Here is a 56,415-nt window from a genome sequence, read left to right as displayed (position 1 = left end):
CCGTATGAAGCTTCTTGAGAACTATATCCTGCGGCGGACAACGCAGATGTTTCTGGTCGCGCTGCTGCCGGTGCTGGCCATCATCTGGACCATCCAGGTTCTCCAGAGAATCAATCTCGTGACCGATACGGGCCAGTCGATGGGTTCCTTCATGGCGCTCGCGACGATGATCCTGCCGACGCTCATTCCCGTCGTGCTGCCTTTCGCGCTTGTCATCGGCATCACCCAGATCTTCACGACGATGAACAATGATTCCGAGCTTGCCATTATCGATGCGGCTGGATCGCCGCGTTCGGTGATGTATCGCCCGGTTCTCATTCTGGCCGCCGTTCTGAGCGCCCTTTCCTTCACCATCACCAATTTCATCGAGCCGCCGGCCCGCAGCTCCGCCCGGCAGATGGTGGCCGCCGCCTATGCCGACCTTCTGTCTTCGGTGATAGAGGAAAAGACCTTCCGCACCATTCAGGATGGTCTCTATGTGCAGATTGCGCAGCGGCAGGGCCGTATTCTCAAGGGCCTGTTCGTCGCCGACCGCCGCGATCCGAATTTCGACCTCATCTATTATGCCAAGGAAGGCATGATCGACGAAAGCGGCACCTCGCTGACCATGCGCGACGGCGAAGTGCAGCAGAAGACGCCCGACGGCAAGGTCTCGATCGTCAAGTTCCTGTCCTACGCCTTCGACCTTTCGACCATGTCGGAAAAGCAGGATTCGGAGCCGTCGCTCTCTCCCGGCGATGCCAGCCTCGGTTTCCTTCTCTCGCCTGACGAGAACAATGCGAGCTACAAGCGCTCACCGGAGAATTTCCGCAGCGAGTTACACAAGCGCCTGTCGGACTGGATGTTCGCCTTTTCCTTCGCGCTGATTTCACTGGTCATCGCCGCTGACGCCCGTTCGCATCGCGAGGCCCGCATGCATCCGATGGTCGCCGCACTGGTGACGGCCTTCATACTGCGGTGGCTTGGTTTTTATGTCACCAATCAGATCAAGCAGAGCGCGGCCTTCATTCCGCTGGTCTATGCCGTGCCGGGCCTTAGCGGCGCCGCTGCCGCCTTCATTCTGCTGACCGGCCGCAAGCCGAAAATGCCGAAAGTCATCGCCGATGCGATGGGTCGTCTGCGCCGTCTCTTCTCCAGCCGGATGGCGAAAAGCTCTGGGAGCGGCAACGCATGATTTTCAACACGCTCTCCCGGTATTTCCTGAAACGATATCTGATCACCGCCATCTGGTTCGTGCTCGGCGTATCCTCGATCATTTACCTTGCCGATTTCAGCGAGACGGCACGACGCATGTCCGGCCTGCCCGGCTATTCCGTTCCGGCCGCCCTTGGCCTGACGGCGCTTCGCCTGCCGCTGATCCTGCAGCAGACCATTCCCTTCATCGCCCTCTTCGTCGGCATGACGACGCTGATCTCGCTCAACCGGCGCTACGAGCTGGTGGTGACGCGCGCTGCCGGCATTTCCGCCTGGCAATTCATCCTTCCCTTCGTGCTCGGCGCGGTTTTCATCGGCATCCTGTCCGTCATCATTCTGAACCCCATCGCGGCATGGGGCCAGAACAAGTCGCTGGCGATGGAAGCCGGTCTGCGCAATGAGGCAGGCGGCGGCCGCCAGCAGGAGATCATTCCGTGGATGCGCCAGACAAGTGGTGGCCAGGATACGATCATCGGCGCCAAGAGCTTCGAGGACAACGGAACGATGCTTCTCGATGTGGTTCTGATCCACCTCGACAAGGACGGAAACATCGTCTCCCGGCAGGATGCGAAGTCGGCTAAATTGGAAGATGGTTACTGGCTTCTTAACGGCGTTTCGGAAACACGCGCAGGACATGTGCCAGTTCGGCAAGAGAGCACGCGGATCAGTACCAATCTGAGACGGGAATTCGTCCAGGAGCGCATGACGCAGACGGAAACCGTTGCTTTCTTTGACCTTTCTCACAAGATCGAAGTTGCAAAGTCCTTTGGACTATCTTCAAAGGCGCTTGAGACGCAGTATCATTTCCTGCTATCGACGCCCCTGCTTCTGGTTGCGATGACCTTGATCGCCGCGACCGTTTCATTAAAGTTCAGCCGCTTCGCCCAGTCGCGCTCCGTGATTCTGGGTGGAATCGTTTCCGGCTTCGTGCTTTATGTAGTAACCGTGCTCGTAAGGGCATTCGGGAGTGGTGGTGTTGTCCCTCCCACCGTCGCGGTCTGGGTTCCAGTCGTCGTGGCGTTGGCTTTGGGGGCAACCATTCTGCTTCATCAGGAGGACGGCTAAGTGGCGGTATATGACCGCGGGAATATCAGGCGGCTTTGGACGGCCCTTCTGACAGGTGCCGCTGTGTGCGCGTATTTGGCATCCAGCCCGGTCGCTTTCGGCCAGGATGGTTTGCTTGCGTCGGCAAGCCAAGACGATTCGAAACTCCTGCTTACAGCAAATGAACTGACCTATAATCGCGATTCCCAGCGCGTCATCGCGAAGGGCGTCGTTCGCATGAAATATTCGGGCTACCGCATGGTGGCCCAGCAAGTGGAATATAACCAGCAGACCGGCCGCGTGATTGCCCATGGCAACATCGAGCTGATCGAGCCGGGCGGCAACAAGATCTATGCCGACGAGATGGACGTCACCGACGATTTCGGTCAGGGCTTCGTTAATGCCCTGCGCGTCGAGACCACGGACAATACCCGTATCGCGGGTGAAAGTGCCGAGCGTCTCGAAGGCGACCTGATGGTCCTCAACAACGGCGTCTACACCGCGTGTCTGCCCTGCGCCGAGCGGCCCGAAAAGGCGCCTCTGTGGCAGGTCAAGGCGGAACGCGTCGTTCAGGACGGCAAGACCCATACGATCCGGCTGGAAAAGGCCCGTCTGCAGCTTTTCGGCCATTCGATCGCCTATCTGCCGTTCCTCACGGTTCCGGACAATACAGTGAAGCGCAAATCGGGCTTCCTGTTCCCGCAGATGAGCATTACCGACAATCTCGGTTTCGGCATCGGCGTCCCCTATTTCCACGTTCTGTCCGACACCTCGGACGTGACCGTCACGCCGACCTATTACACGACGCAGGGTCTGCTGCTGCAGGCGGAACTGCGCCAGCGCTTCGAAACCGGTATGCATACGGTCACGATCGCCGGCATCAGCCAGCAGAAGTCCGATACCTTCACGGCCGGCACCAGCGATGCGCTCAACGACAATCGTGGCATGATCGCAAGCAAGGGTGATTTCTCGATCAACCCGCGCTGGGCGTTCGGCTGGGATGCCATGGTGCAGACCGACAATAACTTTTCGCGCACCTATGGGCTGAAGGGTTATAAAAACGACGTTCAGACCAACCAGATCTACCTGACCGGCGCGAGCGAGCGTAACAGCTTCGAAGCCCGTGGTTATTATTTCAACGTTCAGGACACGGACAATACCGAATCCAAGGAACGCAAGCAGGCCATCGTCCATCCGGTTGTCGACTATCGTTATTTCGTGCCGGATCCGATCTATGGCGGCGAGCTTTCGCTGACCACCAACCTGACGAGCATCACGCGCTTGAAGCAGGATGCCTACGCGCTTGGCGGTTATCCGCGCTTCAGCGGGCTTGAAGGCGACTATACGCGCCTTTCCACCGAAGCCGAGTGGAAACGCACCTTCACGATGGACAGCGGCCTGCAGATCACGCCGATCCTCGCTGCACGCGGTGACGCGCTCTGGACGGATATGTCTCCCGCGGCCTTCACCTCGGGCGGCACCTCCTATGCCTATGAGGGCATGATGAATGACGGTGCGGCTTTCCGCGGCATGGTCACCGGCGGCCTGGAAGTGCGTTATCCCTGGCTGTTCACGGCACTCAACAGCAGCCATGTGATTGAACCCATTGCGCAGATTTTCGTGCGCCCGAACGAACAATATGCCGGCCGCCTTCCGAACGAGGACGCACAGGCATTCGTATTCGACGCGACCAATCTGTTCGAACGCGACAAATTCTCCGGCTTCGACCGCATCGAAGGCGGCACGCGCGCCAACATCGGCTTCCGCTATAACGGTACCTTCGACAACGGCTACGGCGTTCGCGCCATTGCCGGCCAGTCCTTCCATCTGGCGGGCGACAACTCTTTCGCCTCCTACGATCTCGTCAATGCAGGCGCCAATTCCGGCCTCGAATCCGACCGTTCGGATTACGTCGCCATGGCTGCTTTCGATGCGCCGATCGGTCTTTCTCTGTCTTCCAGCCTGCGTCTCGACAAGGACGATCTCGACATCAACCGGTCGGAAACCGGCATCAGCTATTCGGATCGCCGCCTCACCGGCAAGCTCAGCTATACGCAGGTCAAGGCGCAGCCGAAATATGGCTATAACGAAGACCGCGATATCATTCAGGCCTCCGGCACACTGCGTATGGACGACAACTGGTCGCTGTTTGGCTCGATCAACTACGATCTGAACGGAAAATTTGCTGCCGAGCGCCGTATCGGCATTGCCTATCAGGATGAATGCACGATCTTGACGGTCAGCTATTCCGACGAAGGCAATATCAATTCCAGCCGCCAGGCCGCCAATGACTGGTCGATCAATGCCCGTCTGGCCTTCCGGACGCTCGGCGATATCAGCATCGGTTCAGCAAACGATGACTGGAACGACATGGATATCGGCTGGAAGCCAAACAACTACTGAGTTTAGAGGCAGGTTACGCAGCATCGTGGCCTGCCTTTTTACCATTTGGCCAGTAAAGCCACGGTTTCGCCGCAACAACACGCCAATGTCGGCCGCGCATGGAACCTATCGGGTTTTCTTTCAACAAACCGACACATTGCCGTCTTGCGGATCGCGATGATATATACGTGGCAAATTTGCGGTGTGGATGCACAGGTGCAGGCCTGAAGAGCGGGAGAGTTCGATGATCCCCTCATCAGACAAAACAGATTGGCGGGACAGGGCAACAGGACCCTGCCCGACGAAAGGGAGAAGGATATGATGAATTTCGGAAAGACGGCTTTGCGTGGCGCTGCTTTTGCCTTTGCGATATTCGCCGTTCCCATGGCCATTGTGCCCTATGCCGGCCAGGCCTTCGCCGACAGCACAGTCAAGATTGTCGTCAACAAGACACCCATCACCAATGACGATATCGCCAAGCGCGTCGCCTTCCTGAAGCTGCAGCGCCAGTCCGGTAATCTCAATGAAAAAGCGCGTGAGCAGCTTGTCGATGAGGCGCTGAAGCGCGAGGAAATCGGCCGCGTGAAAATGTCGGTCAGCACCGACGATGTCGATGCGGCCTTCGCACGCTTTGCCGGCAACAACAAGATGACCCCGCAGCAACTGACGAAGGTGCTGTCGCAGGCGGGTGTCGGCGCCGACCATTTCAAGTCCTTCATCGCCATTCAGATGAGCTGGCCACGTCTTGTCAACGCCCGTTATGGCGCCCGCGGCAAGATGTCGACGCAGGATCTCGTGACCCGCCTGAAGGAACGCGGCGACAAGCCCGTCACCACGGAATATTTCCTGCAGCAGGTCATCTTCGTCATCCCGGAATCGAAGCGTAATGCCATTACCGGCAAGCGCAAGGCTGAGGCTGAAGCCTCGCGCAAGCGTTACCCCGGCTGCGACCAGGCCATGAGCTTTGCCGCGACCATGCGCGACGTGGCGATCAAGGACCTCGGCCGCATTCTGGCCCCCGAACTTCCGGAAGACTGGAAAGCTTTGGTGGAAAAGACCAAGGAAGGCGGCACCACCGGAACGCGCGTGACCGAAAAGGGCGTCGAATATCTGGCCATCTGCAAGCAGCGTCAGGTTTCCGACGACTATGCGGCGGAAATGGTGTTCAAGTCCGAAGACCTGATGAAGGCCAAGGACGGCGAAAACCCGAACGAAAAGAAATATATGGATGAGCTGCGCAAGAAGGCGCAGATCGTCAACACCTGATATTGATACAAGAGCCGGGTCTTTCCGTGACATATGCATCCCTGCCGCTTGCCCTGACACAGGGAGATCCAGCCGGTATCGGCCCCGACATCGCCATCACCGCCTGGGCAAAGCGCCGGGAGAGCGGCGTGCCGCCCTTCATCTTCATCGGCGACCCCGATGTGGTGGCGAGCCGTGCAGCGCTGATCGGCATTCCGGTCAATATCGAGACCTGCGATGCGGAGAATGCCGTCGGCCTGTTCGAACGCGCTTTCCCCATCCTCCCGCTTCCTGTCGGCTTCGAAGTGCAGGCCGGCCAGCCGCATGTCGGCGCGGCCCATGCCACGATCAAGGCCATCGAGACCGCCGTTTCCCTGACGGTCGAGGGCAAAGCTGCGGCCGTTGTCACCAATCCGATCGCGAAATCGGTGCTTTACGAGGCGGGCTTCGGCTTCCCCGGTCATACGGAGTTTCTGGCCGATCTCGCCTTGCGCCAGACCGGCGAACAGGTGACGCCTGTCATGATGATTGCCGGGCCCAAGGTCCGTGTCGTCCCGGTGACGATCCACATCCCCGTGAAAGACGTGCCGGCAGCCCTGACGGAAGAACTGATCGTCACGACCTGCCGGATCATCGATGCCGATCTCCGGCAAAAATTCGGCATCGAGGCGCCGCGTCTGGCGGTTGCCGGCCTCAACCCACATGCGGGTGAAGATGGCGCACTCGGCACCGAGGATCGCGATATCGTTCACCCGGCGACCATGCGGTTGCGGAAGGACGGGATCGATGCCTTCGGCCCCCTGCCCGCCGACACCATGTTCCACGATGCTGCCCGCAAGCGGTATGACGTGGCGGTGTGCATGTATCATGATCAGGCGCTGATCCCCGCCAAGGCGCTCGGCTTTGACGATTCCGTCAATGTCACGCTTGGGCTACCCTTCATCCGCACCTCGCCGGACCATGGCACTGCCTTCGGCATTGCAGGCCAGGGCATTGCCAATGAAGCGAGCCTTGTCGCGGCACTGAAGATGGCGGCGGAAATTTCCACCCGCAGCCGGGTTGGCGCATAATGGCGGCCATCGACGGACTGCCACCACTGCGCGATGTCATCCAGCGCCACGGGCTCGACGCGAAAAAATCGCTCGGTCAGAACTTCCTGTTCGACCTCAACCTCACCCAGAAGATTGCCAGAACGGCAGGGCCGCTCGACGGCGTAACGGTGATCGAGGTCGGTCCCGGTCCCGGCGGCCTCACCCGCGCCATTCTCTCGCTCGGGGCGAAAAAGGTCATCGCCGTCGAACGCGACAGCCGCTGCCTGCCGGCGCTGGCGGAAATCGAGGCGCATTATCCCGGACGGCTCGAGGTCATCGAGGGCGACGCCCTCCAGACCGATTTCGAGGCTCTGGTTCCCGTCGGCGAACCGGTGCGCATCATCGCCAACCTGCCCTACAATGTCGGCACGCAATTGCTGGTCAACTGGCTTTTGCCGAAACAATGGCCACCCTTCTGGCTTTCCATGACACTGATGTTCCAGAAGGAAGTCGGCCAGCGCATCGTGGCTGAAGAAGGCGACAATCATTATGGGCGTCTGGGCGTTCTCGCCGGCTGGCGCACGGTCGCGGAAATGGCCTTCGACGTCCCGCCACAGGCCTTCAGCCCGCCGCCAAAAGTGACCTCCACCGTCGTGCACCTGCTGCCGAAGGACAAGCCATTGCCCTGCGATGTTGCCAAGCTTGAAAAGGTCACGGAAGCCGCCTTCGGCCAGCGCCGCAAGATGCTGCGTCAGAGCGTGAAAAGCCTTGGCGGTGAAACCCTGCTGGAAAAAGCGGGCATCGATCCCACACGACGAGCGGAAACGCTGTCGGTGGATGAATTCGTGACGTTGGCGAACTGCCTCTAAGGCTGGACCAGACACGAAAGCTTGACGACACGGGTTCCCTTCAGGTCCGCGACAGAACTTGATCTGTGGCGCAACCTATAAATAATTTCCGATGATGAATTTTCGACGATCACGCGCCACGGGAAACCGGTGGCACGGCCACCTCTGCTAACGTGGCTGATTCGGAAGAAACCTTATGAAAAGCGCTGCCTATTTGGGAAATTTTCCGCTTTTCACCTTGAATGACATGATCCAGACCACAATCACCAAGCCCGATCACAACCGGTGCTTGACTCCAAACACACAACTGTAAATTATATATCCATTCCTATTGTACATTTTCCACTTCACAGTTTCAAATATCAGGGGGATCGCGTGAAGATAAGTTATGTTTTGGCCATCTCGCTATTCACGCTTTCCTCATGTGTTAGCGTGACACCTACTTTCGATGAAGCGCTGATGAAGCACATTGAGGCGCTAAACAACGATATCGATAAGATTGATGCCGCAGTATCTGCTGTTTACGAAGATAAAACACCGTTCTCCAAGGTCGAAGGCATATACGTCGACGCAGTATCAAATGTACGTTCGGCAATTTATATTGCCGAAGGCCGCGCAACTTACCTTCGAAACCACGTTTCCGGTAGACCCGCCCAGATTATTCACAAAGCACTGCTGATCTGCCAGGAAGCGCTGATGACACAGTTGGCTGCTCATCGAAAAGCACCCTTTAACGTTGAGACCGCGTCCACATTCGCCACGAAGGAAGCCTGTAGCGTTCCGAAGTTGTTTGAAGCCCGGTTGAAGTGAGGTTCACATGGCAAAGTCACTAGATCTGGATAAATTTGAACCGAAAGATGCGTCGGAACTCTATAAGGGCATTCTGCAGCAGGTTTCAGCGGTTCTCATTTCGCACTTCAATGAAGTCAAAAATGAAATTGCCGTTCATATTAAGTCGATTGCGCAAAAGGCATGGCTAACGCAGGCAGGCCTCAAGAGCGGTACGATTTCCAGAGAGCACGCGGATATGGCCATGCACACACAGGAACTGGCCCTCAGCAGCGTGCTGCTTTATTCTGAGTTCCTCGTTTACGACACCGTCCAGACAGTTCTGAACGCGGTTTTTGGTGTGATCGGTGCTGCAATCAGAAACCTGACGGGCTTCGATCTTGCTTTTGGGCGCAGCTAACTGGAACAGGCCTAACAAATTATCCCATACTGCCCGGGCGATGGGTTCTTCCCATCCCGGCGGATGAGTTAGCTTACCGGAAGCGCTTAAAGCTTCGGTTCTTCCTCAAGCAGCGCCCGCACGAAATCGAACATGCCGTGGCGGCGGTCACGGCGGACGCGTTCGGCCTTCACGATTGCTTCGACAGCCTCGAAGGCGGCCTGCAGGTCGTCATTGAGGATGACATAGTCATAATCGCGCCAGTGCTCGATTTCGGCACGGGAATTGAGGAGCCGGGTCTTGATGACCTCTTCGGTGTCTTCGGCGCGGCGATGCAGGCGCGATTGAAGTTCGGTCATGGTCGGCGGCAGGATGAAGATCGAAACGACGTCGGCTTTCATCTTGTCCTGCAGCTGCTCGGCGCCCTGCCAGTCGATATCGAACAGCATATCGCGACCGGCGGCCATGGCATCTTCCACCGGCCCGCGCGGCGTGCCGTAGAAATTGCCGTGAACTTCCGCCCATTCCAGCAGCGCATCGCTGTCCCGCAGACGCTCGAAATCGCGCTTGGAAATGAAATGGTAGTGGATACCGTCAATCTCGCTCTGGCGGCGCGGGCGCGTCGTAACGCTGACGGACAGGCCGATATTCTTGTCCTTGTCGAGCAGGTTGCGGGCAATCGTGGATTTGCCCGCGCCTGATGGCGAAGAAATCACCAGCATCAGCCCTCGGCGGGCAATCGTGACGGGAGAATTATTCACCGGGACCATGGGGTCTACTCCAGATTTTGGACCTGTTCGCGAAACTGGTCGATCACCACTTTCAGCTCTATGCCTGCTGCGGTTACCGCACTCGCATTCGATTTGGAACAGATTGTATTCGACTCGCGGTTAAATTCCTGTGCAAGAAAATCGAGCTTGCGCCCTACCGGCCCGCCATTGGTCAGCAGTTCCCGGGAAGCCTGAACATGGGCGTGCAACCGGTCGATCTCTTCGCGCAAATCCGCCTTGGTGGCAATCAGCGCCGCCTCGGCATGCAGGCGGTCGCGGTCGAGCCCGTGCAGGCCATCGCCGATGAGCGAGATCTGCTGGGCAAGTCTTGCCGCGATCTGTTCCGGCTGACGGGACGGATCATTCTCGATGATGTCCACAAGCTGCTCTATGCGGTTGATATGGCCGGACAGGATGGCGAACAGCGACGCCCCTTCCCGCTCGCGCATGTCCTTCAGCTTCTCGACGGCAACCGCAAAACCGGCCAGCACATCGCTATTACGTGTGGCCTGCGCTTCAGCATCGTCTTCCGCCTCGCGAAAATCGACGAGACCCCGCAGTGTAAGCAACGTATCGAAGCTCAGCGGCTTGTCTTCAACGACATCACCAAGCTCCTTCTTAAGTGCCAGAACCGCAGCGAGCGCATCGCGGTTGATCACGGCCTCAAGCCGGTTTTCCGCAATGGCGAGCGTAAGCCCAGCCTGAATATTGCCGCGGGAAAGATGCTCGCCCGCGATTTCCCGCAAGGCGGTTTCCAGCGCTTCAAGACCGGTCGGCAGACGCAGGCGTACATCGAGCCCCTTGCCGTTCACGGACCGCAATTCCCACGCCCAGCGGTAACGGCCGGAGGTTCCTTCGCTGCGCGCAAAGCCGGTCATCGATTGCAATGTCATATCTGGAAGCCCCCCGTCATGCCGTACAAAACCGGGCCCTGTGGATCACAGGGCCCGGTCGAGATTATCAGTTGTTGGCGGGTTTTTCCGCCTCGGCCCCGCCCGGCTGGCCATCCACGACAACATCGGGATTGGCGCCGGAAGCAGCCTTCTCAGCCTCGATCTTGCGCCAGCGGCGCACATTGGCGTTGTGCTCTTCCAGCGTCTTGGCAAAGACGTGGCCGCCGGTGCCATCGGCAACGAAATAAAGGTCATCCGTGCGCCAGGGATTGGCAACGGCCTCAAGCGCCGCCCGGCCCGGATTGGCGATCGGAGACGGCGGCAGGCCCTTGATGACATAGGTGTTGAACGGCGTCTGCTTCTGCAGGTCAGACTGGTAGATCGGGCGATCGGACGGTTTGCCATCGCCACCGAACAGACCGTAGATGATCGTCGGGTCGGATTGCAGGCGCATGCCCTTCTTCAGACGGTTGTAGAAAACGGAAGCAACATGGGCGCGCTCGTCATCCTTGCCGGTTTCCTTCTCGACGATCGAGGCAAGCGTCACAAATTCCTCGATGGTCTTGATCGGCAGGTCAGGATCGCGCCGCTCCCAGATCATGTCGATCAGCTTGTCCTGCGCCGCACTCATCTGGTTGATGATTTCTTCGCGCTTGGTGCCGCGGGTAAAGCGATAGGTATCGGGGCGCAAGCTGCCTTCCGGCGGCAGGGCCGAGGGCAATTCGCCGTCCAGCACTTCGTCTGCTCCAAGGCGCGCGAACATCTGCTTCACGGTCAGGCCTTCCGGCAGCGACACGGAATAAAGGATCGACTTGCCGGACTCCAGCAACATCATGATGTCCTTCATCGACGCGCCGGCCTTGATCTCGTATTCGCCAGCCTTCAGCGTCTGGTCCTTTTGCAGGTAGCTGCCGGTCATCAGGCGGAAGACGCGGGCGTTGGAGACGACGTCGTTGCGCTCGAGATTATTGGCGATCTCGATGATGCCGGCACCATTGCGCACCGTGAAATGGGTGTTCGTCTGAAGCGGACCGGGCTCCTGGAACGCATTGATCATGTAATAGAAAGCGGCAATGGCCAGCACACAGACCGCGACTGCAAGCGTCATCAGAAAATTCAGAAAGATTACAAGCTGGCCATGGGCCTTACGGGAGCGCTTGGGCGGTGCCGGTACTTTTTCCGGCCGCAAGGCTTCCGTCGGGGATTTCGGAATGATCGGGCCGCGATTGCCTTCGCCCGCGCCGTTCTGTCCGTATGGTCCCTGGCTGTTCTGGTTCGTGTCGCTCACCGTCGGTCCTTTTCAGTTCGGCGTTGTCAGCGCTTTTTGCGCAGGTAATGCGGCAAAAACAGGTTCGGAATGTCTTCCTGCACCACATGGAGATATCGTGAAGCATATCTTTCCGCTTCACGAACATCGTTTCGGACAAAGCCGATGGAGGAAGCAGCCTGCGGCCGGAAATCACCCCGAACCGGCAAACGCTTCATAAACGACTACAATATCGGCGCGAAAACCGGAATGACTTTCGCAAGCCGCAATGCGTTCTTCAAAGGAAAGAACGGCCTTTGTCAGCACCCGGTGGGAGGGCGCCAGCGCGGCGGCAGAGCCGCCGCCGGGGATTATGCTTCGTAACGACGCAGCACGAGGGAGGCGTTGGTACCGCCGAAACCGAAGGAGTTCGAAAGCGCCACGTTGACCTGCCGCTTGCGCGCCTTGTGCGGCACCAGGTCAATCTTCGTCTCCACATCGGGATTGTCGAGGTTCAGCGTCGGCGGAACGATGTTGTCGCGGATCGCAAGCGTGGCGAAGATCGCCTCGATAGCGCCCGCCGCACCAAGAAGATGGCCGGTGGCCGACTTGGTGGAAGACATCGAAATCTTCGCGGCCGATTCGCCGACGAGCCGTTCGACCGCGCCGAGCTCGATCGTATCCGCCATGGTGGAAGTACCATGGGCGTTGATGTAATCGATATCATCAGGCGTCAGGCCGGCGCGCTTCAGCGCCATCGACATGCAGCGATAGGCGCCTTCACCATCCTCGGACGGAGCGGTGATGTGATAGGCATCACCGGAAAGGCCGTAACCAACGACTTCGGCGTAAATCTTCGCACCGCGCGCCTTGGCGTGTTCCAGCTCTTCCAGAACGACGATGCCTGCACCTTCACCCATGACGAAACCGTCGCGGTCACGGTCATAGGGGCGCGAGGCCTTCTGCGGATCGTCATTATGCTGGGTTGAAAGCGCCTTGCAGGCGGCGAAGCCGGCAAGCGCGATGCGGCAGACCGGCGATTCAGCGCCACCGGCGACCATGACGTCGGCATCGCCGAGTGCGATCAGACGGGCGGCATCGCCAATGGCGTGCGCGCCGGTCGAGCAGGCCGTCACCACCGCATGGTTCGGTCCGCGCAGCTTGTGGCGGATGGAAACCTGGCCGGATACGAGGTTGATCAGACGGCCGGGAATGAAGAAGGGAGAAATGCGCCGCGGGCCCTTGTCGCGCAGGGTATAGCCCGCCTCGACAATACCTTCCAGGCCGCCGATGCCAGAGCCGATCATAACGCCGGTGGCGATCTGGTCCTCGTCCGTTTCCGGGTGCCAGTCCGCGTCGGCAAGCGCCATGTCGGCGGCAGCCATGCCGTACAGGATGAAAGGATCGATCTTGCGCTGTTCCTTGGGTTCCATCCAGTCATCGGCATTGAAGGTGCCGTTGGAACCATCGCCTACGGGAATACGGCAGGCGATCTTTGCCGGAAGGTCTTCGACTTCGAATTCAGTCACGAGACGGGCGCCGTTATGGCCGGCCAAAAGCCGTTCCCAGGTCACTTCCGTCCCACATCCAAGAGGAGATACCATGCCGGTACCGGTGATAACGACACGCCTCATCGCCAACGCTCCGCCCTTATCCAAATCATCGGTCTTCATGCAACGCCGGACATCAGGGATGTTCATTCGATGTTGCAGTATTTCAAATGTCAGCATGATGGCTGCGGGCGCCGTTTCCGGCCCGTGACCTCATGCATCGCCCGGAACACGCGCCGCTTGGGGCATGTACCGTCCTGCCTATAAAACATTGGCCCGGACGAGCCGGGCCAAGGACGGGAGGATATTGCACCTCCCCCATGAAGGTCGATCAGGCCTGGGCCTTCTCGATGAACTTTACGGCGTCGCCGACAGTCAGGATCGAGTCAGCTGCGTCGTCGGGAATTTCGACGCCGAATTCTTCTTCGAAAGCCATGACCAGTTCAACGGTATCGAGCGAATCAGCGCCCAGATCGTCAATGAAGCTAGCGCCTTCAACAACCTTGTCGGCGTCAACGCCAAGATGATCAATTACAATTTTCTTTACGCGTTCTGCGATATCGCTCATGTCGGTTTCCTCGACCTTTATTTTAAAGGGAATGCCTTACGGCACCCTGCCCTGTTAGAAGCCCTCATGCGCCGTTCAAATCCGGCACTGCTGGCAAACCCGTTCAACCCGGTCCAAGCTAGACATCGTCACGCAAAATCGCAACGGCTTCCTGTCTCTCCGGGACGACTGTTCACAGTCTTGGCCCGCTTAACATGGTTTCAATCGGTCGAAAAGCCTGAAAACGCGCTAAGCACAGCGTATGACAGGCTATTTCGCCGAAAACCAGTCGGCGGGGCCTTGCGGCGCCAGCTACCCAAGAAGGTGCTTAAACAGCGCCGCAATCCTTTTCATGACGGCCTCATGCGCCGTCAGATCATCGCCATGCCGCCATTGACGTGCAGGGTCTGGCCAGTCATGTAACCTGCCTCATTGGAAGCCAGGTAAAGAACGGCCGACGCGACTTCCGCACCGGTTCCCATGCGCTTCATCGGAATGGCGCCCATAATGGCGTCTTTCTGCTTGTCGTTCAGCTTGCCGGTCATCGCGCTTTCGATGAAACCGGGCGCCACGCAGTTGACGGTGACGTTGCGGGTGGCGATTTCCTGCGCCAGCGACTTCGAAAAACCGATCATGCCGGCCTTGGAGGCGCAGTAGTTGGCCTGGCCGGGATTGCCGGTGACGCCGACGATGGAGGTGATGTTGATGATGCGGCCGAAACGGCGGCGCATCATCGGATGTGTCAGCTCGCGCGTCAGGCGGAACATCGCCGTCAGGTTCACTTCGATGACGTTATCCCAGTCCTCGTCGCTCATGCGCACGAAGAGGCCGTCCTTGGTGATGCCGGCATTGTTGACGAGGATATCCACGCCCTCCAGCTCGGCTTCGGCCTTTTCGCCGAGCGCCTTTACCTCGGCTCGGTCGGCAAGGTTAGCCGGGAAAATCTTGACGCGGTCGCCAAGTTCCGCCGCCAGCGCTTCAAGCTTTTCAACGCGGGTGCCGTGCAGGCCGACGGTTGCGCCCTGGCTGTGGAGAAGGCGGGCGATTTCTTCGCCGATGCCGCCGGTCGCGCCGGTTACGAGAGCCTTGCGGCCTGTCAGATCTAACATGTTCCGTTCCTTCTTTAGAGCAATTCCGCAAAGCCTTTTAACGGAATTGCATCGGGAATTATCGTAAAACAAAAGGCCGTTACGGGGCGAAGCCCGTCTCAGCCGATAAGAGTGGCGAGAAGCTGGTCGATATCGGCAGCGCCGTTGACGGCAACGCCGTTCACCGTCTTGTCGATGCGGCGGGCAAGGCCCGTCAGCACCTTGCCGGAACCGATCTCGTAAAGCTGCGTCACATTGTTGGCGGCGAACCACTCAACCGTCTCGCGCCAGCGCACCTGGCCCGTTACCTGCTCGACCAGCAAAGCGGCGATCTCATTGGCATCGGAAACGGGTGTGGCGCGCACATTGGCGACAACGGGCACGACCGGGTTGTGTTTTTCGACCTTGGCCAGCGCCTCGCGCATGGCTTCCGCCGCCGGCGCCATCAGTGCGGAGTGGAAGGGTGCCGAGACCGGCAGCATGATGGCGCGCTTGGCGCCCTTTTCGGAAGCGATCGCCGCCGCCTTTTCAACGGCAGCCTTGCCGCCGGAAATAACCAGCTGGCCACCGCCATTGTCATTAGCGATTTGGCAGACACCGAGGATGCCGGCTTCCTCGCAGATTGCGGACACCGCATCATGCTCCAGCCCGATGATCGCAGCCATCGCGCCCTCGCCGACCGGCACGGCGGCCTGCATGGCATTGCCGCGGATACGCAGAAGACGGGCGGTATCGGCAACCGAGAAGGTGCCGGCGGCACAGAGCGCCGAATATTCGCCGAGCGAATGGCCGGCTACATAAGAAACCGTATCGGACAGTTTGAAGCCGCGCGCTTCGAGAACCCGCATGACCGCCATGGACACGGCCATCAGCGCCGGCTGGGCATTGGCCGTCAGCGTCAGCGTCTCTTCCGGGCCGTTCCACATGATATCGGAAAGCTTCTGGTCGAGCGCCTCGTCGACCTCCTGAAACACGGCGCGTGCTTCCGGATAGGTATCCGCCAGCTCCTTGCCCATGCCGACGGCCTGGCTTCCCTGACCGGGAAATGTGAATGCAATACCCATGGGATGTCGTCCTTCTTGTCTGGCCTTGCCTTTATTCTTTCGGACTTCCATTCACATTCCCGCCAGCGAAGTCAAGGCTTGAAGCCCTATGGCAGGCCTTTGTCAGGGGTTTTGCCGACCTGTTTTCCCCTTTCTTTTCATCATATTTTTTCTTGCACTGCGGCAAATCCCCATTACTTTCACCCCACCTTCCAAAACTCGTCAAAGCACCGGGACCTCTCCATGAAACAGAATCTACTGGGACGCACGGGCATCTCCGTGTCCGAAATCTGCCTCGGCACCATGACGTGGGGCACGCAGAACACCGAAGCAGAAGCCCATCAGCAGATGGACTACGCCATCGAAAACGGCGTCAATTTCTTCGATACGGCCGAGCTTTATCCGACCACCCCCGTTTCCGCCGAAACACAGGGCCGGACAGAGGAGTATATCGGCAGCTGGTTCGAAAAGACCGGCAGGCGCGATCAGGTCGTGCTCGCCACCAAGGTCGCCGGCTCCGGACGCGATTATATTCGCGGCGGCCGCGATATCGACGCCGCCGCCATCCGCGAGGCGGTGGATACCAGCCTCAAGCGGCTGAAGACCGACTACATCGACCTCTACCAGGTTCACTGGCCGAATCGCGGCACCTACCATTTCCGTGGCGCCTGGGGCTTCGACGCCTCCGCTCAGGACAAGAAGCGTACGCTTGCCGAAATCACCGAAAAGCTGGAGACGCTCGGAGAACTGGTGAAGGCCGGCAAGATCCGCGCCATTGGCCTCTCCAACGAAAGCGCCTGGGGCACGCAGAAATATATCGATATCGCGGAAGCGAACGGCCTGCCGCGCGTCGCCACCATTCAGAACGAATATAACCTGCTGTACCGCAGCTTCGATCTCGACATGGCGGAAGTCGCCCATCACGAAGATGTCGGCCTGCTCGCCTATTCGCCGCTTGCGGCGGGTCTGCTGACCGGCAAATACCAGAACGGCGCGCGCCCGGCGGGATCACGCGCCTCCATCAACAAGGATCTCGGCGGCCGGTTGCAGCCGCTGCAGGAAGCGCCGGTCAAGGCCTATCTAAAGCTTGCCGCCGGGCATGGGATCGATCCGGCCCAACTCGCCATCGCCTTCTGCCTGACACGCCCCTTCATGGCCTCGGCCATCATCGGCGCAACGACGATGGAGCAGTTGAAGGTGGATATCGCGGCGGCGGATGTGACGCTGTCGGAAGAGGTGCTGACGGGTATTGCCGCGATCCATCGGCAATATCCGATGGCGATCTAAGGTAGCTGGTTGCCATGGCCGTCCCCGAAAGCGCAACGGAACTGCGAACTGCAATCGAAAGCAGTTTTGAAAAGCTGATGCGCGAATTGGAAACAGTCCCGGTGGACCTTGCCGGGACGAGGGACATGGACGGCCATGCAGCCGGTACGCTGATGAGCGTCAACGACCTCGTCGCCTATCTGATTGGCTGGGGAGAGCTGGTGCTGAAGTGGATATCGCTTCGCGCCGAAGGTCGTGAACCGGATTTTCCCGAAACAGGCTATAAGTGGAATGCGCTGGGAGCCTTGGCGCAGAAATTCTATGGCGACTACGTCTCCCTGTCTTTCGCCGAACGGCAGGAACGACTGGACAGTGTGAAAAGACGGATCATCGACGCCATCAACGCATATGATCCACATCAGCTTTACGCCCCCGGCTGGTACGGCAAATGGTCGCTTGGCCGTATGATCCAGTTCAACACGTCCTCGCCCTACGTTAACGCCCGCGGACGGCTGCGAAAATGGAAGAAAGCCAGAGGAATAGCTTGATTTTGCGGTGCGGGGTTGTTTTCTGCGGAAAAATCCGTATAAGCGCGCTGTTCATAACACCCGGTCCAATTGGCTGGTGGCTGAACGGAGGGCTGGTTCCGGTAACGGAACAGCAGGAACCATAAGGTTTTTCCGGCCTCCCGTGTCTCCGCTCTCGACCGTCTCGAACAACGCTTTTCTTGCTTTAAGGCTTTACCGCCTACCCAAGAGCAGTCGTTGAGGCTTAGCGCCGTTGCCGGGTGAAGGACGAAACGCAAGAAAGGCAAAGCTTAAATGGCTCTTTACGAACACATCTTCCTTGCCCGGCAGGATATTTCTGCCCAGCAGGTCGACGCACTTGTCGAGCAGTACAAGGGCGTTATCGAATCGTTCGGCGGCAAAGTCGGACGCATCGAGAACTGGGGTCTGAAGTCCCTCACCTACCGCATCAAGAAGAACCGCAAGGCTCACTACGCTCTCATGGACATCGACGCTCCGGCGGCCGCCATCCATGAAGTCGAGCGCCAGATGCGCATCAACGAAGACGTTCTTCGCTACATGACCATCGCCGTCGAAGCCCACGAAGAAGGCCCGTCCGCGATGATGCAGAAGCGCGATCGCGACGACCGTCCGCGCCGTGACGGCGACCGTCCGGACCGTGGCCCGCGTGAAGATCGTGGTCCCCGCGCACCGCGCGAAGGTGGCTTCGGCGACCGCGAAGACCGTCCGCGCCGTCCGCGCGAAGACCGTGCATAAGGAGAATTGACCTATGGCTGACGCATCCTCTTCCCAGGCACGCCGCCCGTTCCACCGCCGTCGCAAGACGTGCCCCTTCTCCGGCGCCAACGCTCCGAAGATCGACTACAAGGACGTACGTCTCCTGCAGCGCTACATTTCCGAGCGCGGCAAGATCGTTCCGTCCCGCATCACGGCCGTTTCCCAGAAGAAGCAGCGCGAACTCGCCCAGGCGATCAAGCGCGCCCGCTTCCTCGGCCTGCTGCCCTACGTAGTAGCGTAATGAATTAAAGCGAGGCTGCGGTTTATCGCAGCCTCGCTTTTCTCGATCAGCTGACTCTTGATCAGCGGGTCGAAAATTATAATCCTTCCGCGTTGGGCGCGGATCGATACTCTGAAAAACCCATGTTGGGGATGAGGCTCTCAGGAGCGATCCTCTAACTGCTTAAGTTTCAGCAGGACAGCGAAGTGCAGAAGTTGAACCAGACAGTGCTGATCTCCGGCGTTCTCGCCGGCATATGCGCCGCGTTTCTGACGCTTGGCGCAACGGCACAGTCGTCCCTGTCCTTCCTGCTTTATGCCGGTTCCGCCATGCCGATCTTCATCGCCGGCATGGGCTGGGGCAACCGCGCCGCCATTATCGCGATCATCACCACGGCCATCATCGGCGCGCTGGTCATGTCGCCGCTTTTTGCGCTGACCATCGCAATCTTCACGCTGATCCCGGCGGGCTGGCTTTCGCATCTCGCCAATCTGGCGCGTCCGGCCTCCGAACTCGGCGGTCCGGATGATCTGCTTGCCTGGTATCCGCTTTCCGGCATCGTCCTGCATCTGTGCATTCTAGTTTCCGTCGCCGTCGTCATTCTCGGCTGGATGATCGGTTACGGTCCCGATCTCGTCACGCGTATGATCGACATGATTATGACCTCGGTTCAGAACCGCGAACCGTTGTTCGAACCCGATGTCGAGGCACTGGCGCGGACGAAGTCCCTGTTTGTACTTCTGCTGCCGATCGTTCAGGGCGGTCTCTGGGTCATCCTGCTGTTTGCCGCCTATTATTTCGCGACGCGAGTGGTCGGCACCTTCGGCAAGGGTCTGCGCCCGCGCGAGGACATCGCTTCGGCGCTGCGCATGCACCGCAACGCCATCTTCATCTTCCTCGCCGGCATCGTCGCCATCTTCCTCGGCGGCGTCGCGGCCATGGTCGGCGCAGTCATCTGCGGCACCTTCGGCGCGGGCTTTCTGATGGCGGGTTACGCCTCGTTGCACAAGCGCGCCCGCGGCAAGGACTGGCGGCTGCCGGTTCTCATTCTCGCATATCTTTCGGCGGTCTTTGTCTTTCCGCTGTTCATCATTCTCGTGTTCGGCCTGAGCGACGTGCGCAGCACGATCTCTCTTACACCGGCGCGGAAAACCGACAATTCGAACGAAACCAAACCATAGAAAGGATCAAGAAGATGGACGTCATTCTTCTCGAACGCATCAACAAGCTCGGCCAGATGGGCGAAACCGTAAAGGTTCGCGACGGCTACGCCCGTAACTTCCTGCTGCCGCAGGGCAAGGCGCTGCGCGCCAACGCCACCAACAAGGCACGTTTCGAAACCGAGCGCGCAACGCTTGAAGCCCGTAACCTCGAGCGCAAGTCGGAAGCCCAGAAGGTTGCCGAAGCACTTGAAGGCAAGTCCTTCATCGTCGTCCGTTCGGCTGGCGAAACCGGCCAGCTCTACGGCTCTGTCGCTGCTCGCGACGTCGTCGAAATCCTGGCTGCCGAAGGCTTCAACATCGGCCGCAACCAGGTTGAACTGAACACGCCGATCAAGACCATCGGCCTGCACAACGTCACCCTGCACCTGCATGCAGAAGTCGAGCTGCAGGTTGAGCTGAACGTTGCCCGTTCGGCTGAAGAAGCAGAGCGTCAGGCCAAGGGCGAAAGCCTCACCTCCGCTGACGCCATCTACGGCGTTGACGAAGACGCACTGCGTCCGGAAGACTTCTTCGATCCGGAAGCTGATCGCGACGGCGACGACGAATAAGATTTGGCTTAAAGGTCAAAGGAAAACCCCGGATGGCGACATCCGGGGTTTTTTGTTTGCATGGAATGTGTGGAGAGATACCCCCCTCTGCCCTGCCGGGCATCTCCCCCTCAAGGGGGGAGATCGACCCGCGGCGAGGTCACGGCCATCTCAACGTTTGAGAATGAAGCAACGGCAGAGCTTCTTGCTGATCTCCCCCCTTGAGAGGGAGATGTCCGGCAGGAGAGAGGGGGGTGCCCGCTATCCGCAGCCTCTACGCCCAACTACTTCGCCGCCGTCTCCGCCCCCTCAGGCGCCTTGCTCTTATCCACATGCACCACCACCGACATGCCCGGCGAAAGCTCCGCCGCAAGCGGCTGATCCGCATCGATCGCAATCCGCACGCCGAGACGCTGGGCGATCTTCACGAAATTACCCGTCGCATTGTCAGGCTTGATGACGGCGAATTCCGAACCCGTCGCGGGCGAAAACCGTTCCACATGGCCGGTCAGCTTGCGGCGATGCAGGGCATCCACGGAAATCGTTACGGGCTGGCCCACCTGCATGCCGGCAAGCTGGGTTTCCTTGAAATTGGCGATGACCCAGACATCGTGCGGCACGACGGCCATCAATTGTGTTCCGGCGGTGACATATTGACCAGTGCGCACGCCGACCTCGCCGAGCCTGCCATCCACGGGAGCGTGGATTTCGGTATTGGCGAGATCGATCCGGGCGAGCTCGACGGCGGCCTCGGCATTGGCGACGGCCGCCTGCAGCGAGCTGCGGTTGACGATGATGGTCTGCAGATCCTGCCGGGAAACCTCAAGCGCCGCCTTGGCCTGGGAGAGCGACGCCCTCGCCTTTTCAAGCCCGGCATGGGCTTCTTCTTGCAGGCTGGAGGTGCCGGCGCCACTCTTGATGAGATTATCCTGCCGGTCGGAGGCGAGCTGCGCCTGTTTCAGCGACGCCTCGGCACTGTCGACCGCCGCTTCACTCGAGCGGATGTTGGCGTTGGCGGCATTTTCCTGCTGTCGGGAATTGTCGAGTGCGGCCTTGTGGGTATCGAGCGTTGCTTCCGCCTGCGCCTGCTTCTGGCGGTAGATACGGTCATCGATCTTCGCGAGCAGCGCGCCCTGGCTGACTTCCTGATAATCCTTCACCGGCACGTCCACGACATAACCGCTCACCTGCGGGCTCATCGTCGTGACATAACCCCGTACGAAGGCGTTGTCGGTCATTTCGACGGTGGAAAGGAACGGCGGCAGCCGCCAAGCGTAAAGCACCAGCGCCACGCCGGCGAGACCGCCGAGCAGCACGAGAATGGAAACGGGGGTAAAAAACTTCTTCAGCATTTTGTCACTCTTGGAATGTTCAAGACTGTGGTGCCGGTGCGGCATCGATGTCTTCCCGGAAAAGGAAAGGACGGATGCGCAGCCATGCAAGGTGGATCAAAAGCGCGGCCAACGCCAGCGCGGAAACGACTGAAATCAGCAGGAACGTGTCATTATAAGCAAGCACATAGGCTTCCCTGCTGACCTGCTGGCCAAGCAGTGACAGCCCCTCTGCCTTCAGCAATGCCGGATCGGTGATGACATGGCTGTAAGCGCCGGAAAGCTGTGAGACACGCTGGGCGACCATGGGATTGGTAAGCAGGATATTTTCCACCAGAATATTGGAGTGGAACTTCTCCCGCAGCGTTACGAAACTGCCAAGCAGGCCGGTCATCAGCATCGAACCCGTGATCTGCGTGAACAGGAAGATGGTGATGAAGTTCACCAGATAGGGTGCACCCCGGGCCAGCGCGGCGGCGAAACCCTTGGCCATGACGGGCGGCAGGAACATGGCCGCGCCAAAGGCGATCATCATCTGGCTGAGATACATCTCACCCGGCCGCGTCAGATTGTTGGACTGGCTATCCATGAATGAACCGGCGGCGATCAGCGCCAGCGCAATCACATGGGCGGTATCGACGTATTTCGTCAGCATCAGCCAGGCACAGGCCGCACCGCCGAGAACGGTCGCCAAAAGCACAAGTGCATAAAGTGTCGTCGTCTGGTCGTTCAGCAGGCCGAGCTGCTGGTAAAAGCTGACCGCCGTTGAGGATTGCTCGGAGGAAACCGCACGGTAGACGAGCAGGACCGCAATAATGTGCAGGTTGGTTTTCGAGAAAATCCAGCGCAGGTCGAGCAGCGGATTCTTGCGCGGCAATTCGATGAAGGCCATCAGCGTCAGAAGTGCGATCGACGTCGCCAGCAGGGCGCCCAGCCACCATGTTTCGAACCACCAGTAGAACCGGCCGAGGGTGAGCATGACCGCCAGACAGCCGAGACCGCCTGCAAACAAGAGATAGCTCAGAATATCCATGCGCTCGATGACTTTCGCGCGCGGCGGCGGGGTGACCTTCAGCACATAGATCATGGCGAAAGCGATCAGCGCGAATCCCACTTCCATGGAATAGAGCGCGTTCCATCCGTCGATTTCCAACAGGGATGGCGAGACGATGCGGGCGAGCGGCGCTGACAGCAACGTGCCCGTCAGCGCTATGCTGAAACCAAGCGAGAATTTCCGCGCAGGCGGAAAGGCTTCCAGAATATAGAGAAAGCCGAGCGACGAGATCGGCGCGGCGGCCATGCCGCTGACAAAACGGATGACGATTGCCGAATGCAGGTCGGTCACGAAGAGGTTGAGACAGGAGGCCACGACAAACACGATAATCGAGACTTCGGCGAAGGGCCGCAGGCCATATTGCGCCCGGACCTTGAACAGCGCGATGGAAAACGTGGCGTAAGGCGCCATATAGGCCGCGGAAAGCCACGCGACCTCAGCCACCGTGGCGGAAAACTCGCCCTGCAACTGGTAGATATTGGCCATGACGAGATTCATGCCCAGGCCTTGTGTGATGAAGAACGACAGGCCCGCAAAAATGAAGCACAGCCGCAGCCAGAGCGGCCGCTCAACCGGCTGCGGTGCGGCGGCAGCGGCAGGTTCCGGCACGGTTTCGCCCGCGCCCGAAGCGCTCATCGGCGTCACTGCCGCTTCCGGAAGGTCGGCTGGTTTGGCAGTTCCTTCGGCATCCTGGGAAGCGGCCTTGTCAGCGGTTTGCGGTACGAGGTTGCTCATGATTGCACCCTCCCGGCCGCGAGATTTTGCAGATTGGCCGAAAGCCGGCGCATGACATCAAGCGCCGTCGCCAGTTCCTGCGAGGAAATGTCGGCGGCAATCTCAGAGCGCAGCGACTTTGCCATCGCCTGCACCGTCTCGGAGGTTTTCTCGCCCTCCGCCGTCATGTGGATGCGTTTGGCGCGGCGATCGGTTTCGTCGGAACGGCGCTCGATGAGGTTCTGCTTCTCCATGCCATCAAGCACCCGCACCAGCGTCGGCGTCTCGATTTCCATTTCCTCGGCAAGCTCGGTCTGCGTCAGCGGTCCACGCCGCGAGAGCGCAAAAAGCGCTCGCGCCCGCGCAAGCGTCAGCCCGCTCTCCCCCACCCGCGCGTCGAAAAACGCGCGCAGTTTCCGGGTGAAAGCGGAGACTTCATCGAGAAGCTGTTCCTTGTCGGTCTCGCGGGACATGTCAGCAAGCCTTATAATTAGCACACTACTTATTTTCTGCCTATTTATTCGTAAGACTGACGATTTTCAAGTTTCTTTCACGACGGGTCTGCCATGCGATAAACTCATGGCAGCGAATCACCTTGCCGGAAGACCCCGGCACCTTGTTCCCCACCGCCTGTGGATTGCTGGGGACAACTGAAGATGTGATCAAGCTTCGTAGAGCGGACGTCAGCCTGCCACAGAGTGTTGCAACAATATCATTGACTGCCATGCCCCAGAAAGCCAAACCCGAGGTTTAAGGACAAAGGCAAAGGGAGATCGCGCAAACCATGAACGACGCTGTGAGAAAGATCACCCCCGCGCAACCGGCGGAACCGCATTACCGTGAAGCGCCGAACAATATCGAGGCCGAACAGGCGCTGCTCGGCGCCATCCTCGTCAATAACGACGCCTATTACCGCGTGTCGGACTTCCTGAAGCCCGTGCATCTTTACGAGCCGCTGCACCGCAAGATCTTCGAGGTGGCGGGCGATATCATCCGTATGGGCAAGACCGCCAATCCGGTGACGATCAAGACCTTCCTACCCGCCGACGACAAGATCGGCGATCTGACGGTGGCGCAGTATCTCGCACGTCTGGCAGCGGAAGCCGTATCGATCATCAACGCGGAAGATTACGGCCGGGCGATCTATGATCTGGCGCTGCGCCGTGCGCTGATTCAAATCGGCGAGGATGTCGTCAACATCGCCTATGACGCCCCGCTCGACATGCCGCCGCAGGCGCAGATCGAAGATACCGAACGCCGCCTGTTCGAACTGGCGGAAACCGGCCGTTACGACGGCGGCTTCCAGTCGTTCAACGATGCCGTGGCGCTGGCAATCGACATGGCGGGCGCGGCCTTCGAGCGCGACGGTAACCTCTCGGGCATCTCCACCGGCATTCACTCGCTCGATGCCCGCATGGGCGGCCTGCAGCGTTCCGACCTTATCGTGCTTGCCGGTCGTCCGGGTATGGGCAAGACCTCGCTTGCGACAAACATCGCCTATAACATCGCCGCATCTTACGAGCAGGAAGTGCAGCCGGACGGGTCGTACAAGGCCAAGAACGGCGGCGTCGTCGGCTTCTACTCGCTCGAAATGTCGTCCGAACAGCTGGCGACCCGTATCATTTCCGAGCAGACCGAAGTGTCCTCCTCGAAAATCCGTCGCGGTGACATTACCGAGGCCGACTTCGAAAAGCTCGTCGCCTGCTCCCAGATGATGCAGAAAGTGCCGCTTTATATCGACCAGACCGGTGGTATCTCGATTGCCCAGCTTTCCGCCCGCGCCCGCCGCCTGAAGCGCCAGCGCGGCCTTGATGTTCTGGTGGTGGACTACGTTCAGCTGATGACCGGCTCCGGCAAGAGCGGCGAAAACCGCGTGCAAGAAATCACCCAGATCACCACAGGCCTCAAGGCGCTGGGCAAGGAACTCAACGTTCCGATCATCGCGCTTTCACAGCTCTCCCGTGCGGTGGAAAGCCGCGAAGACAAGCGCCCGCAGCTTTCCGACCTGCGTGAATCGGGCTCGATTGAGCAGGACGCCGACGTGGTGCTGTTCGTGTTCCGCGAGGAATATTACGTCAAGAACATGGAGCCGCGCGATATTTCCGATCCCAAATATACTGAATGGGAAGCCCTGTTCGACAAGGTGAAAGGCACGGCCGACGTCATCATCGCCAAGCAGCGTCACGGACCGACCGGCACGGTGAAGCTCGCCTTCCAGTCCGAGTTCACGCGATTTACCGATCTCGCCGATCCGAGCTTCAGCCAGTACGAAGAGCATTGATCCGGACATAATAGCCGAGAGGGTATGTTTACCGTCTCGGCTATATCCCACGTTCCGGAAACAAGGCCCGAGTCTTTTCAGAGCCTTGGTGGAATTTTCTCACAATCCGATTCCGCGCAGCAGCGCCACGGCCGCAACACCAAGCGCGGCGGCCGGCAGGAGGCTGAGGCGCAGCGCCGCGACGGCGGTTATTGCGCAGGCGATGGTTTCCGCCAGACCGCTCGCAAGCGCCGTCGGGGTGACCACGGCCATCAGGACGGCGGGAGGGACCACGCCGAGCGCCTTTTTCAGACGCGGTGTCAGGGTAAAATGACTGACCAGCAGCAGGCCGCCAAGACGCGTGGCGACGGTTGCCGCCATCATGGCAAGGATTGTCAGCAGCGTATTCGAATCGAGCGTCATGCCGGCTGCTCCGCCGGTTCCTCGTGGCCGAAGGCGGCAACGGCAAGTCCAGCCAGGGCGCCGGCGGCGATATACCAGGCGCCGGGAACAAGCGCATGGGTGAGACAGGCCGCGGAGGCACTTGCCACAAGCACGAAGCCGGTTTCCCTACCTTTCCAGAAGCCCATGAGCAGCACGATGAAAACGGCCGGAAAGGCGAAATCCAGACCGATGACCGACATGTCTCCCACAACCGAACCCAGCAGCGCACCGGCGAGCGTGGCAAGGTTCCAGACGAGATAAATCGACAGGGCGGCCCCGGTGAAGAAGGCTGCCGTCAATCGACCGGCAATGACGCGGAACTCCGACAGCGCCCAGGATTCATCCGTCAGCACCAGCATGGCCGCGTATTTCCGCCAGCCCCTGAAATCATCCAGCTTACCGGCGATGGAAGCGCTCATCAGCACATGGCGCAGATTGACCAGCAGCGCCGCAAAACCAAGTGCGCTCCAGCTTGCCGGATGGGTCCATAAATCCATCGCAACGAATTGCGAGCCGCCGGCAAAGACCAGCAGCGACATCAGCGACGCTTCGAGCGGCGACAGGCCTTTACCGATGGCGACCGCACCGAACACCACGCCGATCGGCACCATGGCGACCAGCAATGGGGCAGCCGCCCTCAGTCCCGCACCGAACTCGCCGCTTCTTCCCGATATGGACATCGCATTCTCCCTTTCGAAAGAGAGGGATTACGCTTGCGACATCCTGCGGTCTTGAACGAAAGTGATGTTATGCGGTTTTCTGCTGAAACTCCGCTTTTTGTTTTGTCGCATTTCCGAACGGAAAACCGGGGGCCACTTTCCTGGAAATGCTTTAAACTCAGGCGACCCGGAACTGCCCCGGCGTGACGCCGGTGCGGGCCTTGAAATGCCGAGTGAAATGCGCCTGATCGGCAAAACCGCACAAAGCCGCAACCTCGGCCGGCATCTCACCGGCGCGCAAAAGGCGGCGCGCCCTGCGGATGCGCACATCCGTCAGATAGGCATGCGGGGTGATGTGAAACTCTTTCCTGAAAGCGCGGATGAGGTGGGCGCGGCTGAGACCGGCGATGGAGGCAAGTTCCTCAAGGCCGATATCGGTCTCGTAATTGTCAGAGAGATAATCGCGGGCGGTGTAAACCGCCGTTTTCTCTCGGGTTTCGACCGGCAGAATGATGGCGCTGCCGTGCTTGCCGAACAAAGCCGCCAGAACCGAGAACATGCCCTCATCCGCCTCAAGAGCACCGGATTTCCCCTCCAGCCGCCGGTGCGCCATCTGAAAGGCGGCCGCCATCTGCGGATCGCGCGGCAGAAATCTGGGGAAGGATGGTGTGCCGTGGAAAACCCTGCCCGTGACATCCTCGATGATGTCGCGCAGCAGTTCCGTATCGGGATAGATCATCCGGTAACGATAACCACCGCCGCCCGGTGCGCCATCGTGAATCTCATCCGGATTGATGAGATAAAGATGCCCCGGCCCCGTCTGTTCGGTGGTGCCCTGGATGGTGGAAATCTGCGAGCCGCTTTCGATCGCGCCTATGGAAAACGTGTCATGCGCGTGCGGCGAATATTCGTGGGTGAGAAAAGTCGCGCTCAGGCACTCCATGCCGCCAAAACGCCGGTCACGCCAGAAACGCGTGGTTTCCGTCGTGGCAACGGGCATGAAATCAAGGGCCTGTTCCTGCGAAACATTGTGCATGAGCGAAGTTTAGAGCATTCCGTCCTTACCGTCTTGAACAAAAGTGCTAGGGTCCCAACCGGTTCAAGATCAACCGGACGCATGGCATGACAGACGACTTCGAAGATAGCTTCCCCGAAAACGAAACCGATGCTTTCGAGCACGCACCGCTGAGGCTGACCGTCGATCTCGGCGCTCTCGCCGATAATTGGCGGGACATGAAAAAGCGTTCCGGCAAGGCGCGGACGGCGGCTGTCGTCAAGGCCGATGCCTATGGTCTCGGCATCGAGGATTGCGGCGCGACGCTTTACCATGCCGGCGCGCGCGATTTCTTCGTGGCGACTGTGGCCGAGGGTGCGACCCTGCGTTCCTATGCCCCGGAAGCGCGTATCTTCGTGCTATCAGGCATATGGCAAGGCCAGGAACGCCAGGTTTTCGACAATGACCTGGTACCGGTTCTGGCCTCCGAGGAGCAACTTTCCTTCTGGATGGCGACGGTTGCCGAGCGTGGTGACCACCCCTGCGCGCTGCATGTGGATACCGGCTTCAACCGTCTGGGGCTGCCGCTCGACGACGCCTTGTTTCTGGCCGACGACGTGACGCGGCCGGCGAGTTTCGACCCGGTTCTGGTGCTGTCGCACCTCGCCTGCGCCGACACGCCCTCCTCGCCGATGAACAGGGTCCAGCTCGAATCATTCCGGAAGGTTAGCGCTGCTTTCGAAGGCATCGAATCAAGTCTCTCGGCTTCCGCCGGGATATTTCTCGGCCCCGACTATCATTTCGACCTCACCCGCCCCGGCATCGCCCTTTATGGCGGCGAAGCGGTCAATGACATGGCAAACCCGATGCGTCCCGTCGCCACGGCCGAAGCGCGGATCATCCAGATCCGTGAAGCGGGCGAAGGCCAGACCGTGAGTTATGGCGGCACCTTCCTGCTGAAACGGGCAAGCCGCCTTGCCATCGCATCTGTCGGTTATGCGGATGGATACCAGCGTTCGCTTTCCGGCTCCGGCATTCCGCTGCGCGAAATGGGCCATGGCGGCGCCTATGGTGTGGTCAACGGGCACAAGGTCCCCGTTGCCGGCCGGGTGACCATGGACCTCACGATTTTCGACGTGACGGATGCTCCGGCCAATGCCATCCGTGCCGGCGACTATATCGAGCTTTTCGGCCCGAATGTGCCTGTTGATGAGGCCGCACGGGCGGCCGGCACCATCGGTTACGAGATGCTGACGGGGCTTGGCCTGCGTTATGAGCGGCAATATCTGATGGCCGACGACTAGGCCGCACCTTGGCTCTTGGAAAGCGGAAGTGACCTGTGCTACAAGAGAACAAAAGGAGATCGAAATGCCCGAAATCCATTTGAGCGAGCAGGACGAGAAGTTCATCGAAGAGCAGGTGGCGGCGGGCATCTATAGCGATGCGGACGCCGTCATTCATGCGAGCCTGCAATTGCTGAGCAGTGGCGAGGGAAGACTCGCGGAGCTCCGGAAGATGATTCACGAAGCTGACGCAGAGTTCGAACGGGGTGATTACGTGACCTTTTCGACGGATGATGATCTGACCGCCTACATCATCGAACGCGCCAGAAACGAAAAGTGATAAAGGCCCGCGCGTATTCGCTGTCATCGCGCGCCATTCGTGATCTTATCTACATCTATAAATATCTGGAGGATAGAAATCCGGCCGCCGGCGAACAGCTCGTATCGGCCATCGAACGGAAAATCCGGGACTCGGCGCGGCTAGGTCTCACAGGGGTTCCCGTGACTGGATCAGTAGCGGCCTTCGCGCCGTCAATCATAAAAATCGCTGCATCTATTTTCGTGTAAAAGAAAACGAGCTGCGCATATTACGCATCGTCCATGGCCATCAACACGTTGGCGCTGAAGACGTAGAAGAAGAAAACTGACATCACATGGCCAAAGCCAAGACCCAATTCGTGTGCCAGAACTGCGGCACGGTTCACACCCGCTGGGCGGGAAAATGCGAAGGCTGCGGCGAGTGGAATACCATCGTCGAGGAAGATCCGATGGGCGGCATCGGTTCCGGGCCAGGCAAGACGCCGAAGAAGGGCCGCCCCGTCACGCTCACCTCGCTTTCCGGTGAAATCGAGGAGGCGCCGCGTATCCCGACCGGCATCAGCGAACTCGACCGTGCGACCGGTGGCGGTTTCGTGCGCGGTTCTGCGGTGTTGATAGGCGGTGATCCCGGCATCGGCAAATCGACGCTGCTCATGCAGGCGGCGGCCGCCCTTTCGCGGCGCGGGCATCGCATCGTCTATGTCTCGGGCGAAGAAGCGGTGGCGCAGGTGCGCCTGCGCGCCCAGCGTCTGGGTGCGGCCGAGACCGATGTGCTGCTGGCCGCCGAAACCAATGTCGAGGATATTCTGGCGACGGTTTCCGAGGGCAAACGTCCCGATCTCATCATCATCGATTCCATCCAGACGCTCTGGAGCGACACGGCTGATTCCGCCCCCGGCACGGTGACGCAGGTGCGCACCGGCGTGCAGGCGATGATCCGGTTTGCCAAGCAGACGGGCGCGACCATGGTGCTTGTCGGCCATGTCACCAAGGAAGGTCAGATTGCCGGCCCGCGCGTGGTCGAACATATGGTTGATGCCGTGCTTTATTTCGAAGGCGACCGCGGCCACCATTACCGCATTCTGCGCACCGTCAAGAACCGCTTCGGGCCGACGGATGAGATCGGCGTGTTCGAAATGTCGGACAAGGGGTTGCGCGAGGTTTCCAACCCTTCCGAACTGTTCCTCGGTGAGCGCAACGAAAAATCGCCGGGCGCCGCTGTCTTCGCCGGCATGGAGGGCACACGCCCTATCCTGGTCGAAGTACAGGCGCTGGTCGCCGCCACCTCGCTCGGCACGCCGCGCCGCGCCGTGGTCGGCTGGGACAGTTCGCGGCTTGCCATGATCCTTGCCGTGCTGGAGGCCCATTGCGGCGTGAAGCTCGGCCAGCACGACGTCTATCTGAATGTCGCCGGCGGTTACCGCATTTCCGAACCGGCCGCCGATATGGCGATTGCCTCTGCGCTGGTTTCCTCGCTTGCCGGTCTTGCCCTGCCCGCCGATTGCGTCTATTTCGGCGAAATCAGCCTGTCGGGCGCGGTACGGCCGGTCTCGCATACGGGCCAGCGATTGAAAGAAGCTGAAAAACTCGGCTTTTCCGCCGCACTTCTGCCTTCTGCTTCGGCTGAATTGCCGAAAGGCGGCAAGGGGCGCTGGACGGAAATCGAAAGCCTTCCGGACCTCGTGGCCCGCATCGCCGGCTCCGGCAACCGGTTCAAACAGGTTGAGGACGACGAATATTGATCCTTTCGCCAGGGGAAACAGTGGTGTAAGAGGATCGCAAAATTGGCAAGGCAGCGTCTGACAAGGCGTCGCACCTCCGGAGTTGGTATATGCCCATTACAATTTTCGACGGCATCGTCATCGCCGTTGTTCTTTTCTCCGCCATTCTTGCGATGGTACGCGGTTTTTCCCGCGAGATTCTGTCGATCGCGAGCTGGGCCGGTTCGGTCGCCGCCGCCTATTATCTTTATCCGGTCCTGCTGCCCTATGCGCGCAACTATACCGATGACGACAAGATCGCCATTGCCGGCTCGGCTGGCGTGGTTTTCCTTGTCTCGCTGATCGTGATTTCCTTCATCACCTCGCGCATTGCCGATTTCATCATCGACAGTCGCATCGGCGCGCTGGATCGCACACTCGGTTTCCTGTTCGGCGCGGCGCGCGGCATTCTGCTTTTGGTCGTCGCGGTCGCCTTCTGGAACTGGCTGGTGGATGTGAAGACGCAGCCGGAATGGGTGACGCAGGCGAAGTCCAAGCCTTTCCTCGACGGGCTGGTCGGCAAGCTGGAGGCGGTTCTGCCTGACGATATCGAGCCGCAGATCCGCGCCCGCATCCTCGGAAAGCCACAGGAACCGACGACCACGCAGGCGCCTGCGGAAGATGTGCCGGCCACAAATCCGCCGGCAACGAATAATTGACACAGTGTCGCGCCTTGCAATGCATGCAAGGCGCGCTATTTGTGCTAAATATCAAGCACGACACAGACGGACCGACCGGGGGAAATACTCACCGGAGAGGTCTTTCTTTTTTCTCGTTAGAGAGCAAGGGCAAGCCGGATGATTGAGCCGCTTTCGCATTCCCCGTTCCCTGGGGCCACTTTCAAGGAAGAGATCGACGGCGATACGCTGCATGAAGAGTGCGGCGTTTTCGGCATTCTCGGCCATGCCGATGCCTCGGCGCTGACCGCTCTCGGCCTGCATGCGCTTCAGCATCGCGGCCAGGAAGCAGCCGGCATCGTCTCCTTCGATGGCAAGCGCTTCCATCAGGAACGCCATATGGGCCTCGTCGGCGATCATTATACCGATCCGGCAACCCTTGCCCGCCTGCCCGGCTCCATCGCGATTGGCCACACCCGCTATTCCACGACAGGCGAAGTGGCGATGCGCAACGTGCAGCCGCTGTTTGCCGAACTGGAAGAAGGCGGCATTTCGATTGCCCATAACGGCAACTTCACCAATGGCCTGACGCTTCGCCGCCAGATCATCGCCACCGGCGCCATCTGTCAGTCGACATCGGATACCGAAGTCGTGCTGCACCTCATCGCCCGTTCGCGTCACAGCTCCACCGCCGACCGCTTCATCGACGCCATCCGCCAGATGGAAGGCGGCTATTCGATGCTGGCCATGACGCGCACCAAGCTGATTGCCGCGCGCGACCCGATCGGCATCCGCCCGCTGGTGATGGGCGAGCTTGATGGTAAGCCGATTTTCTGCTCGGAAACCTGTGCTCTCGATATCATCGGCGCGAAATTCGTGCGCGACGTTGAAAACGGCGAAGTCATCATCTGCGAAATCCAGCCTGATGGTTCGATCACCATCGACGCCCGCAAGCCGTCGAAGCCGCAGCCGGAACGTCTGTGCCTGTTCGAATACGTCTATTTCGCCCGCCCCGATTCCGTCGTCGGCGGCCGCAATGTCTATACGACGCGCAAGAATATGGGCATGAACCTTGCCAAGGAAGCCCCGCTGGAAGCCGATGTCGTGGTTCCGGTTCCCGATGGCGGCACGCCGGCAGCTCTTGGTTTTGCGCAGGAAAGCGGTATTCCCTTCGAATACGGCATCATCCGCAACCATTATGTCGGCCGTACCTTCATCGAGCCGACGCAGCAGATCCGCGCTTTCGGCGTCAAGCTCAAGCATTCCGCCAACCGGGCGATGATTGAAGGCAAACGTGTAGTTCTGGTGGATGATTCCATCGTGCGCGGCACGACCTCGGTCAAGATCGTGCAGATGATCCGCGAGGCCGGCGCCAAGGAAGTGCATATCCGCGTCGCCAGCCCGATGATCTTCCATCCGGATTTCTACGGCATCGACACGCCTGACGCCGACAAGCTGCTGGCCAACCAATATGCCGATGTCGAAGCGATGGCGAAGTTCATTGGCGCCGATTCGCTCGCCTTCCTGTCGATCGATGGTCTTTACCGCGCCGTTGGCGGCGAAAACCGCAACCCGGCGCGTCCGCAGTTCACGGACCATTATTTTACAGGCGATTATCCGACCCGCCTTCTCGACCAGAACGGCGAGGCCATGGGCAGCAAGATTTCCATGCTGGCCAGCAACGGCTGATTTTCCAGATCAACAAGCGGCCACCGGCTTCCGGGGCCGCTTTTTTCTTGCCTTTTGTTCAGGCAAGCGCATGCGACGATATGATCGCTTGCGAAAGGCCAGCGGCGCTTCGTAGAAGGAAGCGCAATCATTTCGGGGGAGACCATGACTATCGATCTCAAGGGCCGAATCGCTCTCGTTACCGGCGCTTCGCGCGGCATCGGCTATTTCACGGCGCTGGAACTTGCCAAGGCCGGCGCGCATGTCATCGCCTGCGCCCGCACGGTGGGCGGCCTTGAGGAGCTGGACGACGCCATCAAGGCCGTCGGCGGTACGGCGACGCTCGTTCCCTTCGATCTCTCCGACATGAAAGCCATCGATGCGCTGGGCGCCAATATCTTCGAGCGCTGGGGCAAACTTGATATTCTCGTCGCCAATGCCGGTGTTCTCGGCGTCATCTCGCCGGTTGGCCATATCGAAGCGAAAGTCTTCGAAAGGGTCATGAACATCAACGTTACCGCCACCTGGCGGCTGATCCGCTCGGTCGAGCCGCTGCTTCTGAAGTCGGATGCCGGCCGCGCACTTATCCTGTCTTCGGGCGCCGCCCATAGCTGTCGCCCCTTCTGGGGTGTCTATTCCACCTCCAAGGCGGCAGTCGAAGCACTGGCCCGCACCTGGGCTGCCGAGACGCAGAAGAGCGCGCTTCGCGTCAACAGCATCAATCCCGGCGCCACCCGCACCGCCATGCGCGCTCAGGCCATGCCCGGCGAAGATCCGACAACCGTGCCGCACCCATCAGAGGTGGCCGCGGCCATTCTTCCGCTCGCCTCGCCCGATCTGACCGAAACAGGCAAACTCTTCCTCGTGCGCGAGGGAAAATTCGTGGACTACCGCCAGCCGGAGTGAATATTTTCCGCCCGGAGCGGCGATACGGCCACCACGGTTGCTCTTGACCGGGCCGCACCGCCGCGCCATAAAGCAAGATATGAGAACGATGATCTGCACCTGCTGCTGAGATTTTTTTTGCTGGTTCGCCACCGGCCAGATCGTTTTCGTCTCCCGCAAGGTCAAGAAAGATAAACGTTCCGGCCAGGATAATATTCTGCCTCTAGGGAACTGCCGCATGTCCTTGCGCCTGAAATTTCACAATACACTCACACGCGAAAAAGCGGAATTTGCGCCGATCGACGCTGACAATGTGCGCATGTATGTCTGCGGTCCGACGGTCTATGATTTTGCCCATATCGGCAATGCCCGCCCGGTCATCGTGTTCGATGTTCTCTACCGGCTGCTGCGCCACGTCTTTGGCGAAGACCATGTGACCTATGCCCGCAACATCACCGATCTCGATGACAAGATCAACGCGCGGGCGTTGAGGGATTATCCGCATCTGCCGCTGAACGACGCCATTCATGCGGTGACGAAAAAGACCGCCGATCAGTTCCATGAGGATGTGGCCACGCTCGGTTGCCTTCCGCCGACCGTCGAGCCGCGCGCCACCGACTATATCCGCGAGATGATCGACCTCATCGAGAAGCTGATCGCCCGCGGCCATGCCTATACGGCAGGCGGCGAGGTGCTGTTCGATACCCGGTCGATGGCGGATTACGGCCAGCTTTCCAAGCGGCCGCTGGACGAACAGCAGGCGGGCGCGCGCGTGGCGGTGGAAGCCCACAAGAAGACCCCCGGCGATTTCGTGCTGTGGAAACTGTCCTCGGATAATGAACCGGGCTGGGAAAGCCCCTGGGGTCGCGGTCGTCCGGGCTGGCACATCGAATGCTCGGCCATGGCCGGTCGCTATCTCGGTGAAGTTTTCGATATTCACGGCGGCGGGCTCGACCTCATCTTCCCGCATCATGAGAACGAAATCGCGCAATCGCGCTGCGCCAACGGCACGCATGTCATGGCCAATGTGTGGATGCATAACGGCTTCGTGCAGGTGGAAGGCCGCAAGATGTCGAAGTCCGAGGGTAACTTCGTGACGATCTACGAATTGCTGCACACGGACAAATTCGGCGGTCGGCAATGGCCGGGCGAGGTTCTGCGCCTTGCCATGCTGATGACGCATTATCGCGAGCCGATCGATTTTTCGGTGAAGCGTCTGGAAGAGGCTGAACGCCTGCTCGCCAAGTGGCCGGCGGCGGAAGCCTCAGATGCCGCCCCGGACGAAACCGTGCTCGAGGCGCTCGCCGACGATCTCAACACGGTTGCCGCCGTTCAGGCCCTGCATGCGCTGGCGCATGCCGCCAATACCGATCCATCCAGGCTGCCCGCCTTTGCGGCGAGTGCTGCCCTGCTCGGTGTCCTGCCGAAGAAGACGGAAATGGACGAGGCCATCGTTTCCGCCGTCGATGCGCTGGTTGAGCTGCGTCTGGAAATGCTGAAGGCGAAGAACTTTGCGGAGGCCGATCGTTTGCGTGACGAGCTTTCCGAGAAGGGCATTCAGCTGAAGGATGGCAAGGACAAGGAGACCGGGGAACGGACGACGACGTGGGAGTTGAAGCGGTAATTTAGCGTTGCGGCTAGCGGCCTTACCCCCCTCTGCCCTGCCGGGCATCTCCCCCACAAGGGGGGAGATCAATCGCGGTTGTCGCTCGCCCATCTCTAACGCTTAATAGGGAGCGGGGGTTCGCTCCCAGCTGATCTCCCCCCTTGTGGGGGAGATGCCCGGCAGGGCAGAGGGGGGCCGACGGTCGCCACAATCTGCTTGCGGTTTTGAGTTACCTCAACCAATCTAAGTTGAGGCACTAAACAGCGAGCCAAATCATGCCGCATGCAGACGTAGATCCGATGCATCGCAAATATGCGAAGCAGATGCGTAAAGTCATGACGGATGCCGAGCTGAAGCTCTGGAACGCCATTCGCGCTCATCGCCTTGAACGACTAAGTTTTCGCAGACAAATGCCGATTGCCGGCTTTATCGTTGATTTCGCTTGTTCGGATCATCGACTCATCGTTGAGGTCGATGGTTCTCAACACACATCCGAGGCGGCGCTACGCAACGATCAGGAAAGAACTGGACGGCTTCAGGAAGACGGCTGGACAATCCTCCGTTTCTGGAACGAGGATATTCTGAAGGACATCGACAATGTCTGTCTCCGCATTATCCGAACGGTGAAGGAGGACCGGCCATGACGACATATACCGGCGGATGCCAGTGCGGCGCGATCCGTTTTCGCGCCAGCGGGGAGCTGAAAGACAGTTCCATATGCCATTGCCGCATGTGCCAGAAGGCCTTTGGTGCCTATTACGCGCCGCTGGTTTCGGTGCGCGGCGTGGAATTTGAATGGACCCGGGGAGAGCCGAAACGCTTCCAGTCCTCCAGTGTCGTCAAGCGCGGTTTCTGCTCCGAATGCGGTACGCCGCTCACCTATGAGGCGCCTGACGGTGTGGCGGTGGCGGCCGGGGCCTTCGATGATCCCGCCGCGCTGCCGCCGACCATTCAGTGGGGCGTGGAACGCAAGATCGATTTCGTCGACAGCCTTCACACGCTGCCTGCCGTTGCCACCGAGGACGACCTGACGCAGGTGGACTATCTCGCCGATCTCGTTTCCTATCAGCACCCCGACCACGACACAGAAAACTGGCCACCGGAGAACAAATAATGAGCGAAGCGGGATTTTCCGGCGGCTGTCAGTGCGGCGCCGTGCGTTTCCATGCGGGCAAGCTCGGCCGCGCTTCCATCTGCCATTGCCGCATGTGCCAGAAACATTTCGGCAATTTCTTCGGCGCGCTGGTCAGTGCCGATCAGGCGCACCTGACCTGGACGCGCGGCCAGCCATCCCTCTTCCGCTCCTCGGCAAAAATCCATCGCGGTTTCTGCAACAAGTGCGGCACGCCGCTGACCTATCATTATCCCGGCGGCGTGGAGATCGCCATTGGCGCTTTTGACGAGCCGGAGCGCATCGAACCGCAGGTGCAGGTCAATTTCCACAAGCGCATGCCGTGGATCGAACAGCTCTTCGGCAAGCCGGCAGTGGAACAGGGCGTCGACGAGGCGGAGATCACCTCCTATCAACACCCGGATCACGACACGGCCAAATGGCCACCCGAAGGAAACTAAGACATGACCGAAGAATTGCGCGGCTTTTACCCCGAGATCGAACCTTTCGAGACCGGCATGCTCGATGTCGGCGACGGCCACACGATCTATTGGGAAAGGGTGGGCACACGCGGTGCAAAGCCGGCGGTTTTCCTGCATGGCGGTCCGGGTGGTGGGGTGAACCCGACGCATCGCCGGGTTTTTGATCCGGCACTTTACGACGTCATCCTGTTCGATCAGCGCGGCTGCGGCCGTTCCACGCCGCATGCGGAACTGGAAGCCAACACCACCTGGCATCTGGTCGCCGACATGGAAAAACTGCGCGCACTGTGCGGCTTTGAAAAATGGCTGGTTTTCGGCGGTTCCTGGGGCTCGACGCTGGCGCTCGCTTACGCCGAAACCCATGCCGACCGCGTCAGCGAACTGGTTCTGCGCGGCATCTACACCGTCACGAAGCCGGAGCTGGACTGGTATTACCAGTTCGGTGTTTCCGAAATGTACCCTGATCGCTGGGAAAACTTCATCGCACCAATCCCTGAAGCGGAACGCGGCGCGATGATGCAGGCCTATAATCGTTATCTCACCGGCGCGGACGAAACCAAGAAGCTGGAATGCGCCAGGGCATGGAGCCAGTGGGAAGGCGCGACCATCTCGCTGGTCACCGATCCGGAACGGGTCGAGGATTTCGGCGAGGACAAATATGCCATCGCTTTCGCACGCATCGAGAACCACTTCTTCGTCAACGGCTGCTGGCTGGAGGAAGAGCAATTGCTGCGCAATGCCGGCAAGCTCAGGGATATTCCGGGTGTCATCGTGCATGGCCGTTACGACATGCCCTGCCCGCTGAAATATGCCTGGCAGCTTGCCAAGGCCTGGCCGAAGGCGGATTTCCATATCATCGAGGCGGCCGGACACTCGATGAGCGAGCCCGGCATCCTTGACCAGCTGATCCGCGCAACCAACCGTTTTGCAGGGAAATAATCAGTCTTTTCAGAGCTTTGGCCCGGCCGGATGAGAGAATGATTCACGCGGGCTTTCCAGCGGCTATCATCCGGCAGATTGCGACAGCAGCCCGTTTCAAGGGCAAACCGCCTTTTATTCATGCAGTTTTTCTCATGGACGCTTCACGGAAATGAATTGGCTCGCACCACGCCGATCCGGTATGAAGGGCCATCCCTAATAATTGGCGGTACTCCCATGGCACTCGATAAAACGCTCCCGGCCCAAGAGGGCGGCGATAGCGCGCGCGGTTTTGCTTTCGCGCTTTCCGCATATCTGCTGTGGGGGTTCCTTCCCTTCTACATGAAGGCGGTTGCGCATATTTCGCCGATCGAGGTCATCGTTCACCGCGTCGTCTGGTCGGTGCCGATCGCCGCTGCCGTACTCATAGCGATCGGGCGGACGACGGAAATCAGGGCGGCGCTGAAAAACCCGAAAATGCTTGCCATGGCGAGCCTTACGGCCGCTCTGATCAGCATCAACTGGGGTGTCTATATCTGGGCGATCGGTGCGGGTCGCGCGCTCGATGCGGCTTTGGGTTATTTCATCAATCCGCTGTTCAGCATCTTCCTCGGAGCAGTGCTTTTGAAGGAAAAACTCTATCCGGCGCAGATCGCCGCCATCGTTCTGGTGGCGCTCGCAGTCGCGATCCTCACCTGGCATGCGGGCAGCCTGCCGTGGGTTTCCATTGCGCTCACCGTGTCCTGGGGTTTTTACGCCTTCTTCCGCAAGACGCTGCCCATCGGCGCAACGCAGGGCTTCCTGCTTGAAGTCATGCTGCTGTCCATCCCTGCCGTGCTGGTCATGGCCTGGCTGGGGTTCAGCGGACAGGCGCATTTCATGGGTGGCAATGCGGCCGACACCTGGCTTCTGGCAGCCAGCGGCGTCATCACCGCCGTGCCGCTCATCCTCTATGGCAATGGCGCAAAACTGCTGCGGCTGTCGACCATCGGCATCATGCAATATATCGCGCCGACGATGATCTTCCTCATCGCCATCTTCGTCTTCAAGGAACCCTTCGACATGGTGCGGATGGCGGCCTTTGCGATGATCTGGGTCGCGCTGGCGATCTATACAGGCTCAAGCCTGCTGCGGCTCAAGCGATAGGGCCTACGGCGTCGGGATTTCTATCCTTCCTCATTCCCCGTGTTCGTCACAGGAATGAGCGAAGTGGAAGTTAATAGTCCACCAGCAATTGCGGTGTCGCGTCATAACCGAAACGCGGCTTGACGCCGAGAAGGCCTGCCGTCTGGGCGATGATTTCGCGGGTCATGGGGGCTGCTGTCGAGGCCGCCGTGCGCCCGCCATTCACGCCGGTCCTCGGAGCATCGATCATCGTCAGCACGACATATTTCGGCTTGTGCATGGGAAAACCGGCCACGAAGGCGTTGAAATTGATATCCTTGGCGTAACGCCCATTGATCACCTTGTCGGCGGTTCCGGTCTTGCCGCCCACGTGAAATCCCTCCACCTGCGCGCCACGGCCGGAGCCCTTGATGCCGTTCCAGTTGAACAGGTAACGCATATCCGCACTGGTCTTGTCTTTGATGACGGTGCTCGCCAGCGATACCGCAGCCTCTTTCGAACGCGGCAGGAAGGTCGGCGAAATCAGACTTCCGCCATTGATGAGGGCTGCTGCGGCCACCGCCGTCTGCAACGGCGTGGTGGCGACGCCATGGCCGAAGGAGATGGTGACGGAATTGATCTTCTTCCAGTTTCTCGGCTGGGTGGGGGTGGCCACACCGGGCATTTCCGTGTCCATTCTGGTAAGAAGCCCGAGTTTCGTCAGGAACTGCTGATGGCCTTCGACGCCGACCTTGTCGGCCACCGCCGCCGTGCCGATATTCGATGAATATTGAAACACCTCCGGAATGGAGAGCGGCCGGTTCCGGCCCTTGAAATCCTTGATGGTGAAGCCGCCCATGCGGATCGGCCGCGACGCATCGACCACCGAATTGAGTGTGATCGCCCCCGCATCCAGCCCCATGGCCAGCGTGAAGCTCTTGAAGGTGGAGCCCATCTCGAAGGTGGCGTTGCTCATGCGGTTGAACCAGCCCTTTTCATACTCCCTGTCGATGCTGCCATCGGCAAGGGTGCGGGAAGGTTCGTTCGGATCGTAATCCGGCACGGAGGCCATGGCCAGCACTTCGCCCGTCTCCACATCGAGGATCACCGAACCGGCGGCTTCGGCCTGATAGGCGCTTTTCGCCTTCACGACCACTTCGCGGACGATGTTCTGTACCCTGAGATCGATGGAGAGCCGCACCGGCTCCAGCGGCGCGCCGCTGGCAAGACCGACCGCGCGCAGATCGGCAAGCCCCTGCTGGTCGAGGTAACGCTCCATGCCGGCAAGCCCCTGATTGTCGACATTGACGTGGCCGATAATATGCGAAGCGGTGGGGCCACCCGGATAAAACCGTCGCTTTTCCGGCCGGAAACCAATGCCCGGTATGCCGAGATTGAGAATATCCGCCTGCTGCCGGGGCGTCAGCTGGCGTCGCAGCCACTGGAAGCCGGTATCCGAACGCAATCTGCGGTGCGTTTCACGCCAGTCGATGTTGGGAATGACGGTTGCGAGTTTTTCCACCACCTCGTCCGGATCGACGATCCTGCGCGGATCCGCATAAAGCGAGACCATATTGAGATCCGTCGCCAAAAGCATGCCATTGCGATCGACAATATCCGGCCGGGAAGCGACGGCATTGACGCCGGTGTTGATCCATGCGGTCGCCACCGGTTCGGCAAGTCCATATTGGACGAGACGCGCGGCGACGACACCATAGATGACGACAAAGGCGGTAATCAGGATGCCGAGCCTCATGCGCGCATCGCCCCTGCGGCGGGCGGCGGAGCCGAGGATCGCCTCACTGCCCTCTCCGGGACTTCTCCTGATAATGAAATGCGCCCGGCTTTTGAGCCGCACCACAAAAGCAATCATTTCCTGATGACACCCACCCTCATGGCGGCGAAAACGAATTCCGCGACAACCAACGCCCTATTGAGGCTGGCACAAGATCATTCGCGGGGCCATGGAAAGAGCGGGCGGACCGATGCCGCCGTTAAATCTGTATTAATATACATTTAAAATTGTAACGAGCCGCCAAGCGGCCGTTAACAATCGCCGCGTCTAGAGGCGGGAAATCACCGAGGGATCGCCTTCCGGGTTCTGCTGCGCCAGCGCCCGGTCGATGATGGCGGGCACGATATCCTTCACCTCGTCGATAACAAGGGGGTTGAGAAGGTGGGCGCGGTGGATGAAGCCCTGGTCGCGCATGTGCTGCACCAGTTCCAGCATCGGGTTCCAGAAGCCGTTTATATTGGCGAAGACCATCGGCTTGGCGTGACGGCCAAGCTGCGCCCAGGTCATGATCTCAACGATCTCTTCCAGGGTGCCGACACCGCCCGGCAGGGTCACGAAGGCATCGGAGCGCTCGAACATCATATGTTTGCGCTCATGCATGTCCTTGGTGATGACAAGCTCGTTCAATTGTCCGAGAGAATGGCGCGTTGCCTCCATATCGACCAGAAATTCCGGTATGATGCCGGTTACTTCGCCGCCATTGGAAAGAACGCCACTGGCAACCGCGCCCATGATGCCCTTGGTGCCGCCGCCATAAACGAGGCGAATGCCGTTTTCGGCAATGGATTTCCCAAGCGCGCGGCCTGCTTCCATATGGGCCGGATCACGTCCGGGCTGGGAGCCGCAATAAACGCAGATGGATCGAATCGGTGTATTTTTGTCCGTCATGAAGGGAAGGAACTATGTGCGATGCGGCACGTCAAGAAAATTTGGGAAATCCCTTGCAAATATGGCCTTTTGGCCACTCGCCGCTTGTCTGTCGCAAGGTAAGACGCTAGCAATCTCAACTCGTGTGAAAAGCTTGAAATACCCGGAGATTCCAGGATGAAAAACAATAAAGCCGGTTTGCTGGCGCTGATCGTGCTGGGCATTGCGTCCCTGCTCATGATCTTTTTCGTCCTGCCGCGGATTTCCAATGACGGCAAACCGATCGGCGACGCCATCAACGAGGCCGGCAACGCCGTGAAGAACAGCGTTGAAATGGGCAGTGACAAGGCGGGCGACATCCTCTCCGATGCGGCCGAGGAGACGGCCAACATCGCCGATAAGGTGGGGCGCCTGGCGGCTTCCGCAACCCAGTCGATCAAGGATCTGACCACTCTTTTCGCCGATAGCAAGGTTCCCTCCGACGCCGATTTCGCGGCGGCGCGCAAGAAGGTCGAGACCTCGCTCAAGGAACTGACGAATATCGAAATTCCCGAGTCGCTGGATGAAACGACGTCGCGGCTCATCACCACGGCCCGCACTGCGGCCGAACGCACCACGGCGTTCCTGCGCGGCCTGCCTGACAATGCTGCGGCGGCGGCGGCACAGGTGCGTCGTCTGGCGGGCGTCTTCGCCGGCACCGACGATGGTGCGCCCGAACCGGCAAAGCCGGCCGCAGCACCAGCCGATACGGCACAGTCTTCTTCCGGCGCGCCGACTTTCGACGTTCTGCGCGTCGAGCCCGATGGTTCGGCCGTAATCGCCGGCAAGGCGCAGCCCGGCGCAAAGCTCGAAATCCTCAGCAACGGCAAGGTGGTCGCCCAGACGACCATTGACGGCACCGGCGATTTCGCCGCCGTTTTCGACAATCCCCTTCCCCCAGGCGATCACGAGCTCGTTCTGCGTTCAACCGACGCCAACGGCAAGGCGACGCAGTCCGAGGAAGTGGCGACCGTTTCCGTGCCTGATGGCAAGGCGGGCGAGCTTCTGGCCATGGTTGCCAAGCCTGGCAAGGCGAGCCGCGTGCTGGCCATGCCGGAGGCAGCACCCCCGGCGCTTAAGCCGCAGGCCGCGCCATCGCAACAGCCTGCGGCCACATCTGAGACCAGCGCCAACACCGCCGCCGCGCCGCTCGCCGGTACTACAGCTCCGTCCGCCGCGGCTCCGCTAACGTCGAGCGTTCAGGTCACTGCCGTCGAGTTCGAAGGATCGAAGATTTTCGTCGCGGGTTCCGCGCCCGCGGGTTCGACGGTGCGCGCGCTTGTCGACGACACGGAAATCGGCAAGACCACGACGGAAGCCTCGGGTCATTTTGTCATCGAAGGCGATGTCGATCTTGCCGTCGGCAGCCATATCATCACCGTCGAGGAACTGAATGCCGACGGCACCGCGAAAGTGCGCGTGCGCGTTCCCTTCGAGCGGCCGCAGACCGATCAGGCAACCGTCGCCATGCAGGCGCCATCCACCTCATCTTCGGCGACCACGACCGCGGCACCGGCTGAAAACCAGAGCACGGCAAGCGACCGCGCCGCTTTCGAAAAGCTGCGCGCCGATGTCGCCAAGGCCTTCGGCATTCTCTCCAATCTCTACAGGGATCAGGCGACGCCGGCGCTCGACCAGGCCATTGCCGGCCGCTCCGCCGTCGTCATCGGCCTGAAATCGCTTTCGGAATTCCGTACAGCGGCCGCGACCGAGCCTGCCTTCACCGCCTTTGCGGGCGATATCACCGCCAAGGCGCGCCAGCTGCTGACATCGGTCGAGGCATGGCCGAACGACGTGGCGGCAATCGGCAAGGGCATCGCTTCGCTGGCAAGCCGGCTCTCCGAACTGCACATCACCGCGCCGCCCGCACCGGCACCGCAGGCCCCTGCTGGCCCGCAGACCTTCGAGCAGGCGCCGCTGGCCGAAAGCCAGAACAGCGTCATCATTCGCCGCGGCGATACGCTGTGGCAGATTTCGCGCCGCGCGTACGGACAGGGCGTGCGTTATACGACCATCTATCTCGCCAACGAGGACCAGATCAAAAACCCCGACCTGATCGAGCCCGGCCAGATTTTCGGCGTGCCAAAGGAAGCCCTGCCGAATGCGGAGGAACTTCACCGCAAGCGGCTGAAGAGCGGTTCCTGAGCATTTGAAGCGTTGCGGTGAACCCGTGACGACCCTATCTGTGACACGCGCGGCGGCTTGACCAGAGCCGCCGTCCTGCTGTCGGCTTCCGGCAGTGACCGGAGAGAATGATGGCCACGACCAAAAAAACAATTTCGGCGGATTCCAGCAATCCGACCCAGACGCTGATCAATCTCTGGCCCTATATGTGGCCGGAGGGTCGGTGGGACCTGAAGATGCGGGTGGTCTGGGCGACCGTATTCCTCATCGTCGCCAAGCTGGTGCTGATCGCCGTTCCCTATTTCTTCAAATGGGCAACGGATGCGCTGAATGGCAAGCTCGATATGGCAGGACTGGTCCCGGCCTTCCTGCTCGGCGCCGTCGCACTTGTTATCGCCTACAATCTGACGCGGCTGATCCAGGTCGGGCTCAACCAGCTGCGCGATTCCCTCTTTGCGAGCGTCGGCCAGCATGCGGTGCGCCAGCTCGCCTACAGAACCTTCGTGCACATGCACCGGCTTTCTTTGCGTTTCCATCTGGAGCGCAAGACCGGCGGGCTTTCGCGGGTTATCGAGCGTGGCACCAAGGGCATTGAAACCATTGTCCGTTTCACCATCCTCAACACAGCGCCGACCTTCATCGAATTCCTGCTGACGGCGATCATCTTCTGGGCTTCCTACGGTTTTTCCTATGTGCTGGTCACGGTCATCACCGTCTGGGCCTATATCTGGTTCACCGTGCGGGCCAGCAACTGGCGTATCGGCATTCGCCGCGCCATGAATGACAGCGACACCGACGCCAACACCAAGGCGATCGACTCGCTCCTGAATTTCGAGACGGTCAAATATTTCGGCAATGAGGAGATGGAGGCGCGGCGTTTCGACGTCGCCATGGAGCGCTACGAGAAGTCGGCGATCTCGATCTGGACGTCGCTCGGCTGGCTGAACTTCGGTCAGGGCGTGATCTTCGGCATCGGCTCGACCGTTATGATGGTGATGTCGGCGCTTGCCGTGCAGCGCGGCGAACAGACCATCGGCGATTTCGTCTTCGTCAACGCGCTTCTGCTGCAGCTTTCGGTGCCGCTCAACTTCATCGGTTTCGTTTATCGCGAAATCCGCCAGGGCCTGACCGACATCGAGCAGATGTTCGACCTTCTGGAGGTGGAAGCCGAAGTGACCGACAGGCAGGATGCAGAACCGCTCGCGGCCGGCCCAGGTGCCATCTCCTTCCGCGATGTGCACTTCGCCTATGACCCCGAAAGACCGATCCTGAAGGGCGTTTCCTTCGACGTGCCGGCGGGCAAGACGGTGGCGATCGTCGGGCCTTCAGGTGCGGGAAAATCGACGATCTCGCGGCTGCTCTATCGCTTCTACGATATTCAGGAAGGCTCCGTCACCGTTGACGGGCAGGACATTCGCGACGTGACGCAGAAGAGCCTGCGCTCGGTGATCGGCATGGTGCCGCAGGATACCGTGCTCTTCAACGACACGCTTGCCTATAACATCCGCTACGGTCGCCCCTCGGCAACCGACGAGGAACTGAGGGCGGCGGCGGATGCGGCACAGATCAGCGCCTTCATCGGCAAGCTGCCGGAGGGCTACGCGACCATGGTGGGTGAACGGGGCCTGAAGCTTTCCGGTGGTGAAAAGCAGCGCGTGGCGATTGCCCGCACGATCCTTAAAGCCCCGCCGATCCTCATTCTCGACGAGGCGACCTCGGCGCTCGACACCCACACCGAACAGGAAATCCAGAGCGCGCTCGATATCGTCTCGAAGAACCGCACGACGCTAGTTATCGCCCACCGGCTTTCCACCGTCATCGGCGCGGATGAGATCATCGTGCTGAAGGAAGGGCTGATTGCCGAACGCGGCACCCACAGCTCGCTGATGACGCAGAACGGTCTCTATGCCTCGATGTGGAGCCGCCAGCGCGAGGCGATCCGGGCGGAGGAAATGCTGCGCCATGTTCGCGAAACCGACGATCTGGGTGTCATCGACCGCGGCGAACCCGCCCATTGATGGCTATACCCCGGGGTAACTGGGCCGACGGACGAACCCCGCCATTGCCGCGCGGGGCGTTTGGCTGTAACCAGCTAGGCAAAATTTGTCGCATTGCCGTGTGGAGCGTGTCGTATCACGACCACATATAGACGCGGCAGACGAAAACCGGAGCAAGGAATCTCATGAATCTGTTCGACACCATTCGCAACACCATCGTACCGATCCACAAGGAAGGTTATGTCTTCGTGGCGGCCTTCTTCGTCGCATCGCTGGTGCTCGGCTGGATCGCCGAACCGCTGTTCTGGGTCGGCCTCGTCCTGACGGCCTGGTGCGCCTATTTCTTCCGCGACCCCGAGCGCGTCACGCCGCAGGATGACGACCTCATCATCAGCCCGGCCGACGGCAAGGTTTCCGCCGTGCAGAGCGTCGTTCCGCCGCTGGAGCTGGAACTCGGCAAGGAGCCGCTGGTGCGCATCTCGGTGTTCATGAACGTGTTCAACTGCCATGTGAATCGCGCGCCGGTACGCGGCCGCATCGTCAATGTCGCCTACCGTCCCGGCCTCTTCCTCAATGCGGAAGTCGACAAGGCTTCCGAAGACAATGAACGCAACGGCCTCGTCATCGAGACTTCGCACGGCAAGGTCGGCGTGGTGCAGATCGCCGGCATGGTTGCACGCCGCATCGTCTGCTGGGTGAAGCCGAATGAACCTGTTGATGCCGGTGAGCGTTTCGGTCTTATCCGTTTCGGTTCGCGACTCGATATCTTCCTTCCCGCAGGTTTCGAGCCGCGTGTATCGGTCGGCCAGACGGCGATTGCCGGTGAAACCGTGCTTGCCGAATTCGGCTCGGCCAAGGGTCCGGTCGTCAGCCGCCGCGGCTGACGGAAACAGGAAGGGCATGCGCATGGAAACGCCGATCGCCGAGCCGCAACAGAACGGCAAACCCGAGGGCCGCAGCGACAGCGGCCGTGGACCCCGGCTGAGGGAAATTCCCTTCCGCCTCGTCGTTCCCAACCTCATCACCGTTCTGGCCATCTGTGCGGGCCTGAGCGGCGTGCGTCTCGCCATTGAAGGCCGCTTCGAGCTGGCCGTCGGCATGGTACTGCTGGCCGCCTTTCTCGACGGCATAGACGGGCGCATTGCCCGCATGATGAAAGCGACGTCGAAATTCGGCGAACAGATGGATTCGCTGGCCGATATCGTCAATTTTGGTGTCGCCCCTGCCCTCGTGGTCTACGCCTACCTTCTCGATCAGGCGCGTTCCATCGGCTGGATCGCCGCCCTCATCTATGTCATCGCCGCCGGCCTGCGTCTGGCGCGTTTCAACGTCATGATCGAGCGGCCGGTAAAGGCGCCTTGGCAGAATGAATTTTTCGTGGGCGTGCCGGCCCCGATGGGCGCCATGCTGGTGCTTCTGCCTGTCTATCTCGGCTTCCTCGGCGTCGAGCCGGACAAGCCCTTTGCCTATGTCGCCGCCGCCTATACGGTCCTGATCGGTTATCTCCTCATCAGCCGCCTGCCGGTCTGGTCGGGAAAATCGGGCACCAGCCGCATCCGCCGCGATCTGGTGCTGCCGATGATCCTCGTCGTCGTGCTCTATGTGGCGATGTTGATGAGCTTCACCTGGGAGGTTCTGGTTCTGACCGTTGCCGCCTATCTCGTCTTCATCCCCATCAGCGCCCGCCTCTGGCACCGCCGCTACGGCACGCTGACAATCGAGGAAGACGCGCATGACGACGCGAACGGCGGCAACGGCCTCGATCGCGGCATTTAAAACCGCAGGTTTATTTTTTCTCGCTACAAGCCGGTGCAGGGTGTGACGCAAAATGTCGCAGCCTGAAAAGCCGGCTTCGTTTTTTTTGCCTCGAATCCGTCAAGATTAGCCGCGAAAGAAGTGGCTCACACGCATCGCAACGGCGATTGGCGTGAATTGTGGAGAGAGAGAAATGACGAACGAGACGAAGGCACAGCCGCAGGCGAAGCCCGACCTCAACAGCCACTACCGCCCGCTCGGACTGAAGGCCGTTGCGGCCGCAGCCCTGATGCTGAAGCGTAAGCCCGCTGCCAAAACCGCCTGAAAATATTCGCTTTTTTGATTTTCCCGGTTTTTGCGGACTACCCGGAAAACGGAGAGTTGCGGACGGAAGATCAACAAGCATGCGGCGCCTTTTCCGGGCGCCGTTTTTGTATATGGCGTTCCGCGAAACCGCGGATCGTCAATCATTTGCAAAATTGGCAACCTTCTGTAACGAAGCTGAAACGAAAATGTAGTAAAAATCTCGCCTTCCACAAGAAGGCTATACGAACAGCGACGTATAGATTAGTGAATACAAAAGAACTTTTCTATTCCGCATTTTTTTCCACAACAATGAATAAGCCAATTTTCGAATTCGCAGAAATGCGGATGACGAATATTCGGCGTTGGGGGAAGATTGTGAAGACAGGCCAGGGGGGCTTGGGACGGCCATGCAGGATAAAATCCTTCTGATTGAAGATTCCGTTGCTCTTTCCATGCTGCTGAAGACGCGGCTTTCGGAAGAAACGGAAGCCGAGGTTGTTCATTGCGACAGCATGGCCGCGGCCGATGCCCTCATGCAGGCCCATAGTTTCACGCTGGCGCTGACGGGTCTCAATCTGCCCGATGCGCCGAAAGGCGAGATTCTCGCACTTTTATCCGAGCGTAAGGTGCCGGCGATCGTTTTCACCGCCACGGTGGATGACGAGGCGCGCAAGCGCTACGCCGAAAAGAAGATCATCGACTACATTGTCAAGGACGGCCATCGCACCGTCGATGCGGTGGTCAGAACGGTCCAGCGGATTTTGAGCAACAAGCTTTTTTCCGTCCTGGTGGTCGATGATGTTCGCACAGCCCGCTCCGGTCTCGTGGAAATTCTGGAACGGCAGAATTTCAGGGTCAGCGAGGCCCATTCGGGCAAGCAGGCGCTGGAAATACTGTCGCAGGACCCGACGATCCAGCTTGTCATCACCGACTACCATATGCCCGACATGGACGGTTATGAGCTGACGCGCCGCATCCGCGACAGCCGCTCATCCGAAGATTTGCGGGTGATCGGCATATCGTCCTCCACCGACCGGTTGCTTTCGGCAAGCTTCCTGAAGGCGGGCGCCTCGGATTTCGTCTACCGCCCTTTCGTGCCGGAAGAATTGCAGTGCCGCATCGATAACAATATCGAGACGCTGAAGCAGCTTAAACGCCTGCGCGAGCTGGCCGAACGAGACCACCTCACCGGTCTGCCCAATCGCCGCTCCTTCTTCGAGCGCACGCGGGCGCTGATGGATGTCATCAACGGCAATGACGAGAGCGGCGCCGTCGCCATTCTCGACATCGACCATTTCAAGAAGATCAATGACACGCTGGGGCACGATGCCGGCGACAGGGCGTTGAAAAAGCTGGCCGAACTGCTGCATGACATGTGCGATGAACAACGCCATATTCCCGCCCGCCTCGGCGGCGAGGAGTTTGCCGTGTTCCTACGTGGGCTGGATGCGCGAGCCGCCTATCAGTTCTGCGAAGAGCTGCGTGGACAGGTGGAAAAGAACGGTCGGCAGCTGAGCGGCAGCAGCCTCGCCCTGACGATTTCGCTCGGCGTCGTGGAGATCGAAAAGGGCGAACCCTTCGACAACCAGCTGAATGCGGCGGACCAGCTGCTCTATCTCGCCAAGGCAAATGGCCGCAACCGCGTCTATTCCGACATCATGATCCAGGAAGGCCTGCAGAAGATCGGCCGGAACAGCTGAGCTTTTCTGAACAAGATAGTCTTGTGTGGGACCGAGCGCGTGCCGCGTAACGACGGCTGACCTCAACTTCCTCGGAAAGCATCTCAAAACAGCGACATCTGCCCGTCATCCTTCGCCGGTTTGATCTTCGCCAGCGGCGCGCTTTCCGGCACCGGCTCGATGAGATCGGCACCGACATTGGCGACCTTGTTGACCTTGTCCGATACCGGGATCATCTCGAAGAAATCATCCTGAACCGGCCGCATCAGGTCGACGATCTCGCGCGGTTCCTGGGTCTTGCAATCCAGCCAGCGGCTGAAATCCTCGGGCGCAATGACAACAGGCATGCGGTCGTGAATACGGCCGATCGCGGCATTGGCGGCGGTGGTGAGGATCGCACCGGTATCGACCTCCGAACCGTCGGCGGAAGACCAGGTTTCCATGAGGCCGGCGAAAGCGACTATGCCGCCACTTTTCGGGCGAATGAAATAGGGTTGCGGTTTGCCGCCCTCCTCCTTCGGCGGGCGTCGCCATTCGTAAAAGCCGGTTGCGGGCACCAGCACGCGGCGATGGCGCATGGCGGCGCGGAAGGAGGCCTTGCCGATGGCGGTTTCCGAACGGGCGTTGATGAGCAGCGGAAAATCCTTCGGGTCCTTTACCCAGCCCGGCATGAAACCCCAGCGGACCAGCACGGCGCGGCGATTGGGCAGGTTGCTGCCGCGCTCCTGCCGCTCCCCCTCCATCACGATCAATATGGGCTGCGTCGGTGCGATGTTGAAACGGGCGGGAAAATCCTCAAGGCCGATCAGATCGAGATAGTCGGCGATCTCCTCGGGTGTCGCCTTCAGCACGAAACGTCCACACATGCTTTTTCCTCAACCCCTTGGTCCGAACAGGATGATGGCGGTGCCGGCAAGGCAGACAGCGCCGCCGGCAATATCCCATTTGTCCGGCGCATGCCCTTCCACGCCCCAGAGCCAGAAAAGCGACGCAGCGATGTAAATCCCGCCATAGGCGGCGTAAGCCCTGCCCGCCGCCTCTGTCGGAACCAGTGTCAGAAGCCAGGCGAAAGCGGCAAGCGCCAGCATGCCCGGCAGCAATATCCACCCGGTCTTGCCGAGTTTCAGCCAGGCCCAGAAGGAAAAACAGCCGGCGATTTCGGCAAGAGCCGCCAGGACATAGATAAGATAGACCTTCATTCCACCGTCTTTAGCATGCACAATCGCGACAGTTCCGGACTATAACGCTCACTTCGGAAACCGGAATCGATTTTCCGGACCACGACACTATAGACAGGCCGCAGACGGCCGAAACAAGCGAAACCATTCATGACCCTTCGTATCAAGCCCCGCGCTGCCTCCTCCGCCATCGTCAGGAACGGAGACCGGCTGCTTCTCGTGCGCCGTATCAACCCGCCCTCGAAGGACATGTTCGCCTTTCCGGGCGGGCGCGGCGAAGACGGCGAAACGGCAGCCGAGACGGCGCTGCGCGAATTGCACGAGGAAACCGGTATCGTGGCGCGAAGGCCGCAGCTTTTCGCGACCTATGATCTTCCCTCCCGCGACGCTGAAGGCGTGCTGACGAGCCATTATTTCCTCTCCGTCTTCACCGTGGAGACGGATGCCGATCCCGTCGTGACTGTGGGCGACGATGCGGCGGATGCCGGGTGGTACACATTGGCGGAAATCCGCCTTCTGCCTGCGCCCGAAAGTGTGGTCGAATGCGCCGAGCGCCTGCTTGCATGATTGCCAGTCAGCCAGAATCGCTATTATCTAGGACTGATCCGCCCGCCGGATGGTCACGAGCCAACAGTTCACGAGTATGTGTGGGGCAGAATAGAATTTTGATACGGCCAACCATCTTCCTGTCTCTTTTTCTGACCATGCTTGCCATATCAGGGCAAGAAGGCATCGCTTTTGCGCAGCCTTCAAAACCGGCTTCCGAGGCACGTCCGGCGGAAGCGATACCGCCCAAGCCCGCTCCTTATGACGACAAGCTGGCACGGCTGTCGGAAATACTGGGCGCGGTGCAATATCTGAGAACCCTGTGCCCCTCTTCCGGACCGGAGGACTGGCGCAGGTCGATGAGCGATCTTCTGGCTGCGGACACGGCCAACGAACCTGAACGACGTCAGCGCATGACGGCTGCATTCAACCGTGGATACCGCTCCTTTGCGGCCATCCACACCAGTTGCACACGCGCCGCCATCATGGCAGAAGAGAACTACCGTAACGAAGGGGCAACACTCGCGCAGGAAATCGCGTCCAGGTTCGGAAATTAGAGGATTGTTAACCTCTTTTCGCCGCAGCCCGTGCCGTTTTGATAAAAGGCTGCTAGTGTTGTTAACAGGGTGGTAAGGACTTGCCCGCCCTGTCGAGGATGAAAAATGCAGACAAGCCGTAACGAAATCGACGATATGATCGTGCATGAAAAGATGCAGGTCGCTCTGGAACACCAGAACGAGGCATGGGCTGACGGCATGGCCGACGGCATCGAGCCGGAGATCATCGCCGATGCCGCCATCGCTCTGGCCATGCGCGAAACCATCCGTATCCATGGCGAGGCCGGCGCTGAAGCAATGCTGGAATCGCTGCGCCAGCGCATGCTTCAGGGCGAATTTTCGCCGCAGCGGGTAATACAGTAAAGCCGGGGTCTATCATGTCTTGCCTGAGCAAGGGCCTTTTGCGCTCTTCCGCCCTGCTGTCCATTCTGCTTGCCCTGACCGCCGGTCCGATTGGCGTGCCGAGCCGCGCCTTTGCCCTTTCCGAGCTGAAGCCGGCGCAGAACACCGAAAGCGAGCCGAAGGCCGAGAGCGAGCAGCCGCAGCAGGCCCAGCCTGCTGAGCCGGACGAGATCGAAGGCGATTCGGAAGGCATTCCCCTGCCCGACCCTTTGGTGGACCGTTCCGCTGGCCAGGCAAACCAGCAATCCGCCAAGCCCGATAACACCCCGGAAATGTCTGTTGTAATCGAGCACGACATTTCCAAGGCGCCGGAACCCGTGCGCAAGCTGCGCCAGCAGATCATCGACGCCGCCGCGTCAGGCGATATCGAAAAGCTGCGGCCCTTCATCGCCGCCGGGCAGAACCAGTTCCGCATCGACGGCAGTGACAGCGAAGACCCGATTGCAGCGCTGAAAAGCTATTCCGGCGATCCGGACGGGTTGGAAGTGCTGGCGATCATCATCGATCTCCTGTCGACCGGTTATGCCCATATCGATGCCGGCACCCCTGACGAAGCCTATGTTTTCCCCTATTTTGCCGGAAAACCGCTGAATACGCTGACTGCACCGGAAAAGGTGGAGCTTCTGCGAATCATCACGGCGGGCGATCTGGCGGACATGCAGGAATTTGGCAATTACAGCTTCTATCGCGTCGGCATTTCGCCTGACGGCAAGTGGAAGTTCTTCACCGCCGGCGATTGATCGCATCGCAGTGCTTGCCGTTCTCGGGCAAAAATCCTAACTGTGCGGAATGAGCATTCCGGCAAATGCATCTGCATCTTGCCTGCTATCCGCATAGTCTCGACGAACCGAACGGTGACACCATGCCTTCCGCCTTTCTTGCCGACCGCCGCCTGATCCGGGTTTCCGGCACCGGCGCCGAGGAGTTTCTGAACAACCTCATCACCGCAGATATCGAGAATCTGCCGGCAGGCGAGGCCCGGGCCGCGGCACTTCTGACGCCGCAGGGCAAGATCCTGTTCGATTTCCTGATCTGGCGCGATGGCGGGGACTATCTGATCGAAACGGGCGCCGCCGAACAGGACGCATTGCTGCGCCGCCTGACCATGTACAAGCTGCGCGCACCGGTCGACCTCAAAGTCGAGACGGTAGAAGGTGTGAGCGTTTTCTGGACCGAGACTGCACCGGTGGCAGGCGTCAGGGACGGCCGTTTCGCCAAGGCCGGAATCGATCTCTTCAGGCTACCGGGCGCATCGGCCTCGGGCGATGTTGCGGCCTATGATGCGCTGCGCGTTGACCATGGCATTGCCGAATCCGGCCGGGATTATGCGCTGCAGGATGCTTTTCCCCATGATGTTCTGATGGATGTGAATGACGGCGTTTCCTTCAGGAAGGGCTGCTTCGTCGGTCAGGAAGTCGTCTCGCGCATGAAGCACCGCGGTACGGCAAGACGCCGCGTCGTCACCGTTTCGGCCGGAGGCGCGTTGCCCGCCAGCGGGGCGGAGATTACCGCCGATGGAAAACCGGTCGGCACGCTTGGAACCGTTTGCGGCAACAGGGCGCTTGCCATCGTGCGGATCGACCGCATTGCCGATGCGCTTGCTTCGGGCACGCCGCTTCTTGCCGAGACTGTTCCCGTGACCGTGGCCCTGCCGGCCTGGAGCGGCCTTTCCTTCCCGGCGGTCGATCCCGCGGCTCGGGCGGAGGATTAAGAGTGACGCCCGCAAAAAGCCCGCGCGCCTGGCAGCGCATGCTGTCCGGCCGGCGGCTCGATCTGCTCGACCCTTCGCCGCTCGATGTGGAAATTGCCGATATCGCCCACGGCCTTGCCCGTGTCGCCCGCTGGAACGGCCAGACGCGCGGCGACCACGCCTTTTCCGTCGCCCAGCATTGCCTCATCGTCGAAACCATCTTCTGCCGCATGTGCACGGGTGCGACGCCTGATGACATGCAGATGGCGCTTCTGCATGACGCGCCGGAATATGTCATCGGCGATATGATCTCGCCGTTCAAATCCGTGGTCGGCGGTGGTTACAAGACCGTGGAAAAACGGCTGGAGGCCGCCGTGCATCTGCGTTTCGGCCTGCCACCACATGCATCGCGCGACTTGAAGGACCGCATCAAGAAGGCCGACACGGTCGCCGCCTTTTTCGAGGCGACGGAGCTTGCCGGTTTTTCCACCGCCGAGGCGCAGAAATTCTTCGGCCTGCCGCGCGGCATTACCCGCGATATGTTCGACATTACGCCCCTGCCCTCCACCGAAGCGCAAAAGCTGTTCATCGAACGTTTCGAGGCTATCGAGGCGCTGCGCGCGGTCAGGACGGGGAGCGCGACATGACGGCCATTGTCGTATCGCCGCTGTCGCGGATCGCGGAGATGGCCGTGAAACACAAGGCCCGCGAAATGGTGACACTGATCGCCAAAGAGCAGGCCTTTCACCGCCCTGCCGTCATTGCCGCAGATCGGCATCTGACGCTTGCCATGAACGACATCACATTCAAGGGCACCGCTGATCTCATCGCGCCTGATGATGCGCATGTGCTGAGGCTGATCGATTTCGCCCGCGAATGGGACCAGTCCGCGCCGCTGCTCATCCATTGCTGGATGGGTGTTTCGCGCTCGCCCGCCGCCGCCGTCATCGCAGCGCTCAGCCTTTATCCTGACCAGGATGAAATGGAGCTTGCGCTGCGCCTGCGCGCCGTCTCACCCTATTCCACGCCGAATGCCCGCATCATTGCCATCGGCGACCGTCTGCTTGGACGCGACGGCAGGCTGGTGGCGGCGATCAAAAAAATCGGCAGGGGCGCGGATACGGATGGTAACGTGCCCTTCGTACTGCCGCTTGGCGCCTGAGGCCGTTTTAGCGGAACCCTCACGGCGTCCAGTCGTTACCAACCCTGAACAGCAATAAAAATCACAGGATAATTCATGGAACAACAGGCAACGGATATCATCGTCGCATCGCAGGCGGCGTTGCAGCAGGCGAGCGCGCTTGCGGTGCAATATTCCTTCTCGGTCGTTGGTGCGCTTCTGCTGCTGATCATCGGCTGGCTGGCCGCCACCTTCCTGCAACGCTGGGCCTTTCAGGGCCTGTCGCGCATTCGCGGCTTCGATGCGACGCTCGCCGGCTTCTTCGCAGGCGCCATCCGCTATGTGGTTCTCATTCTGGTACTGGTCATGGTGCTTGGCCAGTTCGGGGTGCAGACCGCCTCCATTCTCGCCGCCCTTGGCGCCGCCGGTCTGGCCATTGGTCTGGCGCTGCAGGGCACGCTGCAGAATATTGCCGCCGGCATCATGCTTCTGGTGCTGCGTCCCTTCCGGGTCGGTGAATATATCGAGACCGGCACGGTCAGCGGCACGGTGATCGAGATCGG

At 59.9% G+C, this 56,415-nt stretch carries 59 protein-coding genes (1 of these 59 only partly in view); 42 read left to right on the top strand and 17 right to left on the bottom strand.

The genetic code is table 11. From position 1 onward, the window contains the following. The first annotated feature begins 4 nt into the window (after positions 1 to 4). From AC5I5B_RS16725 to AC5I5B_RS16690, 8 genes are all read left to right on the top strand, one after another. Positions 5 to 1,174: an LptF/LptG family permease gene (locus tag AC5I5B_RS16725; protein WP_003502098.1), complete on the top strand. Its 1,170-nt coding sequence runs from the start codon at positions 5 to 7 to the stop codon at positions 1,172 to 1,174. Continuing rightward, a complete protein-coding gene (gene lptG / locus AC5I5B_RS16720; RefSeq protein WP_111792517.1) occupies positions 1,171 to 2,259 on the top strand; it encodes an LPS export ABC transporter permease LptG in 1,089 nt (362 codons plus the stop codon). The genes AC5I5B_RS16725 and lptG overlap by 4 nt, the downstream gene beginning before the upstream one ends. Then, positions 2,260 to 4,641, top strand: a complete 2,382-nt coding sequence (locus AC5I5B_RS16715) for an LPS-assembly protein LptD (protein ID WP_003502095.1) — start codon at positions 2,260 to 2,262, stop codon at positions 4,639 to 4,641. It abuts the gene before it with no gap. 297 nt (positions 4,642 to 4,938) lie between these two features. Then, positions 4,939 to 5,886 (top strand): SurA N-terminal domain-containing protein, encoded by a 948-nt coding sequence (locus AC5I5B_RS16710; RefSeq protein WP_003502094.1) that lies wholly within the window; start codon positions 4,939 to 4,941, stop codon positions 5,884 to 5,886. Positions 5,887 to 5,912: 26 nt separating this feature from the next. After that, positions 5,913 to 6,935, top strand: coding sequence for a 4-hydroxythreonine-4-phosphate dehydrogenase PdxA (pdxA, locus tag AC5I5B_RS16705; RefSeq protein WP_107675450.1), 1,023 nt, complete (start codon positions 5,913 to 5,915; stop codon positions 6,933 to 6,935). Continuing rightward, complete coding sequence (rsmA, locus tag AC5I5B_RS16700) at positions 6,935 to 7,765, top strand: 16S rRNA (adenine(1518)-N(6)/adenine(1519)-N(6))-dimethyltransferase RsmA (protein ID WP_003502092.1); 831 nt, start codon at positions 6,935 to 6,937, stop codon at positions 7,763 to 7,765. Before pdxA ends, rsmA begins: the two co-directional genes overlap by 1 nt. A 354-nt stretch (positions 7,766 to 8,119) precedes the next feature. After that, entirely contained in the window at positions 8,120 to 8,554 is a 435-nt protein-coding gene (locus AC5I5B_RS16695; RefSeq protein ID WP_236761714.1) for a hypothetical protein, read from the top strand. 7 nt (positions 8,555 to 8,561) lie between these two features. After that, a complete protein-coding gene (locus tag AC5I5B_RS16690) occupies positions 8,562 to 8,933 on the top strand; it encodes a hypothetical protein (RefSeq protein ID WP_111834278.1) in 372 nt (123 codons plus the stop codon). Positions 8,934 to 9,019: 86 nt separating this feature from the next. Here AC5I5B_RS16690 and gmk read toward each other — a convergent pair whose 3' ends face one another. The 3 genes from gmk to mltG form a co-directional block, all read right to left on the bottom strand. Beyond that, positions 9,020 to 9,682, bottom strand: coding sequence for a guanylate kinase (gene gmk, locus AC5I5B_RS16685; RefSeq protein WP_003502089.1), 663 nt, complete (start codon positions 9,680 to 9,682; stop codon positions 9,020 to 9,022). A gap of 5 nt (positions 9,683 to 9,687) precedes the next feature. Next, entirely contained in the window at positions 9,688 to 10,575 is an 888-nt protein-coding gene (locus tag AC5I5B_RS16680; RefSeq protein WP_020810362.1) for a YicC/YloC family endoribonuclease, read from the bottom strand. 67 nt (positions 10,576 to 10,642) lie between these two features. Then, positions 10,643 to 11,863, bottom strand: a complete 1,221-nt coding sequence (mltG, locus tag AC5I5B_RS16675; RefSeq protein ID WP_003502086.1) for an endolytic transglycosylase MltG — start codon at positions 11,861 to 11,863, stop codon at positions 10,643 to 10,645. Between the two features lie 144 nt (positions 11,864 to 12,007). Between mltG and AC5I5B_RS16670 the strand changes: the two genes are divergently transcribed. Beyond that, positions 12,008 to 12,205: a hypothetical protein gene (locus AC5I5B_RS16670; RefSeq protein ID WP_162693415.1), complete on the top strand. Its 198-nt coding sequence runs from the start codon at positions 12,008 to 12,010 to the stop codon at positions 12,203 to 12,205. Here the strand turns inward: AC5I5B_RS16670 and fabF are convergent. From fabF to fabD, 4 genes are all read right to left on the bottom strand, one after another. Beyond that, positions 12,193 to 13,455, bottom strand: a complete 1,263-nt coding sequence (gene fabF, locus AC5I5B_RS16665; protein ID WP_003502082.1) for a beta-ketoacyl-ACP synthase II — start codon at positions 13,453 to 13,455, stop codon at positions 12,193 to 12,195. The genes AC5I5B_RS16670 and fabF overlap by 13 nt on opposite strands. Before the next feature lie 247 nt (positions 13,456 to 13,702). After that, positions 13,703 to 13,939 (bottom strand): acyl carrier protein, encoded by a 237-nt coding sequence (locus tag AC5I5B_RS16660; RefSeq protein WP_003502080.1) that lies wholly within the window; start codon positions 13,937 to 13,939, stop codon positions 13,703 to 13,705. Between the two features lie 350 nt (positions 13,940 to 14,289). Beyond that, entirely contained in the window at positions 14,290 to 15,027 is a 738-nt protein-coding gene (gene fabG, locus AC5I5B_RS16655; protein WP_003502072.1) for a 3-oxoacyl-[acyl-carrier-protein] reductase, read from the bottom strand. Between the two features lie 98 nt (positions 15,028 to 15,125). Then, positions 15,126 to 16,070: an ACP S-malonyltransferase gene (gene fabD, locus AC5I5B_RS16650; RefSeq protein WP_003502070.1), complete on the bottom strand. Its 945-nt coding sequence runs from the start codon at positions 16,068 to 16,070 to the stop codon at positions 15,126 to 15,128. 222 nt (positions 16,071 to 16,292) lie between these two features. Here fabD and AC5I5B_RS16645 point away from each other — a divergent pair, with 222 nt between their 5' ends. The 6 genes from AC5I5B_RS16645 (at position 16,293) to rplI (ending at position 20,610) form a co-directional block, all read left to right on the top strand. Then, entirely contained in the window at positions 16,293 to 17,336 is a 1,044-nt protein-coding gene (locus AC5I5B_RS16645; protein WP_111834277.1) for an aldo/keto reductase, read from the top strand. A 14-nt stretch (positions 17,337 to 17,350) separates the two neighbouring features. Beyond that, complete coding sequence (locus AC5I5B_RS16640; protein WP_020811737.1) at positions 17,351 to 17,863, top strand: ClbS/DfsB family four-helix bundle protein; 513 nt, start codon at positions 17,351 to 17,353, stop codon at positions 17,861 to 17,863. A gap of 273 nt (positions 17,864 to 18,136) precedes the next feature. Further along, entirely contained in the window at positions 18,137 to 18,598 is a 462-nt protein-coding gene (gene rpsF, locus AC5I5B_RS16635; RefSeq protein ID WP_003520723.1) for a 30S ribosomal protein S6, read from the top strand. Between the two features lie 13 nt (positions 18,599 to 18,611). After that, positions 18,612 to 18,860 (top strand): 30S ribosomal protein S18, encoded by a 249-nt coding sequence (gene rpsR / locus AC5I5B_RS16630; RefSeq protein ID WP_003502063.1) that lies wholly within the window; start codon positions 18,612 to 18,614, stop codon positions 18,858 to 18,860. 185 nt (positions 18,861 to 19,045) lie between these two features. Then, entirely contained in the window at positions 19,046 to 20,020 is a 975-nt protein-coding gene (locus AC5I5B_RS16625) for a hypothetical protein (protein ID WP_003502061.1), read from the top strand. A 14-nt stretch (positions 20,021 to 20,034) separates the two neighbouring features. After that, positions 20,035 to 20,610, top strand: a complete 576-nt coding sequence (gene rplI, locus AC5I5B_RS16620; RefSeq protein WP_003502059.1) for a 50S ribosomal protein L9 — start codon at positions 20,035 to 20,037, stop codon at positions 20,608 to 20,610. A gap of 263 nt (positions 20,611 to 20,873) precedes the next feature. Here rplI and AC5I5B_RS16615 read toward each other — a convergent pair whose 3' ends face one another. The 3 genes from AC5I5B_RS16615 to AC5I5B_RS16605 are packed head-to-tail and all read right to left on the bottom strand — an operon-like array spanning position 20,874 to position 24,161. After that, positions 20,874 to 21,941 (bottom strand): HlyD family secretion protein, encoded by a 1,068-nt coding sequence (locus AC5I5B_RS16615; RefSeq protein ID WP_031234094.1) that lies wholly within the window; start codon positions 21,939 to 21,941, stop codon positions 20,874 to 20,876. Between the two features lie 19 nt (positions 21,942 to 21,960). Continuing rightward, positions 21,961 to 23,709 (bottom strand): MFS transporter, encoded by a 1,749-nt coding sequence (locus tag AC5I5B_RS16610; protein ID WP_162690386.1) that lies wholly within the window; start codon positions 23,707 to 23,709, stop codon positions 21,961 to 21,963. Beyond that, positions 23,706 to 24,161: a MarR family winged helix-turn-helix transcriptional regulator gene (locus AC5I5B_RS16605; RefSeq protein ID WP_060724025.1), complete on the bottom strand. Its 456-nt coding sequence runs from the start codon at positions 24,159 to 24,161 to the stop codon at positions 23,706 to 23,708. Before AC5I5B_RS16605 ends, AC5I5B_RS16610 begins: the two co-directional genes overlap by 4 nt. A 311-nt stretch (positions 24,162 to 24,472) precedes the next feature. On the opposite strand from AC5I5B_RS16605, the gene AC5I5B_RS16600 reads away from it, so the two are divergent. Further along, on the top strand, positions 24,473 to 25,969 hold the full coding sequence (locus AC5I5B_RS16600; RefSeq protein ID WP_003502052.1) for a replicative DNA helicase: 1,497 nt from the start codon (positions 24,473 to 24,475) through the stop codon (positions 25,967 to 25,969). A 99-nt stretch (positions 25,970 to 26,068) separates the two neighbouring features. Here AC5I5B_RS16600 and AC5I5B_RS16595 read toward each other — a convergent pair whose 3' ends face one another. The 3 genes from AC5I5B_RS16595 to AC5I5B_RS16585 all read right to left on the bottom strand — a co-directional run bounded on the left by AC5I5B_RS16595 (position 26,069) and on the right by AC5I5B_RS16585 (position 28,087). Continuing rightward, on the bottom strand, positions 26,069 to 26,371 hold the full coding sequence (locus AC5I5B_RS16595; protein WP_111834276.1) for an AzlD family protein: 303 nt from the start codon (positions 26,369 to 26,371) through the stop codon (positions 26,069 to 26,071). Next, positions 26,368 to 27,072 carry an AzlC family ABC transporter permease gene (locus AC5I5B_RS16590; protein WP_003502049.1) on the bottom strand — a complete coding sequence of 235 codons (705 nt, stop codon included), beginning with the start codon at positions 27,070 to 27,072 and terminating at the stop codon, positions 26,368 to 26,370. Before AC5I5B_RS16590 ends, AC5I5B_RS16595 begins: the two co-directional genes overlap by 4 nt. A gap of 157 nt (positions 27,073 to 27,229) precedes the next feature. Next, on the bottom strand, positions 27,230 to 28,087 hold the full coding sequence (locus AC5I5B_RS16585) for an AraC family transcriptional regulator (RefSeq protein ID WP_060724023.1): 858 nt from the start codon (positions 28,085 to 28,087) through the stop codon (positions 27,230 to 27,232). Positions 28,088 to 28,173: 86 nt separating this feature from the next. Here AC5I5B_RS16585 and alr point away from each other — a divergent pair, with 86 nt between their 5' ends. The 12 genes from alr (at position 28,174) to rarD (ending at position 39,839) form a co-directional block, all read left to right on the top strand. Further along, entirely contained in the window at positions 28,174 to 29,349 is a 1,176-nt protein-coding gene (gene alr / locus AC5I5B_RS16580; RefSeq protein ID WP_111834275.1) for an alanine racemase, read from the top strand. A gap of 64 nt (positions 29,350 to 29,413) precedes the next feature. Then, positions 29,414 to 29,668: a type II toxin-antitoxin system ParD family antitoxin gene (locus AC5I5B_RS16575; protein WP_111834274.1), complete on the top strand. Its 255-nt coding sequence runs from the start codon at positions 29,414 to 29,416 to the stop codon at positions 29,666 to 29,668. Between the two features lie 313 nt (positions 29,669 to 29,981). Further along, positions 29,982 to 31,388, top strand: a complete 1,407-nt coding sequence (radA, locus tag AC5I5B_RS16570; protein ID WP_003502040.1) for a DNA repair protein RadA — start codon at positions 29,982 to 29,984, stop codon at positions 31,386 to 31,388. A gap of 89 nt (positions 31,389 to 31,477) precedes the next feature. Next, positions 31,478 to 32,065: a CvpA family protein gene (locus AC5I5B_RS16565; RefSeq protein ID WP_003502039.1), complete on the top strand. Its 588-nt coding sequence runs from the start codon at positions 31,478 to 31,480 to the stop codon at positions 32,063 to 32,065. A gap of 138 nt (positions 32,066 to 32,203) precedes the next feature. Further along, positions 32,204 to 33,712 carry an amidophosphoribosyltransferase gene (purF, locus tag AC5I5B_RS16560; RefSeq protein ID WP_020009510.1) on the top strand — a complete coding sequence of 503 codons (1,509 nt, stop codon included), beginning with the start codon at positions 32,204 to 32,206 and terminating at the stop codon, positions 33,710 to 33,712. 144 nt (positions 33,713 to 33,856) lie between these two features. Further along, entirely contained in the window at positions 33,857 to 34,597 is a 741-nt protein-coding gene (locus tag AC5I5B_RS16555) for an SDR family NAD(P)-dependent oxidoreductase (RefSeq protein WP_003502023.1), read from the top strand. 217 nt (positions 34,598 to 34,814) lie between these two features. Further along, the gene (gene cysS, locus AC5I5B_RS16550; RefSeq protein ID WP_111834272.1) at positions 34,815 to 36,200 is read left to right on the top strand and encodes a cysteine--tRNA ligase; all 1,386 of its coding nucleotides are present in this window, start codon (positions 34,815 to 34,817) and stop codon (positions 36,198 to 36,200) included. A 257-nt stretch (positions 36,201 to 36,457) separates the two neighbouring features. After that, on the top strand, positions 36,458 to 36,826 hold the full coding sequence (locus AC5I5B_RS16545) for an endonuclease domain-containing protein (protein ID WP_111834271.1): 369 nt from the start codon (positions 36,458 to 36,460) through the stop codon (positions 36,824 to 36,826). Next, entirely contained in the window at positions 36,823 to 37,296 is a 474-nt protein-coding gene (locus tag AC5I5B_RS16540; RefSeq protein ID WP_060724015.1) for a GFA family protein, read from the top strand. Before AC5I5B_RS16545 ends, AC5I5B_RS16540 begins: the two co-directional genes overlap by 4 nt. After that, complete coding sequence (locus tag AC5I5B_RS16535) at positions 37,296 to 37,754, top strand: GFA family protein (protein WP_003502014.1); 459 nt, start codon at positions 37,296 to 37,298, stop codon at positions 37,752 to 37,754. The genes AC5I5B_RS16540 and AC5I5B_RS16535 overlap by 1 nt, the downstream gene beginning before the upstream one ends. Before the next feature lie 3 nt (positions 37,755 to 37,757). After that, on the top strand, positions 37,758 to 38,714 hold the full coding sequence (gene pip / locus AC5I5B_RS16530; RefSeq protein ID WP_111780921.1) for a prolyl aminopeptidase: 957 nt from the start codon (positions 37,758 to 37,760) through the stop codon (positions 38,712 to 38,714). Between the two features lie 216 nt (positions 38,715 to 38,930). Further along, positions 38,931 to 39,839 carry an EamA family transporter RarD gene (rarD, locus tag AC5I5B_RS16525; RefSeq protein ID WP_003502010.1) on the top strand — a complete coding sequence of 303 codons (909 nt, stop codon included), beginning with the start codon at positions 38,931 to 38,933 and terminating at the stop codon, positions 39,837 to 39,839. A gap of 70 nt (positions 39,840 to 39,909) precedes the next feature. On the opposite strand, the gene AC5I5B_RS16520 is transcribed toward rarD, so the two are convergent. Both AC5I5B_RS16520 and AC5I5B_RS16515 read right to left on the bottom strand, forming a co-directional pair. Then, complete coding sequence (locus AC5I5B_RS16520; protein ID WP_111834270.1) at positions 39,910 to 41,670, bottom strand: peptidoglycan D,D-transpeptidase FtsI family protein; 1,761 nt, start codon at positions 41,668 to 41,670, stop codon at positions 39,910 to 39,912. Positions 41,671 to 41,859: 189 nt separating this feature from the next. Beyond that, positions 41,860 to 42,480, bottom strand: a complete 621-nt coding sequence (locus AC5I5B_RS16515) for an LOG family protein (protein ID WP_003502006.1) — start codon at positions 42,478 to 42,480, stop codon at positions 41,860 to 41,862. 156 nt (positions 42,481 to 42,636) lie between these two features. Here AC5I5B_RS16515 and AC5I5B_RS16510 point away from each other — a divergent pair, with 156 nt between their 5' ends. From AC5I5B_RS16510 to AC5I5B_RS16485, 6 genes are all read left to right on the top strand, one after another. Further along, positions 42,637 to 44,643, top strand: coding sequence for a LysM peptidoglycan-binding domain-containing protein (locus tag AC5I5B_RS16510; RefSeq protein ID WP_099085518.1), 2,007 nt, complete (start codon positions 42,637 to 42,639; stop codon positions 44,641 to 44,643). Between the two features lie 110 nt (positions 44,644 to 44,753). Then, a complete protein-coding gene (locus AC5I5B_RS16505) occupies positions 44,754 to 46,640 on the top strand; it encodes an ABCB family ABC transporter ATP-binding protein/permease (protein WP_111834269.1) in 1,887 nt (628 codons plus the stop codon). Positions 46,641 to 46,804: 164 nt separating this feature from the next. After that, a complete protein-coding gene (locus AC5I5B_RS16500) occupies positions 46,805 to 47,503 on the top strand; it encodes a phosphatidylserine decarboxylase (protein WP_111834268.1) in 699 nt (232 codons plus the stop codon). Between the two features lie 22 nt (positions 47,504 to 47,525). Further along, entirely contained in the window at positions 47,526 to 48,395 is an 870-nt protein-coding gene (gene pssA / locus AC5I5B_RS16495) for a CDP-diacylglycerol--serine O-phosphatidyltransferase (protein WP_020009523.1), read from the top strand. Between the two features lie 172 nt (positions 48,396 to 48,567). Beyond that, on the top strand, positions 48,568 to 48,699 hold the full coding sequence (locus tag AC5I5B_RS16490; protein ID WP_003496883.1) for a hypothetical protein: 132 nt from the start codon (positions 48,568 to 48,570) through the stop codon (positions 48,697 to 48,699). Positions 48,700 to 49,087: 388 nt separating this feature from the next. Further along, positions 49,088 to 50,380, top strand: a complete 1,293-nt coding sequence (locus AC5I5B_RS16485) for a GGDEF domain-containing response regulator (protein WP_003501996.1) — start codon at positions 49,088 to 49,090, stop codon at positions 50,378 to 50,380. 83 nt (positions 50,381 to 50,463) lie between these two features. Here the strand turns inward: AC5I5B_RS16485 and AC5I5B_RS16480 are convergent, their stop codons facing one another. Together AC5I5B_RS16480 and AC5I5B_RS16475 are read right to left on the bottom strand one after the other, a co-directional pair. Then, positions 50,464 to 51,225: an SOS response-associated peptidase gene (locus tag AC5I5B_RS16480; protein ID WP_065694921.1), complete on the bottom strand. Its 762-nt coding sequence runs from the start codon at positions 51,223 to 51,225 to the stop codon at positions 50,464 to 50,466. A 9-nt stretch (positions 51,226 to 51,234) separates the two neighbouring features. Next, complete coding sequence (locus AC5I5B_RS16475; protein WP_031234137.1) at positions 51,235 to 51,558, bottom strand: YnfA family protein; 324 nt, start codon at positions 51,556 to 51,558, stop codon at positions 51,235 to 51,237. Between the two features lie 129 nt (positions 51,559 to 51,687). Here AC5I5B_RS16475 and AC5I5B_RS16470 point away from each other — a divergent pair, with 129 nt between their 5' ends. The 8 genes from AC5I5B_RS16470 to AC5I5B_RS16435 form a co-directional block, all read left to right on the top strand. Then, entirely contained in the window at positions 51,688 to 52,104 is a 417-nt protein-coding gene (locus AC5I5B_RS16470; protein WP_060724009.1) for an NUDIX hydrolase, read from the top strand. Positions 52,105 to 52,202: 98 nt separating this feature from the next. Continuing rightward, entirely contained in the window at positions 52,203 to 52,640 is a 438-nt protein-coding gene (locus AC5I5B_RS16465; RefSeq protein ID WP_060724008.1) for a TIGR02301 family protein, read from the top strand. A 105-nt stretch (positions 52,641 to 52,745) separates the two neighbouring features. Next, a complete protein-coding gene (locus AC5I5B_RS16460; RefSeq protein ID WP_003501987.1) occupies positions 52,746 to 53,003 on the top strand; it encodes a hypothetical protein in 258 nt (85 codons plus the stop codon). A 14-nt stretch (positions 53,004 to 53,017) separates the two neighbouring features. After that, positions 53,018 to 53,782 carry a hypothetical protein gene (locus tag AC5I5B_RS16455; protein WP_111793945.1) on the top strand — a complete coding sequence of 255 codons (765 nt, stop codon included), beginning with the start codon at positions 53,018 to 53,020 and terminating at the stop codon, positions 53,780 to 53,782. Between the two features lie 122 nt (positions 53,783 to 53,904). After that, positions 53,905 to 54,753: a CAF17-like 4Fe-4S cluster assembly/insertion protein YgfZ gene (gene ygfZ / locus AC5I5B_RS16450; RefSeq protein ID WP_111834515.1), complete on the top strand. Its 849-nt coding sequence runs from the start codon at positions 53,905 to 53,907 to the stop codon at positions 54,751 to 54,753. A 2-nt stretch (positions 54,754 to 54,755) separates the two neighbouring features. Then, positions 54,756 to 55,379 (top strand): YfbR-like 5'-deoxynucleotidase, encoded by a 624-nt coding sequence (locus tag AC5I5B_RS16445; protein ID WP_060726123.1) that lies wholly within the window; start codon positions 54,756 to 54,758, stop codon positions 55,377 to 55,379. Then, on the top strand, positions 55,376 to 55,894 hold the full coding sequence (locus AC5I5B_RS16440; protein ID WP_003501980.1) for a tyrosine phosphatase family protein: 519 nt from the start codon (positions 55,376 to 55,378) through the stop codon (positions 55,892 to 55,894). The genes AC5I5B_RS16445 and AC5I5B_RS16440 overlap by 4 nt, the downstream gene beginning before the upstream one ends. Positions 55,895 to 55,969: 75 nt before the next feature. After that, on the top strand, positions 55,970 to 56,415 hold the 5' portion of the coding sequence (locus AC5I5B_RS16435) for a mechanosensitive ion channel family protein (protein ID WP_003501978.1). Its footprint extends 376 nt past the window's final position; the window shows 446 of its 822 coding nt (coding positions 1-446); it begins with the start codon at positions 55,970 to 55,972; the stop codon falls past the right edge of the window.

The sequence above is a fragment of the Agrobacterium sp. genome, assembly GCF_059499945.1.
Note: the sequence above shows the minus strand (reverse complement) of the source record. Positions and strands in the feature narration are given on the sequence as shown.

Coding starts and splice junctions, on each gene's coding strand:
- rsmA (WP_003502092.1), top strand. CDS start 6,935: ATGGCGGCCATCGACGGACTGCCACCACTGCGCGATGTCATCCAGCGC.
- AC5I5B_RS16590 (WP_003502049.1), bottom strand. CDS start 27,072: ATGTCCATATCGGGAAGAAGCGGCGAGTTCGGTGCGGGACTGAGGGCG.
- AC5I5B_RS16690 (WP_111834278.1), top strand. CDS start 8,562: ATGGCAAAGTCACTAGATCTGGATAAATTTGAACCGAAAGATGCGTCG.
- AC5I5B_RS16470 (WP_060724009.1), top strand. CDS start 51,688: ATGACCCTTCGTATCAAGCCCCGCGCTGCCTCCTCCGCCATCGTCAGG.
- AC5I5B_RS16605 (WP_060724025.1), bottom strand. CDS start 24,161: ATGTCCCGCGAGACCGACAAGGAACAGCTTCTCGATGAAGTCTCCGCT.
- AC5I5B_RS16585 (WP_060724023.1), bottom strand. CDS start 28,087: ATGCACAATGTTTCGCAGGAACAGGCCCTTGATTTCATGCCCGTTGCC.
- AC5I5B_RS16710 (WP_003502094.1), top strand. CDS start 4,939: ATGATGAATTTCGGAAAGACGGCTTTGCGTGGCGCTGCTTTTGCCTTT.
- AC5I5B_RS16455 (WP_111793945.1), top strand. CDS start 53,018: ATGTCTTGCCTGAGCAAGGGCCTTTTGCGCTCTTCCGCCCTGCTGTCC.
- purF (WP_020009510.1), top strand. CDS start 32,204: ATGATTGAGCCGCTTTCGCATTCCCCGTTCCCTGGGGCCACTTTCAAG.
- AC5I5B_RS16670 (WP_162693415.1), top strand. CDS start 12,008: ATGGAGGAAGCAGCCTGCGGCCGGAAATCACCCCGAACCGGCAAACGC.
- AC5I5B_RS16535 (WP_003502014.1), top strand. CDS start 37,296: ATGAGCGAAGCGGGATTTTCCGGCGGCTGTCAGTGCGGCGCCGTGCGT.
- rarD (WP_003502010.1), top strand. CDS start 38,931: ATGGCACTCGATAAAACGCTCCCGGCCCAAGAGGGCGGCGATAGCGCG.
- radA (WP_003502040.1), top strand. CDS start 29,982: ATGGCCAAAGCCAAGACCCAATTCGTGTGCCAGAACTGCGGCACGGTT.
- AC5I5B_RS16520 (WP_111834270.1), bottom strand. CDS start 41,670: ATGATTGCTTTTGTGGTGCGGCTCAAAAGCCGGGCGCATTTCATTATC.
- AC5I5B_RS16545 (WP_111834271.1), top strand. CDS start 36,458: ATGCCGCATGCAGACGTAGATCCGATGCATCGCAAATATGCGAAGCAG.
- AC5I5B_RS16505 (WP_111834269.1), top strand. CDS start 44,754: ATGGCCACGACCAAAAAAACAATTTCGGCGGATTCCAGCAATCCGACC.
- AC5I5B_RS16600 (WP_003502052.1), top strand. CDS start 24,473: ATGAACGACGCTGTGAGAAAGATCACCCCCGCGCAACCGGCGGAACCG.
- AC5I5B_RS16645 (WP_111834277.1), top strand. CDS start 16,293: ATGAAACAGAATCTACTGGGACGCACGGGCATCTCCGTGTCCGAAATC.
- AC5I5B_RS16725 (WP_003502098.1), top strand. CDS start 5: ATGAAGCTTCTTGAGAACTATATCCTGCGGCGGACAACGCAGATGTTT.
- alr (WP_111834275.1), top strand. CDS start 28,174: ATGACAGACGACTTCGAAGATAGCTTCCCCGAAAACGAAACCGATGCT.
- pssA (WP_020009523.1), top strand. CDS start 47,526: ATGGAAACGCCGATCGCCGAGCCGCAACAGAACGGCAAACCCGAGGGC.
- gmk (WP_003502089.1), bottom strand. CDS start 9,682: ATGGTCCCGGTGAATAATTCTCCCGTCACGATTGCCCGCCGAGGGCTG.
- AC5I5B_RS16510 (WP_099085518.1), top strand. CDS start 42,637: ATGAAAAACAATAAAGCCGGTTTGCTGGCGCTGATCGTGCTGGGCATT.
- AC5I5B_RS16480 (WP_065694921.1), bottom strand. CDS start 51,225: ATGTGTGGACGTTTCGTGCTGAAGGCGACACCCGAGGAGATCGCCGAC.
- AC5I5B_RS16680 (WP_020810362.1), bottom strand. CDS start 10,575: ATGACATTGCAATCGATGACCGGCTTTGCGCGCAGCGAAGGAACCTCC.
- rpsR (WP_003502063.1), top strand. CDS start 18,612: ATGGCTGACGCATCCTCTTCCCAGGCACGCCGCCCGTTCCACCGCCGT.
- AC5I5B_RS16515 (WP_003502006.1), bottom strand. CDS start 42,480: ATGACGGACAAAAATACACCGATTCGATCCATCTGCGTTTATTGCGGC.
- pip (WP_111780921.1), top strand. CDS start 37,758: ATGACCGAAGAATTGCGCGGCTTTTACCCCGAGATCGAACCTTTCGAG.
- AC5I5B_RS16460 (WP_003501987.1), top strand. CDS start 52,746: ATGCAGACAAGCCGTAACGAAATCGACGATATGATCGTGCATGAAAAG.
- ygfZ (WP_111834515.1), top strand. CDS start 53,905: ATGCCTTCCGCCTTTCTTGCCGACCGCCGCCTGATCCGGGTTTCCGGC.
- AC5I5B_RS16660 (WP_003502080.1), bottom strand. CDS start 13,939: ATGAGCGATATCGCAGAACGCGTAAAGAAAATTGTAATTGATCATCTT.
- rpsF (WP_003520723.1), top strand. CDS start 18,137: ATGGCTCTTTACGAACACATCTTCCTTGCCCGGCAGGATATTTCTGCC.
- AC5I5B_RS16475 (WP_031234137.1), bottom strand. CDS start 51,558: ATGAAGGTCTATCTTATCTATGTCCTGGCGGCTCTTGCCGAAATCGCC.
- AC5I5B_RS16640 (WP_020811737.1), top strand. CDS start 17,351: ATGGCCGTCCCCGAAAGCGCAACGGAACTGCGAACTGCAATCGAAAGC.
- AC5I5B_RS16485 (WP_003501996.1), top strand. CDS start 49,088: ATGCAGGATAAAATCCTTCTGATTGAAGATTCCGTTGCTCTTTCCATG.
- AC5I5B_RS16575 (WP_111834274.1), top strand. CDS start 29,414: ATGCCCGAAATCCATTTGAGCGAGCAGGACGAGAAGTTCATCGAAGAG.
- fabG (WP_003502072.1), bottom strand. CDS start 15,027: ATGTTAGATCTGACAGGCCGCAAGGCTCTCGTAACCGGCGCGACCGGC.
- AC5I5B_RS16555 (WP_003502023.1), top strand. CDS start 33,857: ATGACTATCGATCTCAAGGGCCGAATCGCTCTCGTTACCGGCGCTTCG.
- AC5I5B_RS16610 (WP_162690386.1), bottom strand. CDS start 23,709: ATGAGCAACCTCGTACCGCAAACCGCTGACAAGGCCGCTTCCCAGGAT.
- AC5I5B_RS16440 (WP_003501980.1), top strand. CDS start 55,376: ATGACGGCCATTGTCGTATCGCCGCTGTCGCGGATCGCGGAGATGGCC.
- AC5I5B_RS16595 (WP_111834276.1), bottom strand. CDS start 26,371: ATGACGCTCGATTCGAATACGCTGCTGACAATCCTTGCCATGATGGCG.
- AC5I5B_RS16615 (WP_031234094.1), bottom strand. CDS start 21,941: ATGCTGAAGAAGTTTTTTACCCCCGTTTCCATTCTCGTGCTGCTCGGC.
- AC5I5B_RS16540 (WP_060724015.1), top strand. CDS start 36,823: ATGACGACATATACCGGCGGATGCCAGTGCGGCGCGATCCGTTTTCGC.
- cysS (WP_111834272.1), top strand. CDS start 34,815: ATGTCCTTGCGCCTGAAATTTCACAATACACTCACACGCGAAAAAGCG.
- rplI (WP_003502059.1), top strand. CDS start 20,035: ATGGACGTCATTCTTCTCGAACGCATCAACAAGCTCGGCCAGATGGGC.
- lptG (WP_111792517.1), top strand. CDS start 1,171: ATGATTTTCAACACGCTCTCCCGGTATTTCCTGAAACGATATCTGATC.
- AC5I5B_RS16565 (WP_003502039.1), top strand. CDS start 31,478: ATGCCCATTACAATTTTCGACGGCATCGTCATCGCCGTTGTTCTTTTC.
- AC5I5B_RS16500 (WP_111834268.1), top strand. CDS start 46,805: ATGAATCTGTTCGACACCATTCGCAACACCATCGTACCGATCCACAAG.
- fabF (WP_003502082.1), bottom strand. CDS start 13,455: ATGAGGCGTGTCGTTATCACCGGTACCGGCATGGTATCTCCTCTTGGA.
- fabD (WP_003502070.1), bottom strand. CDS start 16,070: ATGGGTATTGCATTCACATTTCCCGGTCAGGGAAGCCAGGCCGTCGGC.
- AC5I5B_RS16490 (WP_003496883.1), top strand. CDS start 48,568: ATGACGAACGAGACGAAGGCACAGCCGCAGGCGAAGCCCGACCTCAAC.